We start from the raw sequence: 57,671 nt of genomic DNA on the forward strand, positions 1-57,671 counted from the left end.
ATCATGAAACCGGCTCTGGCAAGGGGTGAACTCCAATGCATTGGGGCGACGACTCAAGACGAATTCCGTAAATACATCGAAAGAGACCCTGCCCTTGAGCGTCGCTTCCAGCCCGTAATGGTTCGTGAGCCCAGCGAAGAAGAGGCAGTAGAAATTTTGAAAGGGCTTCGCGATCGCTACGAAGCGCATCACAAAGTGCATATTCAAAACGACGCTTTGGTTTCCGCGGTTCAACTATCCATGCGGTATATCAGCGATAGAGCGCTTCCTGACAAAGCGATTGACTTGGTAGACGAAGCGGCAAGCCGCGCGCGGCTAATGCTCACTCTTCCTCCGTTAGATATCCGTCAAGACCGTCAGATGCTCGAGCGATTACGCCAAGAGCATGAAGCACTCTCTCGCCGCCAGGATTTAGACGGACGTTTAGAGCAACTTCAGCAACAAATTGAATTGCTCGATAAAAACCTCAAAGAACGAGAAGAGCAATGGAAAGCGCTTCCTAAAGAAGAACCAGTCGTTACAGAACACGAGATTGCACAAATCGTTCAATCTTGGACTGGCATTCCTGTAACTCGATTAGTGGAAGCGGAAAGCCAGAAACTCTTGCGCATGGAAGAGGAACTGCGCAAGCGTATCGTCGGTCAACACGACGCGGTGAGCGCCGTATCTCGAGCCGTGCGTCGTGCCCGAAGCGGTATGAAAGACCCGAAACGACCGATGGGTAGTTTCTTCTTCCTCGGACCGACGGGTGTTGGAAAAACCGAAATGGCACGAGCTCTTGCGGAATTCCTTTTCGAAAACGAATCTAACCTCGTGCGCGTGGATATGTCCGAATACATGGAACGCTTCTCGGTTAGCCGATTGATTGGAGCGCCTCCCGGATATGTCGGTCACGAAGAAGGCGGACAATTAACCGAAGCGGTGAGACGTAATCCGTATTGCGTCGTACTTCTCGATGAAATCGAAAAGGCGCATCCGGACGTGTTCAACATCCTATTGCAAATTTTAGAAGATGGACGTCTGACGGATTCACAAGGCAGAGTGGTTGATTTCCGCAATACGGTACTCATCATGACGTCGAACGTCGGTGTCCGCTCGATTGACGAAGAGCGCGCGATTGGATTCCGCGAAGCGCGGATAGACCCCAATGATCCGAAAGCATACGAATCTATGAGAAACAAAATGCTTTCGGAGATGCGCAAACTCTTCCGTCCGGAATTTCTCAACCGTGTAGACGAAGTTATCGTGTTCCATCACTTGAGCCGCGAAGACCTCTTGCAAATCGTGGACTTGCAAATTGCACGCGTGAACAAGCAAGGAGAAAGAATGCATATGAAGGTCGAAATCACGGATGCGGTTCGAGAGATGCTCGCTCGCGAAGGGTATCAGCCCGACATGGGTGCTCGCCCGCTTCGTCGTGCGGTTCAAAGATACATCGAAGACCCGTTGAGCGAAGAGATTCTTTTGGGTCGCTTCAGCGAAGGTGACCATGTCTTGGTAGACCTCGATGAAACCGGACACGTCATCTTTCGTAAGGCTAGCGGAACCGAAGCAGGTCCTCGAGAAGCAGAAACCGTAAGCCCGAATTAAAACAAGTAGGGTTTCAGAGAAAAATAAGCTCCGTTTAGGATGTAGATCGTCAACATCCTAAAAGGCGGATGTTTGTATCTGATTAATCACTTCGTTTCTTTCGTATATTCCGCGACGACGATCGAACGGATTCCGCCACGTGTGTTGAATTCCCCGATGACTTTTGCAGTTCGTGGTTGACAGACTGCAACGATGTCGTCCAATATTTGATTGACGACGGCTTCGTAATACACTCCACGATTTCGATAACTTTGATAATACAATTTCAGCGATTTCAATTCGATGCAAAGTTTATCGGGTGTGTAACGCAAAATCATCGTTGCGAAATCGGGTTGGCCAGTGCGAGGGCAGACACTCGTAAACTCCGAAGTGATATGCTCGATAAGATAATCTCTTTCCGGTTTCGGATTTTCGAAAGTTTCTAAAATTTCTCGACTCATAACTTATCGCGCTTTTTTCTCCGTTCTTAATTTTGATATTATTGCGCCTCACGGCGACTCTTATTTTTTTATATCATCGCGCCTTACGGCGCTCCTACTTTTTGATGTTGCCTATCGCGGCTCACGCCGCTCCTACATTTTTATATTGTCGCGACTTACGCCGCACCTACATTGCTTCTACATTATGTTCTAAAAAGCAATATCGAGTACACTTCATCGCCGATGCTTCGTCTTTGGGAATGGGACAAAGAGGTCTTCGACTTTATCAATCAGGGGTTGAGATCGCCTTGGGCAGATGCATTTTTTCGTTTTTTCACGTGGTTGGGGTTGGGGTGGGTTCAAATAGGTATCCTTTTACTCATTTGGTTAAAAGAGGAAAAACTGCGGGAGAGCATGATGACGTGTTTTATAGGATGGAGCATAGCATCCGTCATCACGCACACATTGAAATTCACGATAGATCGCGTTCGACCTAGTACTCTCCTCCACGCATTCGTCGCTCAGGACGAAAAGATCCTCATCTATAGTTTTCCGAGTGGACACACTGCAACATCGTTTGCTATTGCGTGTGCTTTGGCATTATCGCTACCGAAACATCGGCTACTCGTGTCTTCGATTGCCTTTGTTGTGGCATTTCTCGTGGGTGTTTCTCGCATTTACCGCGGAGTCCACTGGCCAACGGACATCATTGCGAGTGCTCTTCTCGGTTTTTCGAGCGGAATACTCGCGCATCTCCTGATGAACAACTGGAAAGAGCGAAGAGCGCGACTCGCAGGGGGGGCTGAAAAATGATTCCTGTTCTCTTGCTGTGCTTTCTCGAGATGAATGAACCAATACCCATCGAACCAGCGAGTATTTTCATCAAAGAGCAACAAGTTCCGACGAAAGTGAAACAAATTTCCCAAAGCACTTACCTCCTCAATACACAAGATGTAAAGGTAAAAGTGAAAAAGGGGGGTTCCAAGAACACTTGGACGTTTACCATCGAGCCGAAACAGGAAATCACGATTTCTTTTAGGATACGGAGTCGAGTGCGTCCTATAAGAGTGAATCGTAATGAAGACCATCGCGTATTACAATTCGGAATAGGAGACGCAACGAGCCGTCTCAACGACGCATTCCTAATCGAAAAAAAGAAAAAAATACTACACTTCAGCGAAGCCTCTGTCGTTTTACACGGTGGAACGAGTTATGGCGCTGCAATCGTTTCCTTTTCGAAATTCTCTCCGCAACTTCGCGTGCAAATTTCCGAACTAGAAACTTTCACGAAAAACGCAGACATCCAAGCCTTAGAAATACGAAATAAAGAAGAGTTTTCGCAATTTACAGAACTCGTGAAGTCTCTGAGGCAGACGAACGCACAAAAACCGACTCTTGTTTTTCGCAATGAGCAATACGAAGAAAGCGTGCGTATAAGGTGGTCGAGTTTAGCAACTGCAACGGGTATGAACGTGACCGCAGAAGAAGGTTTTTCTCATCGAGACTCTTTAGATTTGATTAAGCCAGTTTCCGATGTATGGACGATGGATTACGGCAGTGTTTCGTCACTCCCGGAAATTTTAGTGACTCATGTCGTAACACCGACTAAAACTCGTTATTCAGTGGTAACGATTTTCAATTACATGGACTATCCTCGGACGGTTTTTTTCGGATTCAACGAAATAGGACTCGACCCGAGAGTCGGTTACGCTTGCTTCGATTTTTGGAAGGTGCAATATCTGGGAGAGGTTGCAGGAAAATTGGGAGTGACCCTTCCTCCTTTATCTTCGCGTTTACTGCTCATCCGCCGAGGGAGCGAAGTTCCTCAAATTTTGGGGACCTCGGCACACGCTTTAGGGGAAATAGGGGCTGGGTTGGACACGTCTTGGAATTCCGAGACGAAAACATTATCCGGAAAAATCACCCTTCCCGAGAACCGAAGTATAAGCGTTTATCTTTCGCATGCACTTCGAGAAGAGATATTCGAAAGTGCAGAAGCGAGTTGCGACGGGGGGGAAGCCACGGTTTCTCAAAATCGAGGGTTCTTTCGCTTACAATTGCGCACCGAGAAAGGAGGGGAATCTCATTGGAAAGTACGTTTTACCGGAAAGAAAACGACACCCGAGCCAAGCGGACAAGAGATTGCGGTTTCCGTAATTTCGCCCTGGATGAGTAGCATTCGCAGAAAACATCCAGAAGACACAAACGCAGGGTATTTCGTTTTCCGTAACGATTCCTTAGTTGCGTATTTCGGGGATTCAGAGATTTACGATGCAGAATTAGAGCCGGACACTCTTTATCGTTATGCTGTGTTTCCTGTGGACTTTTACGGCGGGCTAGGAACTCCGGTCGAATTTATCGTGCGTACGCCGAATGCAAGGGACTCGATGATTTTCGATACTCCTATGGAAAGATGGACAGGCATTTCACCTCCACTTCCCGAAAAATCGAGAGGGGGGGGAGCAATAAGCGTAAACGAAAAGAGAGTTTATGGGTTGAGCATGAGCATTCCTAGCGAAGGCACTTTTCGAATTTCGAGGGCATTCGAGCAATTCGAAGGCACTGTCGCATTGGAAGACGGTTCAGACGAATCGGTCGAGGCCGAATTCGTGATTTTGGGTGACGGTAAAGAGATATGGCGGAGTAAGAGTTTGAAGAAAGGCTTACAAGAGAATTTTTCCATACCGCTTTCGCAGATCTATCACTTGACGCTTCGCGTGGAGAAAAAGAGTGGAAGCGGAAAAGCGTATGCGGCTTGGATTAACCCTGTTCTAAAGGCAAAGCGTCCGTAAGCATCGCTTGCATTAAATCCGTGCGAAGAACAACGCCCACGAGTTTTTCGTCGCGCACGACCGGAAGAATCGTTAAACCTTTCGTCAGCATGAGATGCAAGGCTTCCGAGATTTCTAAATTGTCGTTTGCGGTAATCGGCTCAGATGTAGCATATATCAAGGCTTTGGTAGGAGAAAGACCGGTTACATCTCCCTTCGCCATCACCGCACGTGAAAGGTCCCCTTCGGTGATTACTGCGCAAGGCTTTTTATCAGAATCCACGAAAACCAATGCGGGGAATTGGTAAATATCCATTTTGTCCACGGCGTCTCGAAAAGTAGAATCGAGCGTAAGCGTGGGAATATGAACATGCATGACTTCGCTGAGAGTCATGAAATCAATATACCGTTTGTAGAGAACTCTAAGAAAACGAAACGCCTTTCTGCCAAGCGTTTCTCACCGAGCGCAAGGCTTCGAGATAGTTTTCGAACCCTTCGCTCAAGCGTCTGAATAACCATGCTTCCCTGCTGAACTCACCATAATCGAAAGTGCTTACGATGTAATAGCTCGATTTACCGAGTGCGATCGTATCTAACAATCCTAAGAGCGCTCCACGTTTTTGGAACAGTCGTTTTTGTTCGGGAAAAAGTCCTTCCCAAAACATTACGAAATCTCCGATATGCTTATGAACTTCCCTTTCCCGTTCGAAACTATCCGCACCATAACGAATGTCTCCCGCATAAATCATCGCGAGCAAATCATCTAATGGGCCATAGGGAGTTTCGAGGTTGGATGCCTCTATGTGAGCGAAGTCCACTAAGAGATGGGCAAGATAGTCCTCGACGTCTTGCTCGTGAACTCCGAGCACTTTGTCGAAACTTCCGTAGATCGCTTCGCGAAGAAACTTCCGCAAAGGATGACGTTCGCTAATTTTTCGACGTTTCATAATCCGACCGGTAGTTAAAAGGTTTTTTCCCTATATGCCAATAATCTCACCGTAGTTTTTTTACTGGGTATTCGGCATAAGCAACTTTTCATTAGTAGGCTTACACCTTATTAGTTCTGCTTCGAGAAAACGGGGTTACTCTCGAAGAAATGCATTTCCAGTGTTAATATCTACGAGTTTCATGCCAAAACAGGTTCTTAAAAATTCGAGAAAATGCATCCTGCACACAAGCCAACAAGAGGGGATAGTTTCTTTAAATAAGCCCCAGGTCTTCTTCGAACCCAGCCATTACGTTCATCATATGAATCATTTGTGCGCAGCCCGCCTTGCCGTGAATACTCGAAACGACCTCGGAGCGGAGGGCGGCCGTTTCTTGTGATGAAAACTCCATATCGAGTGAAAGCGTATACACGGCAAAGGGTTTGCCCTTCGTAAGGGCAACCAGATCATCGCCCGGAGATGCTTCTCTCACGAAGAACGACCTACCGTAAACTTCTTCGTAGAGGTCGTCGATATCCTGCGGATTTTGCGGAGTTCGAATTGTCGCTGTAACGAGCGCTTTTATACATTCGTCGAGTTCTTCTTTTCTGCACGCGACTGTCACCCCCTTATCCCATCCTAATCTTTCGAGCGCTTGTTCGACCTCCGACAGTCCCTCTTCGAAAGAGAACAAGACAGACGGCTTTTCAACGAGGATTCCGGCACGAATCAAAGGGTTCAGCGCAATCAGCGCGAGCGTCGCAGCAGGACCCGGGCAAGAGGTCCGGTCAGCGCACACCAAGGGGTTGTTGTCCATGATTTCGATAAGTCCGTAAGGGCCATCCACTTCCGGATGCCCGAACAAAACCTCCCGCACCCATCCACGGCGTTCGAAACGGATATAAGGTTCTTTTTCGACCGTGAACTCCACTAAATGTACGCCAGGATGTCGTTCAAGATATCCTTTCAATTCAGCAGGTCCTTTTGCTGTAACTTCAATTACTTCCATCGTCTATTTTTGAATACGAACGAAATTTTGATTACTAACGAAAAAGGCCGTATACTCGCGGCGCGGCATCAATGCTGTTCATCCCCAAGAAAACTTTCCGAAGAAATCGGTTACTACGAACCATACTCTTTCTATAAATACCGCAAGTCGTGTCATTACTGTGTTCCCGAAATACGCCCCGAAGCCCACCATAAGCCAGAATCGCCCGATTCGCGTCGAGACTTTCATCACCGGATGTTTTTGGTCAAAACTAAAAAAGAAAAATAGCAACACCGTGAAAAGGACGAGGAGAAATAGAGTGTTATTGATAGAAGCTCCTATATCCGCACTGCTTTCCTGAATTACGATGGGGCTTTTAAATGAACTCGTAATCAAGGGCATTTGCTGAGTGAATTGATTACGAATCGTTTGGCCTGCGCTTGCGCCCATCACTGCACCCAACGCCAATCGCATAAGCCATTCCGTACGTTTGAAATAGAGTCCATACCAACAGAGCCCCAAAGCGAGCGCCGCAAAGCCGTAAATAATCCCTCCTATTGCTCCTGTCGCAAAACTTTCGAGCCACGGGTCCCACCATTTCGGTTTCAGGAATTCGAACCAACTCGCAGCGAATGCAAAGCCGATCGTCAATCCGAGAAGGATATGCTCTCCGAGGCGATAGAGAGGATTTTCTTTCCACAACAGCGACAAGATGGCTATGACACAAAAAGCCGCAATCCAAATGTCATAAGGAGGGGTTTGCAAAGCGGCAATCATACTACGTAGTGGTAATCCTTTTTTTCGCCCATTGTCCTAAATTTCCGAGAAGTATTCCTAAAAGTAAGAGCATATGCCCGGCGGATTGCCCTAATAAAAAACGTGTTCCGAACTCTGAGACTCCCATTTGTTGTTCGTATTCTCCCCCCCCTCTGCTTCCGACGAGCATCCCTTTTATCGTCCCTGCGTCCAAAAAAGGATATAGGGGGGTGGAGGATATCCCGGTGCATCCGACGAGATAAGGAGTGCGTGCAGCCTCGACGAAATAGGTTAGATATTCGCGATACTCCGTATAAGCGATGCTGATGACAGCGCCCCAATCTTCAGCGACTCGAACGTTTTTCAACCACGAGTATTTTTGGGGGGGCACTCCTCTATCGTCTGTTTGCACTTGTGCAACGAAATCACGACTCAAACCTTCGATGGAAATCCCTTTCGGGTCGGCAAGTTTAAAACCGACTGCAATCCAATCCTTGCCATATTCTTTTCCGTACTCTTTCGATATCCTTTCCAGTTCGGGTTCATAGAATTGTCTGCCTGTAGGGATACCACTTATGACCACGAAACGAAGATTCTTTCGGAAGAGATGGCGAACGACTGCACGGAATTGCGCGCGCAGTTCCCCTATCGTTCCATGGTCCCAATCGCTGTGCAATAAAACCGGTTTTCGTCCATCCAGAGATTCGATGGTCTGATAAAATCGTTCCGCTTCGGGGCTAAGACGCAAGCGTATAGGGACTCTGAGAAAAGCCGACAAAACGACGGATGACAAAAGGAGAAAATAGAACCACCGGACATCCAAGCGGTCGAGTTTCGCAAGCACATTCAGCATCCACGCGATTTTGTGTCATTCCATAAGGCTTTTGCACGAAAGAAGCAGGGGAGAACTCCTTCGAACGGCAAAACACGCCTATAATTCACCAGTAAGTGGAACAGGAACGTAAAAAACCCATCTCCGAGATCCGTAAAGAAATAGACGACGTAGACGAGGAGATATTGAAACTGCTCAACCGTAGGGCAGAACTCGCACTCGAAATAGGTCGCATCAAAAGAAGCGATGCGAAGCCCTATTACACTCCCGAACGAGAAAGACAAATTTACGAGAGACTTCTTCGCTTGAGCCGCGGTCCTTTGCAAAAGAGTCAGATCCAAGCGGTATTTCGTGAAATCATTAGCGCGGTACGAAGCCTCGAAAAGCATTTGGTAGTTTGTTATTTAGGACCCGAAGGAAGCCTCAGCCACAGCGCGGCTTTGAAGCAGTTCGGAGATTCTGTCGAGTGCGTGGCATGCACAACGATAGAGGAAGCATTTCGCGCAGTCGAAAACGGAAAGGCGGATTACGCAGTTGCACCTGTGGAAAACTCGGTTTCTGGAATGGTGCCAGAGACTTTAGACATGTTTCCTCAAACGAATGTAAAAATTTGCGGGGAGGTTTATCTCCCTGTTTCTCACCATCTGCTCTCGCGTTCTCCTCAAAAGAAAATCAAACGTGTTTATGCTCAGCCGCAAACCATCGAGGAATGTCGTACATGGCTACGAACACATCTACCTCATGTGGAAATCATAGAGACTGCTTCCGTCCATCGTGCATCGGAACATGCAACCAGAGAGCGCAACGCTGGTGCCATAGGTAATAAATTCGACGCAGAAAGGACAGGGCTTAGAGTGGTCGCTGAACATATCGAAGATAACCCTCATGGAAGAACGCGTTTCCTCGTAGTCGGTTATAACGAACCAGCCCCCACCGGAAACGACAAAACCTCGTTAATGTTCAATTTGAGAAATCGCCCAGGAGAGTTGTATCGCGCCTTGGGAGCGTTCAACCGCCACAAAGTCAACATCATGGTGATCGAAAGCCGACCTGCTAAACGCGCATCATTCGAATATATATTTTACGTAGACTGCGCAGGACACCACACCGACGAGCATTTATCCAAAGCCATCCAAAGCCTAAAAAAATATGCCTTAGAGTGTGTGGTTTTAGGGAGTTATCCTATCGCACTCGACGCCGAATCGCCTTAACCCGTCCTTCTTAAATGCATCGAATTCATGAGGTGTTACGTATACACTTTTAAGGAGGCAAACTATGAATTTCGCGCTACTCATTTTGCGTATCGCTCTCGGCGTTATCATGGTAGCTCACGGGGCACAAAAACTCGGATGGATCGCGGGGGGTGCCGGGTCCCTCGCCGGTACGGTCGAATTTTTCCAGAACACATGGAACATCCCCCCGTTTTTGACGTACTGCAATGTCGCGGCAGAGTTTTTAGGTGGTCTCGGTGTCCTTGTAGGGTTATTAGGAAGGATTGCAGCAGCGGCAGTTGCAATCAATATGATTGTCGCAATATTCGTTGAACACTGGCCGAAGTTTTTCAATTCCGAAGGGGGATTCGAATTTCCCATGAGCCTCTTTGCGATTGCCCTTGCATTACTGATTACTGGTATGGGTCAGTATTCGCTCGATGCAGTTATCGCAAAAGGAAAGAAACAAGCGACGTAACAAAAACAGGTTTCAAGTCAATTTTCGTAGAAGAATACATTTCTAAAGTTTGGGAGTGTGAAAACTCCTTATTTAAAAAACTTTCTTTCTAATCTTCGCACATTGCGAAACTAACTTATTTATGATCAAATTATATATAACGCGAGTCTTCGCCTTATGGGGAGTCGTGATGATTACTATCGGTTGTGCTTCAATAACCCATCACGAGCAAAATCCTATAGGAAATGATAAAAACATAGAAATAACGATTGCAGCGAATACCGACTTATCGAACGTTCTTAAACGATTGTCCAAGGAATACGAAGCAGAAAATAAAAAGGTAAAAGTGCATCTCGTATTTGCGGCGAGCGGTGATTTACGGAACCGAGCGAAAAGCGATGCTCCCTTCGATGCACTCATTGTGGCTTCTCCTGAATATTTGCGCGATTTAAAGATCGTTGGAAAACCAGTCGCTCTGGCATATGGAAGATTGGCAATCTACGGAGATAACCCCCCCGCTTCTCTCGACGAATTGGAAGATTTTCGAGGAACTTTGCTCATCGCGAATCCCGAAACTTCTCCCTACGGAGAATTGGCTGAAAAGTTGCTAAAAGCGAAACTTTGGTACGAAAAAATAAAAAAGCGAATCATTCTTGCAAACAATGTGCGGGATGCGAAACTCGAAGTAGACCAAGGAAAAGCGAGCCTCGGTTTGATAAGCCTCACGCAAGCGTTGGAAGGACAGAAAAACTATTCCCTCATCGAAACTCCTTTGCGAATCACGATAACCGGTGTCGCATTGAAGACAGGCGAAGGAGAAGCGTTTTTGAAATGGCTGACGCAGCCAAAACAACAAGGTGTCTTCACGCAATACGGCTTAAGCCCTGCGCATATTGCCGAAGTGCATCGCCCGAAAGGAATCGTCAAGTAAGCCTTGCTCGGCTTTTTTATTGCCGAGAGCAAAGCATACGAAAAATGAAAAGTGATGGATTACTGTCTGCCGTATCACTTTCAGAGCATTTTTTTCGCAAATTATAGGGGAAATTCGACAACGACGCGAGAGCAAACGGGTAGAACATTCACATGTTCGGTTTACTATTATTGTCTTGGAGCACATTGCAGCAAAGCGACGCATTGGAGCACGTTTATCGAGCTCACGAGTCACTCAACGAATGTGCCATTCGAGTTGCCGTAGAGGCAAAATCCGATGTCGGTTCGACTTCTTTCGAATACGAAATATGGAGAGCAGCGGAGGGCAAATTTCGCATCGATCTGAACACACCCGCAGAGGAAGGAACAATAAAACTAACGATTTTAGGGGATGCGAATCGCGTTTTCGTTTATTCACCCAAAGACAATCAATATAACGAATCAGCGAGGAAAACGAACGACGACGTGATGAGTCATGTAAGTCTACTTTTAGGGGGGGCGGACCCATTTATGGAAGTGTATCTCGAACCGAAACGAGGTTTGAAAAAGTTCTTGGGAAATTTCATCGGAGTGAAACCGTTTCGAGTTTCCGAAGAGAAAGAGGATGAACAGGTTTTCGTCACGGAAAGCGAACGTTCCGAGAGAGAATTGAAACTACTCTTGCGAACGGATGCAAAGACTCATCTTCTGAAAAGTTTCGAACTCGAAGTCGGAAAAAACTTAGGGGCGAAATGGACAGTTTCCCCGAATTCCGTGCCTACGGGAGAGGCGTTGCAGTTCGAAATTCCGAAAGATGCAAAACGTATCGAGGCTAAAAACGAACCGACGAAAATAGAAGTCGGACCACAACCCATCAAGATAGAATCCGAAGAAGCACGCGCGGTAATCGACCGCTCTCGAAAAGCCTACGAAGGAATGAAAAGTGTATATTTTCATTCTCTTGCGAAATTGACGAGTGAAGGAAACACACAAACACGTCTTACGAATTGCTGGTGGGAAAAAGGGGGGCGACTTCGCTATGCTGTCTCCATTCAAAACTCTAACCGTTCTTTCGAAGCGTTTTACGATAATAAAACGCTCACCGCTTACTATCGCACGCGAAAACAAGCATACAAAGGTAACGTTTCCAGGAAAGGATTGATGAGCAAATTAGATTCCGTAGATGCGGAATTCGAGCCTCTCGTGATTTCCCTGATCAAAGGCGAAAACTATTGGGAACGCTTCGAATCTCCCGGTGCAGTGCTTCGATTGCTACCCGAATCCGTAAGCATCGGCAACGAGGTTTGCAATGTCATCGAAGCAAAAACCACGGAATCTTTCAAGGCTTTGATTTATATTCGGGAGAAAGATGGACTCATTTTGCGTATTGACAGAAATTTGGAAGTCGGAAAAGTCGTTCCTTATCAGGAGACGGTCACTTACGAATATAAATATATCAATAAGCCGATTCCTTCGAGTGCATGGAAAATGGACATTCCGAAGGGAATCAAGGTATCGGAGTTTCCCAAGAAGCGGTAGAGTATTTTTTATGACCTCTTCCTTAAAGGTTCCCCCTGCTTCGCAAGGGGAACTAGAGTTGTTATATTGCTAACAATAGAATTTATTATTAGCGATAGAATTTTTGTAAAGGCGTCTTTATCGCGCGATTCACATCTTTTCAGGTGCACTGATTCCTAAAAGATGAAAAGTAGCTCGCAATGCGTGGCGAGTCGCCACACAAAGTGCTAAGCGCGCTTTCGTGGTATCGAGGTCGCTCGGATTGATCACTCTGCATTTGTCATAAAAATTGTGATAATCGCGCGCTAATTCCAGAGCATAAGTCGTCAAGCGGTGAACGCCTCTATCTTGCACGCAACGTTCGATTTCATAGGGCAAATCCCAAATTCTTTTAACCAATTTGCGTTCTGCTTCGTGAGTTAATTCCTTCAGAGCCTTCGGGTCGGGAGCAAAGCCCGCTTCACGTGCCTTCGCCAACACAGAACAAATACGCGCATGCGCATACTGCACGTAATAAACAGGATTTCTTTCGCTATGCTCTGCCGCGAGGTCCAAATCGAAATCCATATGCGCATCGTGAGAACGCATGAGATAGAAGAACCGTGCCACGTCAACACCTACATTTTCAATCAATTCTCTTAAAGGCACTAAATCTCCCGAGCGTTTCGACATGGGAACGATAAGGCCATCTTTCAAGAAGCGCACCATTTGGGTGATGATAATTTCTAAACGATCTGCGCAATAACCGAGCGCTTGCACTGCCGCTTTCGTTCTGGCGATATACCCATGATGGTCAGCCCCCCAAACATTGATCAAATGATCGAACCCGCGGTCGAATTTATTTTTATGATAAGCAACGTCGCTCGCGATGTATGTTTTTTGACCATCCGCTCGAACCAACACTCGGTCTTTATCGTCTCCGAAAGCAGTGCTTTTCAGCCATAGCGCTCCTTCCTTCTCGTAGGCATATCCGCGTTGCTTGAGAAGTTCGATTGCTCTATCCACTTCACCACTATCATAAAGTTGCTGTTCGCTGAACCATGTGTCGAATTTCACTCCGAAATCTTCTAAGTCCTTTTTTTGTTGTTCCAACATCAGGTTCTGGCTAACGGGCTGCCAAAATTCTAAACCTTCCTTGGCTTTATCGTCACCATATAGTTGACGAATTTTTTTAGCCAAGTCATCTACATATTCGCCTCGATATCCTTCTTTCGGAAACTCTGCGGGCAACCCGAGTAATTCACAATATCTCGCTTTCACGCTCAATGCAAAGAGTTGCATTTGTAAAGAATTCGTGCTGTCGTTTACGTAGAACTCTCGGGAGACCTTCTCCCCATAAGCCTCTAAGACTCTACAAAGCGTCTCTCCGTATGCCGCCCCCCTACCATGCCCGCAATGAATTGGTCCATTCGGGTTGACGCTTACATATTCCACCAAAATCTTTTTCGGGTGTTCTTTCTGTATGCGTCCGATACCCTCCTCGGTTTCATATGCTTTAGCCCCCCATTTTGCGAAATAAGCATCCGTTAGGCGTAAATTGATGAACCCAGGTCCTGCAACTGTCGCTGAGGCGATTTCAGGGTCTTTTTGTACTTCTGAGACTAAAGTTTCGGCAATCTCTTGCGGAGGTTTCTTTGCAATTCGCGATGCAGACAAGGCGAAATTCGTCGCAAAATCGCCGAACTCCGGCTGCGCAGGTTCGCTAATCTCGACGGAATAATCCCCATCAGGAAGTCGTTTCTCGGAAATAAGCCGAGTAACTGCCTGCTTTAATCGCGTTTCGAGGTCTTTGCGAATCATTATCGTGTCGAAAATAAAAAGTCTTTTTTATCGAGATTAGTGGCTTTTTCATCCTACCTCTTCGCAATAAAAAAGTTCACCGAAGTAGAATTGACCAGTCATGTCGAACGGAAAACGAGTTTCGATTATCGGAGTGCCATTCGGTCTTGGAGGTAAACGACTCGGAGCGAGTTTGGGTCCCGCTGCCTTACGCTTCGCGGGCATGCAAAGACAATTAGAGCGGCTCGTTCCTGTTGTTCACGACCGTGGGGATGTCGAAGTCCCGCGTTCGGTCGAGCCTCAGCAACGCGGAGAAGGCATCGGTTATTTCGAAGCCGTTTTTACGAACTTAGTAGAAACGAGAAAAACGGTAATGCAGTGTCTGCAAGATGGGGACATTCCTCTTATGTTAGGAGGTGACCACAGTTTAGCGATTGCATCTATTTCCAGCGCGTTGGAATATTTCGATAGGCGATTAGGAGTTCTTTGGATCGATGCGCATGCCGATTTGAACACACCCGATACCTCGCCGAGCATGGACTTACACGGAATGCCATTGGCTGCTCTTTGCGGATTGCCATGCGGAACATGCAAGCCACCCTCTCAAGAACAATGGGAAAAACTACTCGAGGCAATGGTGCCGGAAAAACGCTTACAGCACAGCAATATCGTGTGGATAGGTTTGCGCGACGTTGACCCTGGAGAAAGAGAAAGAATACTTTCTTGGGAGCCGGAGCAAGCGGTGACGATGCATGAAATAGACCGCTATGGGATTGCTTCGATGGTGCGTCACGCCGTTCGAGTTTTGAGTTACGTAAATGTTTCGAAACTTTGGGTGAGTTTAGATGTGGATGTTCTCGACCCTCTCGTAGCTCCTGGAACAGGCACGGGAGTTAGGGGGGGGCTAAATTATCGCGAAGCGCATTTGCTCGCGGAATTATTGTACGATTCGCTTTCTGCTTACGATGCGCCTTTCGAATTGGCAGGGATAGATGTTACAGAGGTGAACCCTGTTATGGACAGAGAAAACGAAACCGCCTCGATGGCTGTGGAATGGGTTACGTCTCTTTTCGGAAAGCGAATCATGCCGAATTGGCCAAGAAGATAAAGGCTTCAGACAACGACTTTTTCTTTATACTTTTTCCAACTCCAAACGAGATACCCTAATTCTAAAGCGACAGACAAAGTATAAATCCAAGTCGCCGTATAAACGTTCATTATTCCGGCGAAAACTGCAATCACCGTTAGAACGAATATACTGCCGACATAAATCCCCATAGAAATCATGAGTGTAATCGTCCGCCTCACTGCTGAAAGTTGCCCCTTATAAAACGATTGCATTGCGCTAATAAGCGGTATCGCAACTGCAAGAGGCAAAGCTCTTGACACGATTTCTCCGACATGGGGAGTAACACCCAATCCCTCACGAATAACCCAATCCGACAGGAACGGAACGAGCAACACTAAAAGCAACGCAGAACTCACGATTCCGACAGAAAAGCAAAAAGTTTTTAAGGCGCGTTCCGTTAGAGAATTTTTCTGCAGTGCAATGATAGCCTCGGGCAGTGCCATCCCCGGAGCACGGAAAAAGAACATCAACTGCATTAAAATCTCCCAAGCCGCAAGCGAAACCACAGGGTTTGCCCCCACCGCGAGCCCACGAAAGAAAATCGGTCTTGCAAGAAGCCAAAACACTACCGAAAAGGAAAGAGGAATATGGAATTTCAATAAACTTCTCATATCGAGGGGGGGTGGCTTATCTTCTTCGTTATCGGCATCCTCTCGAACGAGTATGGAATGAATCACAGGTCTCGCGACCCAATGCACATAGCAGGCTTCCGCGATGACTCCAGAAACGAGTGCGAAAGCCGCAACGACTGCTCCCGAAAACTGCTTTGTAGAATAAAGCATCCCTGCAACCACAACGATGGATAACAGCCGAACGACAGTTCCCTTCCCAATGGGTGATGTGTAACCGTAACGGATAAGAACTCCCTGCTTAAATCGTCTCCAAGCAATCGCTGCACTCCAGGGAATCATGATGATTAAGCCGAGCCTTCCCGCATCAGCGACTTCGAATGGCGATTTCAGCAATCGAATCGTAATGAAATCGTAAAGAGGAGTAAACGCGACAACAATTCCCACGAGGGTGACCAAAATCATGATCTTCGTCACGAAACTTCGAAGCACGAGCAAATGTTGTTTATTGAGGGCTAACGCGGTAGCAGTAGGAAGTAAACCGATAACAGGCGCTTCGATCCAGAAAGAGATCGTCATGAAAAGGTTGATAGCAGCCAACGAGACGTCGCTTTCTGGCAGACGCGCTACGAACACCGTAGTGGCTGGACTCTCCAAAGCCATCAAAAGCCATGAGGCTGCTAAGGGCAGGAAGAACCAAAGAATTGCGGTTTGACTGAGGATGGCGGTGGAGTTTTTCGACGCGGTTACTGCCACGTGTTTGATTGTAGCAACATGAAGGTAGCAAAGGTTTTTCGCGCTCTGTCGTTACTGCTATAATCAAATGCCAGTGAGGTTGCGCGGGCGTAGCTCAGTTCGGTTAGAGCGCCGGCCTGTCACGCCGGAGGTCGCGGGTTCAAGTCCCGTCGTCCGCGCCATTTTTGCCGCACGGTTCTGCCGCGGTAGCTCAGTTGGTAGAGCAACGGACTGAAAATCCGTGGGTCGCCGGTTCGATTCCGGCCTGCGGCACCACTTGCCCCATATTCGAAACCCGGCTTTTTTTGAATTCAAAAAGTCGTCTTTTTATATCAATTTTCTTAGTAGTTTATTTCCTGATAGTTCGTCGCGGGATAACCACGCAACATGCTTTTGGGCAGGCAAACTATAATCCATCATCGTGGATTTGGGAATCGAAGGAAAAACTGCGCTCGTTGCGGCTGCGTCGAGGGGTATAGGTTTTGCAGTCGCACAGTCGCTCTTACGCGAAGGTTGCAAAGTCTCGATATGTGGGAGAACCGAAGAATCCGTCGCTAAAGCACACGGAGATTTGGTAGCGGAGTTCGATGCAAATCGCGTCCGAGCATTTCGTTGTGATATTCGAAATCGCCAAGAACTACAGGAATGGGTTGCCTTAACACGAGAAGCATTAGGACCCATCGAAATCTTGGTGACGAATACCGGTGGTCCTGCCGCAGGGCATTTGGACGAAATTTCAGAAGAACAGTGGCTCGCAGGGTTTCAATCTACGGTATTGAATGTAATTCGTTTATCGGAAATGACAATTCCCGACATGATTTCGCGAAGGTGGGGGCGAGTCGTTCATCTCACTTCCCTCGTTGCTTTCCAACCCAATGATTTGCTCCCCATCTCCACCATTTTGCGTGCTGGTTTGCGCGGTTTGACCCGATTGCAATCGAATTTGTACGCAAAACACGGCATTACGGTAAATGCAGTGCTTCCCGGACACACTTTAACAGAACGACAGAAACACATCGCGCAAGTTTGGTCAGGAAAAACAGGGTTGCCGGTCGAGAAATATTTCGAACAAATAGCAAGTGAAATCCCGATAGGACGTCTTGCAGTGCCCTCGGAAATTGGCGATGTGGTTGCGTTTATTTGTTCGACACAGGCGTCGTACGTAACTGGGGTGAGCCTTCTCGTTGATGGAGGGGCTGCCCAAGTCATATAATTTTTTTTAAAACATCGGAATTACAAAAAAGCACGTTATACTGAGGTATGGCATTGTTTCCATTTGAACCAAGCGAAAAAAGGAGGACGATGACAATGAAAATGAAATTCAGCAGTATCGTGATATTCACCTCTTTGGTAATTTTGGCTGCCTTGACCGTAATAACCATCGTCGCTGAAGCACGGTCCCAAAAGAAAAAATTCGAGATATCGAAAATATATTTCGAATTCAATTCTTCAGGAAACGATTTGGGTGTACATGTTTTTCTCGACGGCGAAGATTGGAAAGAACTCACGATTACGAACCCGAAAGGACTTGAGATTTTCGAGGTCGAAGGTGGCGGTGCTTATAAGAAACTCGGCATGACGGAGTTATTTTTCGAAGGCGCAGAACCTACATTGGATGACGTTCCATTAGAAAAACTTCTTGCGATGTTTCCGAAAGGAAAATACAAATTTTCCGGGAAAACGGTCGAAGACCAAACGATTGCAGGCACGGGGACACTTTCTTATGCAATTCCTGCTGGACCGGAGGTGTCTTCTGAAATTGCTAACAATTCTTTGGTGATCCGTTGGGAGCCTGTTACGGAACCGCCGGAAGGTTTTCCGGATGAGAAAATCGAGGTCGTCGCATATCAGGTTATCGTGGGTTCTTTTCAAGTTACAGTTCCTGCAACGACGCTGAGTGTGACAGTTTCTCCGGAATACGTCGCATCCCTCCCCCCCGGCGAACACGAATTCGAAGTGTTAGCAATTGAAAAAAGTGGAAACCAATCGATTACCGAAGGCTCTTTCGTAAAAGAGTAGACAGCTAGTTTTACGCTGATTGACGCAAAACACCGTGCGTAGGCGGACACTCTTACGCGAAGCGAACAGAGGTAGAGGCTTTGTAGGAGCGCCGTAAGGCGCGATCATCGAAGATGCATGTAGGAGCGCCGTATGGCGCGATCATCGAAAATGCATGTAGGAGCGCCGTAAGGCGCGATTTTTTCAACCCCCTCCTTTTCTCAAAGAGGAGCCAGTCAAGAGCTAAGCGAACAAAGAGGATTCTGGCAGGAATATTCCTGGTGAAAAATAGCCGCTTTTCATTCACGAAAATGACGTGGTGAAGTAACATATCCCGTGTGGCAGCGAACCGAATCCGCAACTGCTGCTATTCACGACTCGGAGGAGGCTAAGCATGATTGTCAATTACCTCGCAGGAATCGTTTTCGTCGTATTGATGGGTATCGGCTGGCTCATATGGGGAGAAAGTCTTATAAAACCAACGCCCGAATGGGAGTTGCCCCTTGGGTGGACTCTCGCGAGCATTTACGTTTCTTCGTCTGTCAAGTTGGCGGCGCAATGGGAACGCGCTTTGATATTTCAACTCGGCAAATTCCACCGAACGCGCGGTCCAGGTGTGTACCTTATCATTCCTCTCATCGAGCAAGTCCGCCATGTTGACATTCGCATCGTAGCGATGGAATTGCCTCGCCAGGAAGCCATCACGAAAGACAACGTGCCAATTGCTATTGATGCAGTGATATTTATGCGAGTCGTGCGTCCCGACCAAGCGGTTATCAATGTTCAGAACTACGCGGTTGCAATTACGGAATTCGCGCGCGCGTCATTGCGCGACGTGATTGGTGGACGCACACTCGATGAAGTGCTTTCGGAGCGCGAGGGGATCGGTCAGCAAATAGCGCACATCGTGGACAAAGAAACCGAACATTGGGGTCTTGCTGTAGACGGGATTAGGATTCAGGACATCATCCTTCCCGAGGATTTGAAACGCGTAATGAGTCGGCAAGCGGCGGCGGAACGCGAGAAACGCGCCGTGATTACGAAATCCGAAGGCGATAGAATGGCGGCGGAAAATTTAGCGGCGGCGGCAGAAATCATGATGAGAAGCCCCGGAGCGATGCAATTACGAACTCTGCAAACGCTGGATGGCTTGGGTCCCACGGCATCAAATACGGTTGTGATGGCTCTGCCCGTGCAAGTAATGGAAGCCATCGAGGCTTTAGCGGGATTGAAGAGGGGGTAGGGGAATTGGTTTCGTTGCTATTTATTATGCAAATTTTAAACAATAGTGTCTGGAATAGTTAGTAAAAAAATTTAGTGCAATGAAATACTAACAGTGCCTAAAACCATCGCAGTTGAGGCTGGAAAGGTGTCAAATACGTTTTGAGCAAATGTCGCTTACGGGGCATCCGCCACAATTAGGTTGCGATGAAAAACACCATTTTGTCCCAATCCACCAGAGGGGAGAATCGAGTTCACCCGGATATCCCGGACTCAATCGCCGAGCGGTCTCTATAGCCGCTTTTTCACTCATTTGTTCGCTCAAGCCCAAGCGGTAAAGGACGCGCTGAACATGGACATCGGGCTTTACATTTATATTGTAGGTATCGTGGAAATGAGCAAGGTCAAGTCGTTCTAATAAGATGACAATCATCGCTGCTATGCCTGGTCCAACGCCATGGATTTGTTGCAGCCGCTCTTGCACGAATTTTGCGGAACGATTTTCCCATAGCGATTGAACACGCCCCCCCAAATCATTACAAACCATCGCGGAGAGCTCTTTAATGGTGCGCGGCGCATCATTTGTGTATCTCGGCTTTTTTTCGAGTCGTTTTATAACTTCTTTTAGCTCGGCTTCACTCATTTCCGCAATACGGCAGGGGTCGAGGTGGCCAAGTTGTCGTTGTAACTGATAAGGAATCCCCCAGATAAGCTCTGCCTTCGTCCCCCTATCCAAACATCCCGCTAAGAGGAACGCATAGGGATTGGTTTCCACTAACTCTTGCGCCTCCGGTGGCCCGTCGGCAGGAATCAACCCGCGTTTACGGATGTCGGCGCTAACTTCCAAAAGCCGATGTATTAGTCTTTGCTCTGTCTCCCCTTTCATGAATTTAGTTATTCCTTTTGTTCTGAAGCTTAGTCATCTTCCTTACAGCATCTTTTCCAAAACACGCCTTAATCCCACGCTCGCTTGAGCTTTTGATTCATTACATTACTTGGATTATCAAAAAAAGGACTCGTAATAGGTTTCAGCCATGCAGACCCCCTGAAACTAATACTACCATCATCGTTCTTAAGAGGTTTAATACCAAACGCAGTGACAAAAAGACCTTGGGCATTACGCAGCGTTGAGCGAGGAGTACAAACTCCCTTAGGAACCAATACGCGCCGCAGGTTTAGTACCTTCAGCCAAAAGAGATCGGCTTCTTCTTTTGGCAAATTATATAACAACTCAAACCCCCCCCATGGTAGATCCAAAAAAACTATGTGCTCCATTTTTGGGTCATATGAATCCAATTGCTGCTGTGCCTCTTTAAGTATTTTATATAGTTTTCTTTTTAGTCGCAACAAATCTTCAGTTCCTTTTACTTCTGAAAGAGTGTCTTTGCACTCAATCAATAGATTATCATTCTTAACAAGAATATCGGGACTTTTACTTTTCCCTGGTGGTATAAACTCGCAAGTGTATCCTGCTTTGCTTAACCAGCAGAAGATGATACTACTGTAAATAGCTCCGAACGCTTGTTGCAAGTTATATCGTGTTGGTTCGCTACTTCTACTACTTATATCAATTTCATTTGGAGTCGGGTTAGCAACTCTAGGCAACGATAGGGCGATTTGGCGAGCAGCAGCGTCACGAATATCATCATGCACTTTTTGCCAAAAAGTTACAAGGGGTAAGAATGCTCCTAAAAAAACAACGTTCTCTTCATGAGTTCGAATGCCAACAATAGCATCGTCGGGAACTGAATCGGCTGGAGTCGATGTGTCTCTAAGCCAACTCAATTCCTGAGGACGCTGAGCAATAATGTCACATATAATTGTATTTACCCTTCGAAGCTCTGATGCCTTTAGTCGAACGTTAACCATTGACAATTATTTCTAACGTTTTCGGAATAATCTTTAAAAAACATTTCATTTAGGATTAGCAATATCAGTTAAGATAAAATCCGCTTTATGTTCGTGCGTGATTCTATAAGCGCCAAAGGAAATTGACTTCGCGTCAGCACTTATCAAGACCTGCCCCTTCTCATTTTTTAAAGGAAAGACAACCAAGTATTTTGCATTATATGCAGTATAAGTCTCGGTTCGAATTGTATTGTAAAAAACGGTAGTGTATTCACCTTTTGAATAAATGCGAGCACTACGTAAGTCACTTTGCTCTGAAGTACCTGTTATTTCAACTGGCTTAGAATCTCCTTCTCTAAAAACAGTACGAATAGGGTCTTTTTCGTTATCCGCAAAGAGAACAAAAGAAATGTCCTGCACATCTTCAGGGCGTGCAGCACGCTTTATATATTGATTTGAAATCCCACTGGTTCCAGGCCAAGCATATAGGTCTACTAGAAAGACAGCAATAGGCATCGGACCTTTCAATTTATCTAGTACTATTTGTTCCCCAGCCTCGTTGTTTACGTATTCCATTTCATCTAAAAACCCACAGATTACTGAAAGGCAATTTGGGGTTAGGATTGTAACATTAGGTGCCTGCCAACTTTCACCACGGAGAGATCTCACCTTTCCAATATCTTTATTACACCCTTTCTTTTGAAGTAATTCAGACAAATTTTTCTTCTTCTTCCTCCATTCTCTGCCTTCGTTATAGTATTTTCGGAGCAAGTCAGGTTGTCCAACGAAAGCAGGGTGAATTTCAGATGAAGTCAAAAACGTTACAGTGAACGCTAAAATCGCTGTCATAAATCTCTATATTCCTCATATCAACCCCAATTTCCTGCCACATTTTTCGAATGCGGCGAGGGCGAATTCTAAGTCCTCTCGGGTGTGTGCGGCGGAGGGCATGGTGCGGATACGGGCGAGGCCGCGCGGAACAGTCGGATAAACAATCGAGAGCGCATAGACGCCTTCCTCCCACAGCATCTGTTCCATTTTACCGGCGATCTCTTCGGAAGTAAGCGACTCCAGTGACCCTGTCGAACCAGAAGCCTCGACTGCAGAGGCGGTCGAGGCATCAGAAGTTTTCGGCGTCGAAGCCCGCGACTTCGGGGGGGCGCATAGAATCGGCGTAATCGGGGTTTCACTCCCCATCGTGTCGAATCCTAATTTTTGCAATGAAGATTTCCACCAGCGCGCGTTGTCCCAAAGTTTTCGCATCGGCTCAGGGTCGGTTTGCATAATCTCGATTGCCGCAATGAGCGCGGCGGCAACCATCGGCGGATGTGCTGTGCTGAAAAGATAGGGTCTTCCGCGATTGATCAACCACTCTTTCAACGATTTCGAACCGGCGATGTACCCCCCCATCACGCCGAGCGCTTTGCTCAATGTCCCCAACTGGATATCCACTCGACCGTATAAATTGAAATGCGATGTCGTTCCCGCTCCGTTTTTCCCCAAAACGCCGCTTGCATGCGCATCGTCCACCATCACGAACGCATCGTATTGCTCTGCAAGTCGAACGATATCAGGGAGGGGGGCGATATCACCATCCATACTGAAAACACCGTCGGTAACAATCATTTTTTTCTTGAAGCCCTTCGCATTCGCTCTTTTGAGAATATCTTCCAAATGATTCATATCTTTATGTCTGTAAACCCAACCTTCCGATTTACGATACTCCGCATTCGATAATCTCACTCCGTCAATGATTGAGGCATGATTCAATTCATCGCTGATAATTACATCGCCTTCGACCATAATCGCAGGAATCGTGCCGCTGTTCGCAGTCCAGCCGGATTGGAAGACCAATACCGCTTCGACTTGTTTGAATTCGGCGAGTTTTTGTTCCAATTCGTCGTGCACGGACATCGTGCCGCCAATCCATCGCACCGCACCAGCGCCTACACCCCATTTTTCTATCGCTTTAATCGCGGCTTCTCGCAACTTCGGATGATTCGCCAAGCCGAGATAATTGTTGCTAGAGAGGTTGACCACTTCCTTCCCGTTCATCCGCACCCTTCCACCGGCTGGCGTTTGCAGGATGCGGGGGACTTTGTAAAGATGCTGGTCTTTGAGGAGTTGCAGTTGTTCGTCGAGCCAGGTTTGCAGTGTCCGATTCATCGCAAAAAAGATTGTACACCTATGGGTCGATGGGATGGGATTAGAAAATGCCCGGATTTTCAGAACGTAAATTGTTTCTGCGTCAGTTGTTTCTGCGTCGAGAGTGTGATATTATTATTAGGACAACCCTTCATGGGCAACAATCAAGAGGAGAGTCGAGACTATGAATATTACGAGCATCGTGATTTTCTTGGCGTTGCCACCGACTACGTTTTCTGGGAGCGCCAACAGTCTGAGCGAGCCAATCTCATTCTTCGCATTTTCGGAACGCTTCGGTTACACCGGCACAGTCTCGGTTTACAACACGTTCGAAGATGCAAAATCCGGTAAAAATCCGCGCTTCAAAGACTTGCCGTTTCCCCAGCGCGACGGAAGTATCTTCCTGGTGCTCAACGCTCGTTCTTTTTGGACAGACGCAAATATTTTTCTAACGAATTGGTATTCGAATAACGGCAACAATTCCAACAATCAAAACGCCGGATTCGTTCAAATGTACGATATCAACGCCTCGAATTGGAAGAATCATTCGGGGTATTGGCATAGCGACATGCAAACGTTTACGGCGTTTGCAAAAGGTGCAAATGCCACATACCCTTCGAAGGAGCATCCCGAGGATTTCGCTCGCTTATGGAATGCAGGCGCCCCCCCGGGAAGCGGTGAAAGCACTAAGGGCACGTATCTAACCTATGAGTATTCACTAACCGCGACGGGTTTGAATGCAGTCGATCCCGATAAGGACGGCTTTTTCGAGAACAAGACTAACGCGACGTCTTACAGTGGGTATTTCAAAGGCATCTTTCGAAACGAAAGCAAAACTTCGCCTGCTTCGAACGGTTATTACGTAGTCGACCTCAAGTTCAACAGCATAAGTTGGGCGGCGGCGAATAACTACGCGAAAGATGACCGTTTCGGTTCGAACAAAGTGCGGGAAAAATAGCATAAGCACTACGCTTGCTAAGAACTGTAATGCCTTTATCCATCGGATGGTCCTTTTCCGACGATTAATCGAGCGCCGCGATTTTTCGTGAAATAACTCCATGCCCACTGGAACATCACGAGTATTTTGCTGTCGAATTGAATCAAATACCGAATGTGCACGAAAATCCAAATGAGCCACGCGACGAATCCCGATAGTTTCATGCGTGGAAGGTCTGCGACGGCAGAGTTTCTTCCGATTACCGCCAAATTTCCGTAATTTTTGTACCGAAAAGGTTTTGAGGATTTCTTTTTGGACCTGTTTTGGAGTCTTTCTCGAATCGTGCGTGCGACATAACCTCCCTGTTGCATCGCTACTTGTGCGACTCCCGGTAAAGCCTTTCCATCTTCATCCAAGCAATGAGCCAAATCACCGATCACGAAAATTTCCGGGAACTTCGGGAGCGAAAGGTCGGGCTGCACTTTGACTCGACCGACTCCATCGAGTTCCGAACCCGTTTTCTGAGCCAATATTTTTCCTAAATCCGATGCTTTGACTCCAGCAGCCCAGAGCACCGTTTTCGCACGGATCGTTCGTCCTCCCGCCTCGACTTCGTCTTCACGGACATCCGTTACGAATGTTTTCGTAAGCACGGTTACACCCAATTTCTCCAAAGCCTTTTGCGCTTTTTTAGAAAGCTCCGGAGGATAGGATGGGAGAATTCTATCTGTCCCTTCGAGGAGAAAGATTTTCGCAAGTCGTGGATTGATACGGCGGAAATCTTTTTTCAGGGTTTCGTGCGCAAGTTCCCCTAATGCTCCTGCCAATTCGACGCCTGTAGCCCCCCCACCTACAATCACGAATGTCATCCATGCTTCTCTTTTCTTTTCGTCATTTTCTCTTTCTGCGGCCTCGAATGCCAAAAAAATTCTCCTTCGCATCTCTAATGCATCTTCTACCGTTTTCAAACCGACCGCGCGCTCCATCCATTCGTCGTGTCCAAAATAATGATGAGTTACGCCTGTCGAGACCACCAACGTATCATAACGCAAACTCTCCATGAATTCGTTATCCCCCCCGCTCCCAGCAAACGGCAGCGAATTCAATCTCAATTTCTTTTCCTCGGGAAGAATATCCACGACATCCGCCATAAGAACGATAGTGTTGCGTTGGTTTTTCAAAACCGCCCTCAAAGGTGCGGCGATGTTTCCCGGGGATATGCCCCCGGTGGCGACTTGATACAAGAGAGGTTGAAAAAGGTGGAAATTGCGCCTGTCTACGAGAACGACTTCGACGGGAGCCTTTCCCAATGCCTTCGCTGTGTAAAGACCTCCGAAGCCTCCTCCTATGATCACGACCCTATGCGTTTTCGAGATTGGCTGCACGGTGCCCATCGTAGCACGCATGCGAACTAAGAATCATGGTTTCGAAAGTGCACTTTATCGAGTCAAATTACAGTACACTTATTCCATGACCCGAATCTACACTCGAAGCGGAGATTCAGGAGAAACTGGGCTAATCGGAGGGCAACGAAGAAAAAAATGCGATTTGCGCATACATGCAATCGGGGAAATTGACGAACTCAATGCTTCCCTCGGATTGGCGCGTTCCGCCAACAAGGACGGAGAGATCGATGGAATGCTCGCAACTTTGCAGAACCAATTGTTTAATTTGGGGTGTATTTTAGCGACGAATGATCAATCGCACATCTCGTGCCGCACGGTGGACGAAGACGATGTTTTGAAATTAGAAAAGTGGATTGATAAACTTAACGAAACCCTTCCCCCGTTGAAAGAATTCATTCTTCCTGCCGGCGCTCTTCCTGCGGCATATCTACACTTTGCGCGAGCAGTGTGCCGCAGAGCCGAACGCTGTATCGTAGAACTCGCTATGAAAGAAGACATTCTTCCCATAATAACCGTCTATTTGAACAGACTTTCCGATCTTCTCTTCGTTATGGCTCGCTCAGCAAATCAAAGACACGGCATTCAAGAAATTACATGGAATCCGGAGGCTGAAGAATGATCATCATCCTATCTTGCTTTCTACTTTCATTGGGAAATCCCGTTTCTACCGAAACTGCACAAGAAATTTTCAACAAAATGTTATCCCGTTATCACCAAGCGAATTCGATTAAAGGTTCGATAACGTTCAATCAAACGGGCAAATTTTCCGGTGGAAGCGCGACGACCACGACCATCACGAACATACATGCAAAGAAACCGAATTTCGTTTACTTCGAACAGATTCGCAAATCCAGAGAGCCGCTCGTATTCAAGGCGATTTGCGACGGTAAGCAGTTGGCGTATTCAGCCCCCCCGGAATGGGCACAGGGCGATCCGAGAAAAAGATATCTTTATGAACCGGCTCCTCCTACTTTGGACGGGATACTCAATGTCTTCCCTACTTTGCTCTTGGACCGCTCCCTTCCCGTTGCGCTAGCGCTTTATAATCCTTATGAAATCAAATTGATTACATCTCGTTTGACCGATTTGTCTATTCACGATGAACCGGAACTCGATGGAAAGAAGGTTTGGCGATTGAGCGCAAAGATGTCTCTTTTGGAACGAGCATCTCCGGAGGTGTCTATTCCCGTGTTTTTCTATATCAGCAAGAACTACGAATTATTAGGCGTCGCATGGGAAGAAACCGTAATGTTTCAAGAAAAGGTGCAAGTTACGAATCAGTGGATCGTGAAGTTGGAATTGAACGCGAAAGTGGACGAAGGATTGTTCAAAGTTCCTTAATCTCCAACCTTCTCTTGCATGTCTGACATGTCGGATTTTTTAAATCTAAAGATAAACCGCGCATTTCCAAAAGCGATTTCTTGACCGTCATTCAGAATCGTAGGCTCCGAAATTTTTCTGAAATCCCCCCCTTCTTCCAAAACGAATGTTCCGTTACTCGAACCTAAATCTGAAAGAATCCATTTCCCGTTTTCTAATTCGATTCGCGCATGACGTCGGGAAACGTAAACTCCTTCTGGCAGTGAACTCAAATCTATATCCACCGGTCCTACCGATGGGTCGAAACGACCTATCACAGCCGGAGAGGATAACGTAAATACTTCGCCTGTCTCTTTTCCCTCTCTCACCACGTATAATTCCGCCCGAGGGGTTTCTTCTTGCTCTTCTGAAATTTCTTCCCCTCCAGATTCTTTTACTTCATCAGAAACTTCGTCTGAAAAATTCTCATTCAACGAATCGTTGTGCATATCGTTTCCTCCGAGATTCAACGAGAACGCCGATTGAAAATGCGAATAAGGCGCAACAAAGTCCTATCCAAATCGGTTTGTCTCGAAAAAGACTCAGCCATGCAAGGCTTTCGAGCCATGACGAAAAATCGACATTCGGATTTCTCGTAACCAGAAGATACCACGTCAACGCCCCCAGTGAACCGAATAGCATGGAAGCGAAAGCAGTTACCGGATAAGGTCTCCAGCGAGTTGCATAAGCAAAAAACACGGGAAGCAAAAGCCCGGGAATTGCTATGCTTCCCAGGTCGTACCACAAATACACGACACTGGGAATGAGAAGAGCGAACACGAGTCCCAAAACGGTTGCCAAAAACACCCCGAAGCGTGTAATCCAAACAGTCTTCGTTTCCGAAATTTTAGGATATGCGCGAGAAATCAAATCTCTACCTATCGTCGAACCTGACACGAATGTGTAACCGACTAACGAGGAAATAATGATGCCGAACATCCCTGCAAAAAACAATCCTTTCAAACCGGAAGGCAAAACGGCGTCACCGAACAAAGGAAATAGTTTCAGCCCCTTCCCGCTTCCCAAAGCGGAATAGGCATAAAGAGCAACCCCTGTCGTCAGCAAATCGAAAAACATCCAACAGAGAACACTAATTAAAACGCCTTTGCGCGCTAAATCGGGATTGCGAATCGAAGTAACCCTCTGATGAAATCCGGGGTCAACGAACGTCCATGCTCCGATGAGAAACCAACTCAAAACGAAAAATACCCCTTGACCGGCATCCCAACTCCGAGAAGTTTCAGGAAGTTTTTGAATGAGTTGCATCGGCGCACCGAATTTCGCAACGGCGATGATCAACATAATCATAAAAGAGAGGTACATCAAAACGAAACTCAAAGTATTAGCACGCGCATCTGCTAATAATCCGCCGCGATAAAGAAACAAAGTTCCGAAGAGAGTGCCAATCACCGCAGACCAAACATAGGGCAAACCGGTTGTCACTTCTGCCAGTGTCGCCATCATCGCAATGTGCGCAGCCGGTAAGCCAAGGATTAAAACTAAGAAAGCAGAAACGATGCTCGTTGGGCGACCATAACAACGTTCCATACGTTCGGGAAGACTGATTTGCTCATCCTCTCTCACACGATGCGCCATGAACAAAGCGTAGGCAACTCCGAAAACGTAATACGGAACACCGAGGATTACCCATGTAGACAAACCATAAAAATCGAATGCCTCTCCGACTCCCAAAATTCCGCCGTACCAAGTCGTAACCAATGTAGCAACGAATAGCGGAAGAGAAAGCCTTCTCCCCGCGGCAATGTATTGGAGCACTGTGTATTCTCGAAGTCGGACGCTTAAACCGAGTGTTACGAAGGCGATAAGCGTCAGAGCAACGACACTGTAATCGAGCCACGAAAATGTAACCCGTTCATCCATTTCTATTGCGTGGTGTTAGAATTTTATGCACCGAAAACATCGCAAATTATTTACCCTCTTTAGCAATACTGAAGCGCACAGAGTTTATTATTTTTTGAATTCACTTCATCTCCCAAGATACGGGTTGATTACATCGTTCTACAAAAACTGCCAAACAGCCACTTTCGATTTCTAAAAAAACTTCGTTTTGCGTAGCGCGGTTCGAAATTCCGTCCTTCGTTCCTAACGCGAGAAACATTCCGTCTACTTCCCACTTTAGTCCTCTGCTCGAAATCATATTAGTCGGAAGCAAGGGCACGAGAGAAACCAATGCATCTAATCGAGGAACGGATAAAACATGCCTTCCAGAAGTGAGGATGTGAACGATGGAAGTTTGGAAGACGAAACGGATTCTCGCTTTGTCTGCATACGCTCCCGCAGCGCCTAACGCACAAATCGTGTGGTCGAGCCTGTCTCCTTCCGAACCGATGAAAACGATTTCTTTCGCATTCTTTCGATTTACCGTGTAATCCAGAACCTTTTGAACATCTGTGGTATCTTGGCTCGGGTCGAAAAGCATCTCGACGGACGAAAATTTTTCTTTCACCGAAGGAGAGATACCGTCGAAGTCGCCGATGATGACATTCGGAGCAACCCCGAGTTCCGCAAGGAAATCCGAGCCTCCGTTCGCTGCTACGATGTAGGTGGCTTCCCTTACCCATGCTTCGAGGTCTCCCGGAAGAAAGATTCCTCCATGTAAGACGATAAGCACACGTTCATTCGAAAGCACGAGAAAAATGATACTTTCTAAACCGAACAAGAAGCGATGCTTTTTCGGCGTTTGCCTTCTCTTAGGAACGGTAGATTCGAAGTGTTGTGAAAATATGATCTAACAAATAAGTCTTTGAAAGAGGAAAACAACTGGAGTCGGAGTCAGAGGAATGATTATGATTCGTAAGCGAGCGTGAATGTCTTCGAAATCGCTTTATTCAAGATGAATAGTTTTTTATCCGTAATGAATAGTTTTTATATGCGCGAAGAACATTTTGAGCACCGGGATGTAGACATCAGTAAAACAAATTTCTTTCTAATTTCGTTTGCGCGAAACGACAAAGTTCATGAAAAACAGAATTTCCGATACAATCGCCAAGAATCATGGGAAAACGTGCGGATTAAATTTAACAATTTTCTTGTCCAAAAGAGAGAGGAATCGGCGAGTAGGATGTACAATAAATTTCAGGCATTGCTATGGAGTTCCAGTTGTCTCTTGAAGAAGATCCCATTCTAGGCACACTGCGACGTATCTTCGATCGCGCCAAAAAGCGCGTCCTTCCCAGTCTTCCTAAACTGCAGTACGAGAAATTCATCAAACCCCTCGAATTAGAAGGCAGGGAAGAAAATTTGATATTTATCACCGCTCCTGGAAAATTCATACAGGAGTGGGTTCGTGATAAATATCGAAAGCAATTGGAAGAAGCATTTTCTCAGGAACTCGGCGAACGCATAGAATTAGTCATCGAAGCGCGCCTTCAAGAAAGAAAACCTCAAGAGCAAATTCCCACGACACCAATTGCCCCGATTGCCATCGATTCTTCACCTTGTTACAGTTTCGAAAATTTCGTGATAGGCCCTACCAACCATATTGCATATAACGGCGTATTACGAATTTGCGAAAAACCGGGTTCTTACTGTAATCCCCTTTTTATCTATGGACCTATCGGAGTGGGAAAAACACACCTTCTCTGCGCGGCTACCTCAGAACTTCGCAAAAAACACCCCGGGTTGGCAGTGCGTTATATGACCGCCCAAGAGTTTGCAAGTGGGTTTATCCAATCTCTCGAAAAAAATAGCCTTCCGAGCTACCGGAAGGCTATAGAAAACGTCGGAGCTTGGCTCGTGGATGATATCGGTTTTCTGGAAGGAAAAAATAAAACCCAGGAGGAGATGTTCTTCATCTTCAATTCTCTGCTCCAAAGCGGCAAACAAATCGTGCTCAGTGCTGAACGCCCTCCCCGAGACCTCACCAAAATCGAAGAACGCTTACGAACGAGGTTCGAAAGCGCTCTTGTGGCGGAGATTCAGCCTCCCGACACTGGCATGCGAATAGAAATTCTCAAAAAGAAGGCAGCAAACGAGGGAATCGAGATGCCCGATGAAGTAGCGGAGTACCTCGCTATGCATACGCCGGGACGAAACGTAAGGACAATGCTCGGAGCCTTCACTACGCTTGTAGCGCACCACAGCATAACGAAACGTCCATTGGATGTTCAATTTGCCGAAGAAGTCGTAAAACCGCTCTTCGGATGCATGCCTATGATGCCTTCTGCAGACGAGATCTTGAAAACCGTGGCGAGTTATTACAGCGTTAGCATTGACCAACTCACCGGACCTACGAGGAAAGCATGGATTGCGCATGCTCGTCATGTCGCGATTTACCTTTGCCGAGAAGTTCTCAATGAAAGTTGGCAACGTCTCGGAGCGCGTTTCGGCGGGAGAGACCACTCCTCCATCATGCACGCTTATCAAAAAATAAATTCCTTATTGGAAAAAGAAGAGCGCACTCGCAGTGAAATTTCGAACATACGGAAAGAATTGAACCTTCCAAGTTAGCATCAATAGCCATATAACAATCTCGGTTACCCTTGTGCGCTGTGGGCACCCTAAAAGGTGCGTATCCGAAAATTTTTTAGAACGATTTCCTTCTTGTGGCTCCCTTTGTGCATCTTAGGTTTTAGTTCATATCGCGCGAAAACTCGAAGAACCTTGCTTGTAGACACAGGCGACTGAAAATCGGATGACATAAGTAGGGGTAAAAGGAACGTATGGCAATCGCGGTTTACCCAGGTAGTTTCGACCCTCCCACATTCGGCCACCTCGACATCGTCCAGCGTGCTTCGGCTCTCTTCGAAAAACTCTACATCGCAATAGGAAGAAACCCATCGAAAGAGGACGTTTTCACTTTGGAAGAGAGAGTGAAACTTATGGAAGCTCTCACGAGAAACGAATCGAACATCCAAGTAGAAGCATTCGAAGGACTTTTAGTAAATTTCGTAAAAGAGAAGGGAGCGAAAGTCATCGTACGCGGACTGCGGGCTGTTAGCGATTTCGAAAACGAATTCCAAATGGCTTTGATGAACCGCCAACTCGCAGGCATCGAAACGGTTTTCCTCATGACGAGCGCAGAATATCTATTCGTTTCCTCGAGCATCGTAGAGGAGGTGGCAAGTTTCGGAGGGGACGTCAGCAAATTGGTGCCTGATATTGTTGCGGCTCGGCTCAAAGAGAAGTTTAAGAAGCAGTAGCCTTGTGGTTATCTCATTTCGACCTCGAAGTCGAAGGTAAGAAGCAGAGCATGAGAAGGTCTCGAAGAACGAAGAGGGTTCTCACCCTCCTCCGGCGAATAACGGTAAAAAAATACACCGAATTTGGAGTAGAGTTTCTCGTGCACTCGGACGAGAGAGCACAAGCGCCAGGAGAGTAAATCAATGGAAATAGAAATCATAAAAACTTTAGAAGAACTTCGAGAACTCATCGAGAAGCCTCGCCAGTTTTTGGGCGTTTCTGTTGGCTTGAACAAGGAAGAATGCATATTGCTTATCCGGAAGATTCACTCCCAACTCCCTGACGCAATAAAAGAAGCCGAGCAGACACTTAGAGAGAAGGAGAAAATCAAGGACTCCGCTCAACTCGATGCCCATTTGACGCTCGAGAGGGCGAAAGCAGACGGCGCAAGGATTCTAGAGATAGCACAAAGGGAAGCTGAGCGCATCCTCGAAGAATCACGAATGGAAAGGGAGAGGCTTATCCATGAAAGCGAAATCCTGAAGGCTGCCAAGCAGGAAGCGGAACAGATACGCGCGGAAAGCCAATCCGAAGCGATGCGTGTGAGAAGAAGCGCTGACGAATATGCTCTCGATGTCCTCCTTCGCCTTGAAAATGTCGTCAACAAGGTACTAAGTACCATAGAAAGGGGAAAAGTCGAACTGCAAAGGGCATCTAATGCCACCAGGCAAGTGCAAGGGAAATAAAAGTCTCTCTGGTAAACTTTAACCAACGACAGGCAATTCTGCGGATGGTCTTTCCAATGCACAAAGAGAAACTCCTCGACCTTAACGAAGGCGTACAATTTCCAGGGAAGGTTTTATCCTTCGAGATAAGTACGGAACTCGAAGAGGAAGAAGATATCGATCTTCTTTCACCCATTCAGGGCACACTCCAAGTGGTGAGTAACATCAGCGTACTCACTATAACGGGGCATTTCGAGGCTTCGGTGATGATGGAATGCGCTCGCTGCTTACAACCGGTTGTCGTTGACCTCGAGTTCGACGTACACGAAGAGTTTCCTATTTCAGGAATTCCTGCAAGCATCGCAAAAAATTCCTACGCTCAAATAAAAACAGAAAATGAACTCGCACCTCTTTTCGAAGATAACTCGCTAATTTACGAAGAATTGTTGCGCCAGAATCTTTGGTTGAATCTCCCAAGTAGACCTTTATGTAGGAGCGATTGTCCTGGATTGCCAGAAATGGAGTCCTTATCGGAGCCTATTCATCCAGAATTCGAAGAGATTTATGAAATTCTGAAAAAGCGGGAGCAAGAAGATTGAGGATCGCCGTGGATGCAATGGGCGGCGACTATGCCCCCGAGGAAATCATAAAAGGCGTATTGCAAGTCGCTTCCTCCATCCAAGGGCAAATTCTCCTCGTAGGGCGCAAAGAAGCCATTGAAAAATACCTCCCATCTCCAACACAGAACATCGCCATAATTCCAGCAACAGATGTTATCGAAATGCATGATTCGCCTGTGGAATCGGTTTTGAAAAAGAAAGATTCTTCCCTCCTAAAGGCGGTTTACATGGTCCGGGATGGGACAGCCGATGCGTTAGTTACTGCGGGAAACACCGGAGCTGCTGCCGCTGCATGTCACATCATTTTGCGTTGCCTTCCTCGAATCAATCGTCCAGCCATCGCGACCACTTTTCCTTCTAAAAAGGATCGTTTCGTCGTCTTAGACAGTGGGGCTACACCCGATGCAGATGTAAGGAACCTTTTGGAGTTTGCCGTAATGGGAAGCGCTTACGCAGAAACAGTATTAGGAAAGAAAGAACCCCGCATTGGACTCCTCAACATCGGGGAAGAAGCAACCAAAGGGAACATTCTGACGAAAGAGGCTTATAAATTGCTATCGAAGAACTTGCCGAATTTCGCGGGCAATGTAGAAGGGAAAGACATTTTCGAAGGAAATTTCGATGTGGTCGTTTGCGATGGATTCGTCGGGAACGTGTTGCTCAAAACGGCACAAGGATGCGCTGAATGGATAAAAGAACTCATTCAAAATTCCTTTCCTCGCAATCCCATTCTCAAACTCATCGCTTATCGAATCTTGAAACCTGGCTTATCGAGAATGATGAAGTCTATAGATTACGCGGAAATAGGGGGGGCACCTCTTCTGGGTGTAAACGGACTTTGCGTTATCGCTCATGGACGGAGTCGCGCGAAGGCAATCCGCAATGCAATCATGCTCGTGCAAAACGAATACAAAGGGCATTTGAACGAACTCATCAAAGAACGAATCCAACATTTGCAGACGGAGCAAGCCGGTGCAATCTAAGCGAGCAGTGATTCAATCCATCGGCATGAGTGTTGCCGAAAAGGTGATGACGAATCAGGAGTTCGAAAAGATCTTAGATACATCGGACGAGTGGATTCGCACGCGGACGGGAATCGTCGAAAGACGAATTGCGAAACCTGACGAAGCGGCATCCGATTTCGCCATCCGAGCATCGCGAGAGGCACTCGAACGGGCGAACGCCTCCCCGGAAAGCCTCGACCTGATATGCGTCGCGAGCGTAACAGGCGACAGACTCTTTCCGTCGACGTCGTGTCTCGTCCAAGCCGCTTTAGGAGCGAAGAACGCTGCTGCATTTGACGTCGGCGCCGCCTGTGCCGGATTTATTTATGCTTGCGAAATCGTTGGCTCGATGATTCAATCAGGTTCCATTCACCGCGCCTTGGTTATCGGAGTAGACGTCCTCACGAAGTTCGTAGATTGGTCCGACAGGTCAACTGCAATTCTTTTCGGAGACGGAGGGGGGGCTGCTTATATGGAATCAGGTGAAGGCGACAGAGGCGTGATTGCTACTGTGATGCACTCGGATGGTGAAGGGGCGGAACGAATCCGCATTCAAATCGGTGGCTCTCGCTTTCCCGTATGTGCACCTCACTCGAAAGGGCAATCTCCTTTTCTTTACATGGAGGGGCGTGAAGTTTATCGTTTTGCGGTAAAAGCGATGGGTGAAAGTTGTTGCGAAGTTTTAAAAAAAGCAGGCATGAACCCAGAAGACGTAACTCTTTTTGTCCCTCATCAAGCGAATTTGAGAATCATTCAAGCAGCGGCTGACCGTATAGGCTTGCCGTGGGAAAAAGTTTTCATCAATGTAGATAAATACGGAAACATGGGCGCTGGAAGCATCCCCGTCGCTCTTTACGAAGCGGAACAAAGCGGAATGCTCAAAAAAGGAGATGTCGTTTTGACGGTAGGTTTCGGGGCAGGGCTTATTTGGGGAGCTAATCTCATTCGCTGGTAAATCAGGTGGATTATGTATCCGCTACAAAAGTATAGAAAGTTCGGGTTCGGAATCGCTTTGGGGTTAATTGCTTTGGGGGGGCTTTATATTATCCTTCCGTTTTGGCAGGCAATCGCATGGGGGGGCACTCTCGCTATTCTCGTTTACCCCCTGTATCAAAAACTGCGTGCGAGATTCTCCCCCAACATTGCTGCCTTCACGGCGACGATGCTTACGCTGCTCTTCATCATGGGACCTTTGGTCACGGTCGCAATTGCGGCATATCTCGAACTCAACCTCGCATTTCGTGAATTGCAATCTTCACAACGCGCAAAAGGGAAAGAATTGACTTTCGAGTCCATCGTCAACTCGACGGAAAACACACTGCGTCCTATTTTAGCGAGTGTCGGAATCAAGGAATTCAACCTTCGTGAAAGTTTGCGACAAGTCATTCAGCCAGCGTTAGGGACCGCACCGCAAATCGTGCGCTGGATTCTCAAAGGAGTGATCATTTTCGTTTTCACGCATGTTCTTCTCTTTTTTCTTTTAAGAGATGGACAACGCCTTCATCAACCTGCGTTGGATATCATTCCCTTGCCCACTGAAAAAAGCCAGGAAGTTTTGGATTCCGTGCATCAAACGGTAAACGCCGTGTTCTATGGTGTCGTTTTGGTTGCCGTGATGCAAGGACTTACAACGGGTTTGTTGTTTTTCTTTTTGGGTGTTCCCGCTGCTTTTCTATGGGGGTTGGCTGCAATTATCTTATGCGCGATACCCTTTGTCGGTGCACCTGTTATTTATGTGCCGATGGCTTTGTTGCTCGCACTCAATGAGGAATGGACACGTGCGATTATTTTGCTATTGGGTGGGCTGCTTTTGGTAAGTTCCCTCGATAACATCTTTCGTCCCATCATCATCAGTCAGCGCGTTCCTTTACATCCCATCGCAGTATTCTTCAGCCTTATCGGGGGAATTCTTTCATTGGGACCTGTAGGCTTGGTCGTAGGACCCGTTTTGTTGTGTTTGGCAGTTGGGGCGCTCCAGATTATAAGAGAAATCGCTCAGGAGAACAAAGAAGAAAGCATATTGCCAGAATCCATTGCAACTAAATAACCCAGATAAAGTATCGTAGATTGCAAAGGAAATAGCATTGGCATTACCTGTAGAAGAGGAACGAACTCGAGAAGAACCCATCTACGCAGCGGAAAAATACCGCCGCGTAGCGTTTGCAATTCTTGCTGGGATTGTCGGTGTTTTGGCTCTCATCGTATTCTTGCCGTTTTGGCAGGCGTTAGCCTGGGGGGTTGCTTTATCGATTATCGTTTATCCGATCTACGCGCATCTAAAACGAAAGATGCCGCGGATGCTCGCTGCGATTCTCGTTACCCTCCTAACCGCCTCTTTTTTGGTGCTTCCTCTCGCAGTCTTCGGCTTAGCGCTTTATGGCGAGGCGCGCGCCTTTTATATCGAACTCCAAACGAATGGCGCGACGCAAGGGGAGCCTCAAATCGTGCAAGGCTTAAATCGTTTCAACGATTCGATTCAACCGTTTTTAGCGCAATTCGGGATTCAAGATTTCGATTTGAAGCTCGCTTTACAACGATGGATAGAACCGATGATAGGGGGGGCACCCAGATTCCTTGCAAACGTCGTACATGTCGTCTTGGTCTTTATTTTTTCTTTATTGCTTCTTTTTTTCATTCTTTTGGATAGCAATAGACTTTATGAGCCGGCACTCTCCCTCATTCCTTTACCGAGGGCGAAAAGCCAAGCACTGCTCACTTCGATTTACGATACAGTGCATGCGACGTTTTTCGGAGTCGTGTTGATTTCTATCATTAACGGGATTCTTGTCGGGCTTTGGTTTTTGCTTCTCGACATCCCTGGTGCGATGTGGTGGGGAGTGGTGACTGCATTGTTTTCCTTTATTCCCATTGCAGGAGCGCCTTTCGTGTATTTGCCTGTCGGGGCTTATCTTGCATACCAAGGAGATTGGCTTCGCGCATTGTTGGTGATCGGTTTCGGGCTATTGATCGTGAGTTTGACCGTAGACAAGATTTATCGCTCTTTCGTTGTAGGTTCGAGAAGTAGACTTCATCCTATGGTGGTTTTCTTCAGTTTATTAGGGGGGGCTTTCGCTCTGGGTGCAGTAGGAACGTTCATCGGTCCCGTCGTATGCATCGTGGCATTGAAACTGCTCGATGTTTTGCGGGAGATTAATTCTCCTACCGAAGAGTCGGTTCGATAAGTATAATTTAGAATATGGACGCACTTCGTAAGCATCTTCTCGACCTTTTGAAAGGAGGTCGAGCATACGACACATTCGATGACATCGTAGCGGAATTTACGCCAGAAGAGCGCGGGATGATTCCACCAGGAGCAGAACGAAGCGCTTGGCAAATCCTCGAACATATGCGCATAGCGCTCGTAGATATCCTCGAATTCATAGAAAACGAAGACAACTCCTATGTGGAACGCGTATACCCCGACGAGTATTGGAACGAATCACCTTTGCCGAATGCCGAAGCATGGGAAAAAACGATACGAGGATATCTCGAAGGGCGAAAAAAACTCGAGAAACTCATCAAAGACGAAAAACGAGATTTATTCGCTCCATTTCCTTGGGGGGAAGGTGAGACTCTGCTTCGCGAAATCCTTCTCGCTATGGAGCACGAGGCACATCATTTGGGGCAACTCGTAGAATTAAAACGTTGGGTAGCGTCTCGAAGTCGGAAATAACGATTTACACATCGATAACAGAAGCAATTACCAACGGTCGTTTGTTCGACGTGCGTTTGAAATATCTTCGTGCTAAATCGGAAACCTCTTGATGAACCGCGCCAGTATCGTGAAGTTCTGCATGAGATAACTTTTGCAATGACGAGAGAATTACGTCTTGCAAATCTAAAATCGCCCCATCCAACCCTACGACTCCTCTCGTAACAATTTCCGGTGTCCCTATGATTTTCCCTGCCTCCGAATCAATCGCAACATTGATGAATACAACTCCATCGTTGGCTAAGTTTTGACGGTCGCGCAAAACGTCATCCGTAACGCCCGCATAACCACTCGAATCCACCAATACTCTCCCGCAAACTACATCGTCCGCAAATTCGATGCGGTCACGAGTCAACACCAAACGATTGCCATTTTCCAAAACGATCAAGTTGCTTTCTGTATAACCCATTTCTCGAGCGAGTTGGCAATAGTGATATTGATGTCTTGGCTCTCCGTGAACCGGTGCAATCGCTTTCGGTCGCATTAGATTAATAAGCAATTTCAATTCTTCTTGATATGCATGGCCACTTACATGCTGACCTTCTTCGGGACCATAGAGAACCCACGCCCCTTGCCGGAAAAGACGATTCACAGTCTGCCAAACGGCGGTTTCATTTCCAGGAATCGGACGGGCTGAATAAATAACCGTATCGCCCGAGCGAATTTGCATGCGAGGATATTCGTCTTTCGACATCAAATTCAACGCAGAAAGCGGTTCTCCTTGCGCACCGGTCGTGAGAATGACGATTTGATGGTCTTCATACATATCGCAGTCTTCCAATCGAATCATAAGATCTTTCGGAACGCGCAGGCGTTTCGTATCACGAGCAATCGCGAAATTTTGCTCCATGCTTCTTCCTGCAAGGGCAACTTTTCTACCGAAAGCGTTAGCAATATCGAGCGCTTGTTGGATGCGATGAAGATTCGTCGCAAAAGTCGTAATGAGAATTCTTCCCGGTGCCTGTGAAAAAACACGTTCGAAACCAGGAACTACGGATTTTTCACTAGGTGACCAACCTGGCGTATCTGCATTCGTACTATCGCTCAACAAAAGCAAAACACCTTCGTCTCCCAATTCACCAAAACGCGAAATTTCTGTAAGCCTCCCATCCACTGGCGTGAAATCCAACTTTAAATCTCCTGTAAAGACAACGGCACCCAGGGGGGTGTGGATCGCTATTGCGTAACTATCGGGAAGGCTATGAGTAACGTGAATGGGTTCGAAATTGAAATTGCCAATCGTGATTCTATTTCCTTGTGAAAACGTTCTAAGGTCTAAATCGGATAACGGCATCCGTTCGGAAAGTTTTCTTTTTACGAGTTCGATAGTGAGCAAACTTCCATAAACTGGAACGCGAAATTCGGGAAGTATATAAGGCAGAGCGCCTACATGGTCTTCATGTCCATGGGTCAACACAATTGCCCGAAGATGCTCTTTATTCTGGCGGAGAAAAGTCGTATCGGGAATAACAATATCCACACCGTGCATTTCCTCGGTAGGGAATGATAAACCGGCATCGATCAATAAAAATTCCCCGTCGAGACCGACGACGGTCATATTTTTTCCGATTTCTCCGCATCCTCCGAGAGGGATGATTTCGACGCGTTCCACTGTCATTATTGAGACTTAAACGCAATCAGAAATGCAAGGGTTAGAGATTCGGAACTTTCAATAACCCGATTTCTTCGATGTCTTCTTTCTTTTCCGAAAGATAAAGACTTGCTATGTCCAAGGACGCTAATAGATAAGAGAGAGTGGACTCCGCACCCATGTTTTCATTGATGCCGAGAGGTGTTATTCCATCTCTGCACCCTCCGCTTATTTCGTCTACGAGAGGAAGTCCGACATCGTTTTTTCCTAAGAACCAATCGAAACTTATTTCTGCTCGTTCTCGCCATTTTTTGTCGTTCGTTACCAAATAGGCTCGTTTCGCTAACGCAACCATCGCTGCCGCGTCTACCGGCTGTTGGTCGAACTGTGCTTTTTGTTTTCCTCGCGTCCACCATCCTCGATTTCCGATTAACGATAAATGTCCATTTTCAGGGTTCGTGCAATTTTCGAAAAGCCATTCTGCGCACGCTAAGCCCGCTTCTAATACACCATCGAGCTCCGACCAGGCAGACGCAGCGATAAATGCTTCGGGTATCCGCGCGTTGTCGTAAGCCAAGATGTCTTCCACCCAAACCCAATTCTGCTGATGATAATGACGATTCGCTTCGTACAAATTTAGAAGTTTTTTCGTCAACGTCATCCCCATGCGTCGCACAGGCAAATCGCCGCTAAATCGCGTTAGATAGGCGTCTATGCCGAGTATGGCTAATGCCCAAGCACGCGGACTGGTGAAAGTATTCAACACAGGCAAGATTTCGTGAAATAAATCGAACGCCGCTCTTTGGCCATAACCTTTAGGTGCGTGTGCTGTCGCATAGCCGGTTGCCCAAACGGTTCTTCCATGCGAGTCTTCCGAGCCCATGTCTTCCAACCAGAATCTCTCGAAAGACATGAAATTTCGAACTCTTCCGTTGTCAGGGTTATATGCATAACGAAGAAACGACAATGTGCGTGGAATCAGTTCTTTGATTTCCGAATCTCCATTGAGAAGATAATCGTGGCAGCCTGCAATCAACGTCCTGGCGTTATCATCGGTGGTGTATCCGTGCGACCTGTCGGGAATGGTATAGCGTGCATGTTGAAAAACTCCCGTTTCGTCGCAGAGAGATTTCAAATAATCCCAACGAATCTTTGCCGGCTTCCCACCAACGAAGGAGAAAACTCTTGCGGGGGCGCGTCCACTTTGAAAAATTTGATTCACTAACGCCGCGTATGCTTTCCCGATATTCGCCCATGTTAGAGTTCTTCCGTACTTATAAGCTGCTTTACGCATTCGCACTCTGCGCAGTTGGTCTTGAATAAGAGTCTTTAAATTCTCCGCCAATGCATCCGGGTCGTTGAAAGGAGTGAGTATTCCGCGATTATCCGAAAGCATTTCTTTTGCTGCAACGTAGGGAGTAGAAATGATTGCTTTTCCAGCAGCGACTGCGTAAGTTAATGGACCTGACGAAATTTGTTCTTCACCTGGATAAGGTGAAATATAGATATCCGCTCCTTGTATGTATTGCTTCAACTCTTCATCGTCGAGATAACGATTGACGAACTGAACATGGTCTTGTAAATTCAATTCTTCGACGAGTTTTATCAAACTTTCTCGATACTTCTCACCTTCGCGTTTCAATAATTCGGGATGAGTCGCACCTACGATGAGATAAGTAACATCAGGGATATCCTTCACCAATTTCGCTAATGCATGAAGCGCCATTTCTATACCTTTGCTGGGACCGAGATGGCCAAACGTCATCAATACCCAACGCCCCGTGAGACCTAAAGTTTCTTGATAATAAGCAGGGTCGGTAAAAGGTAAATCCGGAGCGCCGTGAGGGATATGAACGATTTTCTCTACTTCAATGTTATAAATGTCTTTCAAAAGAGGAATTGCCCCTTTCGAAATCGTTACGACGATTGTCGCGGCATCACATAATTCCTGAAGGACTCGGCGTTGATTAGGAGTGGGTTTCGAAAGAACGGTATGCAAAGTTACTGTGTAAGGTTTACGCAAAGCATGCGCTAACTCTAAAATCAGTTCTCCGTCAGCCCCCCCGTAAATTCCGTATTCGTGTTGAATGCTGATGACGTCCGCGTGAGAACGACTCAAAAATTCCGCAGCCACACGATAATCATCCGCAACCTCTTTCCGAATTTCGTATGCAACTTCTTTCGGATAATGAAATTCACCGAAATGGTCGGAAATCGCCGCAACAATAGGACCGTGTTTCGCTCGAATTTTCGGGACGGAATAATAAGCATGTACTAAGTCACGTGCGAATGTAGCAATCCCACAATGACGTGGAACATATGTGCTTACGACAGCTAGAACTGCCTCGGCTACGAATTCTTTCGTTCTGCGCAAACACTAACCTCCCTTTTTTTCCTCTGTTTAACGCAAAATCCAGGCGGAGAATTGCAGATTTTTCCGTGTAAGAAGTTTTTTTATTATACCTGTTCTTGGAGCCAGTCCAAAATTTCGCGAATGCTCCCCACAGCGACTCCTATACAGGTATCTGCCGCTCCATAATAAAGCCGAATCGTGTCGCCATCGGGTGCAATCGTATAGCCACAAGGAAAAACAACGTCTCCGACATCGCCGACCCTCTCGTACTGCTCTTCGGGCCCAAAAATCCATTCATTTCCCCGCTTGATGACTTTGCAAGGGTTCTCTAGGTCCAGCAGTGCAGCACCGAGTCGGTAGAGACTGCTCGAAGGGGTCCTCCGAACCCCATGATAAAGGATAAGCCAGCCTTCTTTCGTTTCGATAGGTGGCGGGGAGAGACCAATTCTCAAGGCATCCCACCAAGCCCCACGACGAGATTCTAAAAGCATCTGGTGGTCTCCCCAGTGTTTGAGGTCAGGGGAAAAACTTATCCACATATCCGCAGAGCGTGTGAAAGCGGAAACTGGGCGGTGGATCATCGCCCACCGTCCTTTGAACTGCTTCGGGAAAAGCGAAGCATCTTTGTTTTCCGGAGGATGGACGCTTCCGTAAAGTTCCCACTCCTGAAAGTCTTTAGTCAACGCCAACTTTACGTGGGGTCCCATAGGGCAGTACGCTGTGTAACAAATCCCATACTTGCCTATGCTTGGTAAATATACGATTCGAGGGTCTTCGAGCCCCCAATTTTCATCAGAACCAGGACCCTCGTAAGGTAACAAAGACGGTTTGGGGTTTATCTCCCAGTTTTTGAATCCGTCCCGGCTTTTGGCAATCGTAAAATGCGATATCCCTCTTCTGTCCTCTACCCGAACGAGGAGGAGGGTTTCTTTCGTGTCCTCGAGAAGGACAGCGCCTGCATTGAAAACGGCATTAGCCGAGTAAGGCCAATGTGCTGCCGATAATATCGGATTCCCCGGATATCTCTTGAATAGATTCGCCACGTGCCCATTTTTCATCTTCGGCTCCGGGTTCTGCCAAAGGGATGGCGGTACGTCTTCGAATGCCATTTCCATATATTGTCGGTAGTCATACAGACGAATAAAATTCTAATTTAGACTCATGAAATAAATACTCGTCATTTTGCGAGTCATATATAATTCGACTCATGCCAGATATCTCCTTTCATCGTTATTACCGTTACGAAGAACTCACTTCATTACTCCGTGCCTACTCGCAGGAGTTCCCTACCCTCGTAGGACTCGAATCCATCGGCAAAAGTTTCGAAGGCAGAGACATTTGGCTCGTCACTGTTACTGACAATTCTACGGGTAGTCATGAGAATAAGCCTGCATTTTGGTGCGATGGGAACATTCATGCCAGCGAGGTCAGCCCCAGCACCGCAGTTCTCTATCTTCTGCACACTTTGGTTACACAATTCGAAAAAGACGAGCAGATCACCCATGCCTTGAAAACACGTACTTTTTATCTCGTTCCGAGAGTGAATCCAGATGGCGCAGAATGGGCGTTAGCCGATAAACCCAAAATCATTCGCAGTAGCACGCGCCCTTACCCTTACGACGAAGAAGACCCATACGGATTAGAACGGGAAGATATCGATGGTGATGGTCGCATTCTCAGTATGCGAATCGAAGACCCGAACGGAGCATGGAAAATCAGCGAGGAAGAACCGCGTTTGATGGTTCGACGCGAGCCATCGGAAACGGGGGGGAAATACTACCGGATGATGCCGGAGGGACGTTTTTACAATTTCGACCCCCTGCGTTTGAGAGGAAGAAAAATCAAAGAGGGTTTGGACCTGAATCGAAATTTCCCGAGTGGTTGGCGACTCGAATACGAACAGGTGGGGGCAGGACCTTATCCGACGAGCGAGCCGGAAGTCCGCGCAATAGTGCAAGCGATTACGAATCGTCCGAACATCTGCGGTGCGGTCACTTTTCATACCTATTCCGGTGTTCATCTGCGCCCCCCCAGCAGGATGCCGGATGAAGACATTCCCGCGGAAGATTTATGGAACTATCAAAAAATCGGCGATAAAGGAAAGGAATTGACCGGTTATCCCGCCATCAGCAATTATCACGAATTCCGTTATCATCCGAAAGAAGTTATTACAGGCGTTTTCGACGATTGGATGTACGAGCATCGCGGAGTTTTCGCTTGGACTACAGAAATATGGTCTCCGCAACGCGAAGCCGGAATCACGGACTATAAATATATCGAGTGGTTTCGCGAGCACCCCTTCGAGCACGATAAGATGCTTCTGAAATGGTCGGATGAAAAACTGGGTGGAAAAGGATATGTGGATTGGTACGAATTCGAACATCCACAACTCGGGAAAGTCGAGTTGGGCGGCTGGGATGGACTTTATGCATGGCGAAATCCCCCCCCAGAATATTTAGAGCGAGAAGTCGCTCGTTTTCCGAAATGGATTGTTTGGCAAGCACTGCTTTCTCCACAATTGAAAACGCACCGAGTGGAATTGCTTAGAAATGGCGAATCGACGGTGATACGCTTCGCTGTGGATAACATCGGCTGGCTTCCGACTTATATCACGAAAATAGGTTTGAACAGAAAACTTTGCAGAGGGGTGGTTGGTGAAATCGAACTTCCTGAAAATATGAAGTTGCTGTCGGGGCTTTTGCGTGAGGAAGGACCTCAATTAGAAGGGCGTTCTCACATACCCGCTTCGACTTTCGGATGGATTTTCCAAGAGACAGACCATCGGCACGTTTTCGAATGGTCGGTCAAAGGGAAAGGGCGCGTCAAATTAACAGCGCGCCATGACCGAGCCGGGGTTGTAACAGAAACTGTGGAAGTTTAGACAACTCAAAAAGACCTTCTTTTTATTAAGTGATGATGCAAACAGAGAAGGCGCGGAGTTGCCGAAGATGAACAAGCATTTTCAAACAAGAAAACCCCCTCCTCAAAGGTTCCCCCTGCTTCGCAAGGAGAACCAGGATGTCAGACGAGCACTGCTTTTGCAGATAACCTCTAGCTTTGCAGATGGATAGCCTCAAGTTTTGTAGATGAATAACCTCAAGTTTTATATACGGATAACATAAGGGTTATTCTGGGAATTCATCGCAGTGTATTTTTCAGGGCTTATATAAATCAAAGGAACTCAGATAGAAGTCGCACAGGTACATTCAATTTCGAGTGGTATAGTATTAAAGAATCCGCCCTATGGAGGGAAAACCATGCGTACACTAAGCCGGCTTTTATCGCTTTTCTCGCTCGTCCAGTTTGCCATCCTCGCTTGGGCTTATGGTGACCCAGCCGTCATCACGAAAATCATCGAGGAAGGGAAAAACAACAATCAAGTCATGAACCATCTCCGCTATCTCACGCAAGAAATCGGTCCGCGCCTCACAGGTTCGCCGAATTTGCAGCGGGCATGCGAGTGGACATTGGCTAAGTTCAAAGAATTCGGGCTTTCGAATTGCCATTTAGAGCAATGGGGCGAAATTCCGGTCGGCTTCGAAAGAGGGAAAAGGCAGATTGCGCGAATGGTCGAACCGATCGTTCGCGAATTCGAATTCACGACACGCGCCTGGTCGGCAGGGACGAACGGTCTCGTGCGAGGGCAAGCCGTGCTCGAGCCGAGAACGATGGAAGAACTCGAGCGAGTGCGTCCTCTTCTGGAAGGCGCATGGATAGTCGGACGCCCTGCGTCACGCGTGCAATCCGAGGAAGAAAGAGAATTGCGACAAAAAATCAACGATGCATTGAATGCCGCGGGAATCGCCGGTCGTGTCGTTTCCTCGCGAAGCGAATTGGTCATCACCAGTGGAAGTTTTCGCAATCTGGATTACAATAACCTGCCTAAAGACGTTTCCATCACGATTCGAAAAAGCGATTACGACGCGATCGTCGAGCAAATCATCAAAGGGAAAAAGGTCGTTTTAGAATTCGACATCGAAAACCGATTCATCAAAGGACCTGTTCCCGTATACAACGTGATTGCTGAAATACCTGGCACGGAAAAACCGGACGAAATCGTAATCGTGGGGGGGCATTTGGATAGTTGGGATGGACCTGGTTCGCAGGGATGCTGCGATAACGGTACGGGGACTATGTGTGCATTGGAAGCGGCGCGGTTGCTGATGGTTTCAGGCGCAAAACCGAAACGCACGATTCGCTTCATTCTTTTCACCGGCGAGGAACAAGGTTTGCTGGGTTCTCTCGCCTACGTCAATCAGCACGCTAACGAACTCGACAAAATTTCGGCTGTGTTCATTGACGACGGAGGGACGAATTATTGCGGTGGGCTAACGTGCATCGAACCGATGGCGGAAATCCTGAAACACGCAACAGACCCCGTAAATCAAGCCTTTCCGGAAATGCAGGTTAAAATTCAAACCGTACCGCAAATGCCTCGGGGGGGCGGAAGCGACCATGTATCTTTCAATCAAAAAGGCGTTCCGGGGTTTTTCTGGCATGAAGTGGGTCGCGCGAATTACACTTACGTGCATCACACTCAATACGATAGATACGAGCAAGCGATTCCGGAATATTTGATGCAATCTTCTGTAGCCGCTGCTGTTACCGCATACAACATGGCTTGCGCAGAAACGCTTTTACCGAGAGAAAAACGGACAGGAATGCCGCAATCGAGATTAGCCTCTTTCATACCGATGTTTTAAAAAATCGCGGCTTACGCCGATCCTACAATTCGGCAATTCTCAAATCGCGGCTTACGCCGCTCCTACGGTTTCGGCAATTAAAATATCGCGGCTAACACCACTCCTACAGTTAAATTCTAAAATCGCGGCTTTCCGCTCCTACAAGTTCGGGGAATTCTAAAATCGCGGCTTACGCCGCTCCTACAGTTCCCGTCGGTACTCGAATGCGCTCAAAAGGGTCGCTTGGTCTGCGAAGTCCAAATCCCCCCCCACGGGGATTCCGTGCGCCAATCGCGTGACGGAAATATCGAGCGGTTTCAGCAGTTGTGCGAGATACAAAGCGGTGGCATCCCCTTCCACCGTAGGATTCGTCGCGATAATCACTTCCTTTATGTGCCCCCCCTCGATGCGAGCCAAAAGTTCTCGAATCTTTAACTGCTCTGGACCCACTCCGTCCATAGGGCTCAAAACCCCGTGTAACACGTGATAAAGCCCATTGAACTTGTTCATCCGTTCGATGGCAGATACGTCCTTCGCCTCCGCCACGATGCAAAGAATGGAAGAATCCCTATCGGGATCGGAACAAAGTTCGCAGACTTCGTGCTCGCTGAAACCTTGGCATTTCGAGCATAAACGAATCTTCGTTCGCGCCTCACGAAGCGCATCGGCAAGCTGGATTACCGCTTCTTCGGGCTGACGCAAAAAATAGTAAGCCAGACGCTGTGCTGATTTCGGTCCGATTCCAGGGAGTTTTTCGAGTTGTGCGATGAGATTCGCTAAAGGTTTCGAGTAAATCATAAAATCAAAACGGATTCACTCCAGGTGGAAGATTCAATCCTGTCGCTAATTCTTTCATGCGTTTTTCACGAAGTTCGTTAACTTTTGCCTGACCCTCACGCAACACTAATGTTATCGCGTCCTCCAAAGTTTCTACATCATTCGGATTCACCATTTCCGGAGGAATTTTGATAGACAACAGTTCTCCGGCTCCATTGAACTTCGCTTTGATATTCGCTTTTTCGACTTCGATTTCTTCTAATTTCAATTCTTCTTCGATGCGCTGAGCACGAGCCATCGTTTCTTTCGCTTGCTGCATCAAAGAACCTAAATTACCGAGACCTTTCGGAAGTTTCATCTTGTTTACTCCGGTTTAACTTGTAATACCTCTTCGACCGCACGGGCGAGCGGCTCGCCTGCGAGTGGAGATTCTACCTGAGAAACTACCGCACGAGGCTTATCGTCGAAAACATAACGAATATCGTAATCTGTATTCCCCACGATACTCATAAATTCATCCTTAACCGCCTTTTGCATGTTTTGACTCTTCATAAAGCGATCATATTGAAAACGATTCGTAAAAGCAACGATGAAACAACGTTCTTCCATTCCCACTACGCTCGTGTGTGCCATCATTGCCCCTGCGGATTTGAATTTCGATTTGAGGGTCTCCACTGTTCTTTCCCAAAGAGCATGGATATTCGCTGAATCCGCAACTACAGCAGAGGAAGTTTGCGATAGTTTTTCGTCGGGAGGTTCGTAAGTCGTTTCTTTATGAGGGTTTTCTCGCTGCGTTTTTTCTTCCTTTGCGATGTTGAGGGAAGGTTTTTCGATTTCACTCAAATTCTCTTTTCCCACCTCAGCTAAACGAACCAAAGTTACTTCCAATGCTAAGCGAGGCAAACTCGCCGTGCGAATCTCCCGATGCGCATCGGAGAGAATGGCTCGATACTCGAGAATCTTTTCTTTGCCGATTTGTTGCACGAGAGCGTGGTTGGAGGCGCGTTGTGTCGTATCAATACTTTCTTGTTTAGTAACTTGAAATGCCGTGTAGGTAAGGTCGCTCAAACGAAAGAGCAAACTTTCTAAAATCTCGCGTGGCTCTTTCCCACTGCTTATCGCTTCATTTGCGCTCGCAAGTAACTCTCGGATATTCCCTTCCGATGCTGCGACGAGCATTGCGTTCGCAACCTCTTCATCCAAAAGACCGAGTTGCTGTACGACATCCTTAGCGGTTATTTTCGAATCGGAAGTGACGACTGCTTGCTCCAACAGTGTCAACGCATCGCGGTAGGCTCCATCTGCCATCCTCGCAATGAGCGTAAGCGCAGCAGGCTCTGCCTCCAGACCTTCCTGTTTGCAAATATAATCCAGTCTTTGCACGAGTTCTTGAATGGAGCCTCTGCGAAACTCGAATCGTTGACATCGGCTGCGAATGGTCAAAGGAACGCGATTGAACTCCGTCGTCGCCAGAATAAACAGAACATGAGGGGGGGGCTCTTCGAGAGTTTTCAAAAGCGCATCGAACGCTTTCGAGGATAAATCGTGCGCTTCGTCAATAATATAAACCTTGTACCTTCCCTCCATAGGAGCATAGCGAGATCTATCTACGATGTGCTCTCGAACTTCATCCACACCCGCCTCGCTCGCGGCATCCAATTCAATCACGTCCCCACCTGCGCCTGAAGTAATCGCTTCACAAAGTTTGCATTCGTTGCAAGGTTCTTGTGCAGGACCTTTCTCGCAATTCAATGCTTTTGCGAAAACACGCGCCGTGCTGGTTTTTCCCGTACCTCTCGGTCCCGTAAACAAATAAGCGTGCGCTATGCGTCCAGACGCGATAGCCGATTGGAGCACTTTCGTAACGTGTTCTTGCCCGATGATGTCGGAAAATGTCTGACTGCGATATTTCCTATAAAGCGCGACGTACAAAACTAAACTCCCTTTTTACCGTCGGGAAGAGTGCGTCGCACGGTCGCTCTTCTTACCGTTGCTACCTTCCGGTCCTGGCGGGGTTCGAAGAGTTTCCGCCGCGCAGTTCCCGACGGGAAATAATGTTAGCATGTTCATGAGGTAAAAAGCGATTAATCTCTTAAACTTTCGCGTCGAATAACATCTTCCTCGCCACGAGTTACGACATCCACATATCCCGGAGATTTCAATACTGCAGAATATTTGTAATTCCCTCGTTTTTCGATAAAATCGCGTGGCACTTCGAAGCGAGCATACAAACAACGCACTCCGGGGCGAATATCCGTTCGTAGATATCGCTTATCCGTCATTCCTTCACCATCCCATCCGAGTTTATCTTGAATATGAGGCGGCGCCATGCGAGGAGAATAGAAAAATTCGACGATGTATTTGTCCGCCTTGAACGGATACATCGTGGGATTGCGACTCATATCGATTTTTCTATCGAAACGGTTGTTCAGCGTATAAAGAGAATCCTGCATATATGTTCGTCCCTTATCGAAATCGAAATCCAAACTCGGTGCAGGGTCCCATTTCAATTCGTAGTCCGCTTCGCGCAAAACAATCCGGATACGTGCACCTGTAGTGGGAATTCCCCAAGTTCCTGTTACGCGCATCACGCGAGGCTGAATCATTTCGATTTTCACCGTGAAATTCAAATCCACAGGATTGTGGGTGTCGTATGGCATCTTGTCGTAGACACCGTCTCTTCTCGCGAAAACGCCTCGCGCAGCCATACGTACGAGCAAATTGTTCAGATTCTGCGACATGTTGTCTTTGAGGATGCGCATGTATTCATCACCGGTTTTCTCGTACTCTTTCGTTGCGTATTTTTCGATTTCCCAATACCATTTCATGGCATCGTCTAATCGCCCAGCCTTCAAATATGCGCTCGATAAAATACTCCTCAAATAAGGAAGCACATCAGGATGTTTCACGGATTCCTGAAACCATCGTACGGCTTTATCGTAATCGTCGTCTACTTTGTGATAATAAAGCCAGCCCATTTCATGATAGAGGCGATACGTATCGGGGTTTTGGGTTATTCCTTCTTGTACTAATCGCAACGCTAAAGGGATATACCGTCTATCGGAGCGGCTTTGGTCATCCGTGAAGTTGTATGCGATGTGCCATGCCCCTGTGGAATACACCTCGATTTGACGAGGATCGAGCCATGTAACGATGCGAATCATAGGGAGCACAGCATCGAATTGTCCGCTATCGAAATATTCATCCGCTTGCACCCAAAGCAAACCTGCAACGAATTGCCGCAATCCGCTTAGGGATGCCAAAAGTTGGTCGGGTGTCAATCCGGGAGTAACTCCTACATTTCCTGCGCTGTAGTTTTTTTTCCAAATCGGAAACATCACTTTAGAAACAGCGCCTTGCAAAAGAAACAAGAAGACGATAAATAAAATTAAGCGCGCCTTCTTCGACATACTAAACCTCTCGACGATCGAACACTAATACGGATAATGCGAGCAAAATACCGATATAGGTGAACGAATACACGACACCATACATCATAAAGTTTAATTCGCTTCCTCGCAACTGTTGCGCCGCTTCGATTGCAGCACCGGGCGTAACGTCTAAATTCTGAAAATTCGGGATGATGTAATGCGCTACCCAAGCGAACCCTTTCACGAGCGTGGATTGACCTTTAGTCGTTAGATTCTCGAAAATGGGATTCATAAGGGTGCCAAATATGTACACGAACCCAGTAAGGAAGAAATTCACGACAGGAGTTACGAACGTGGAGAAAAACATCGCTACGGCTGCCAACAAACTCATTTGAAAGATAAACATGATTGCCGAGCGAACGATGGGCGCAATATCCGACCTCGCACCTTGATAAAACAGAAACGCCGCCAGAAGCACGATCGTCATCAGAGCAATCATAAGGGTCAAAGCGGCGACACTGCCTAAATATTTTCCGAGCAAAAACTGATAACGCTGCACGGGTTTCGAAAGAATCGTGTAAATCGTGCGTCTTTCGATTTCGTTCGGTATCAAATACACCGTGAGTGTTACCGCCAGGATTGCGGCGGTAATGCGAAGCACAGCCAACGTCATCGTAATCAAAACATGGCGCTCTCCTCGCGGGGTGAGTTCACTGAGGCTCGGCGCAATAATCATAAATGCCAAACCTACGAAAAGAATAATCAATAAGACTCTCCTTCGAATCGCTTCTCCGAGAGTCGTTCCTGCTATAGCGAATACTTGGTTCATAGTCTTATTTGTTGCATCAAGAAGCAGACGTTATTTTCCAATCCGAACCGGTAATGGTCTCGACGAACAAATCTTCCAAACGCTTTCTGCGCGGGATGATGCTCACGATATTTCCCCCACCGGAACGAATTGCATCGATAAAGCCATCCGTCACCAAATTGTCCGGAGCGTCTACGATGAGTCGCTTATTGGCATAAGAGGTAATGACGCCATTCTGACGTATTTTCTCTGCAATTCCTTCGGGAACATTGTCAGCGGTAATTTCCACACGTCCGCCAGCAAGTAACTGGTCCAATTTTCCTTGTCTCACGATACGACCGTAGTTGATAATTGCAACCCGATCGCAAATCCGTTCTACGTCGGACAATTCGTGGCTCGAAACGAAAACGGTCTTTCCTTCGTTGCGCATCTGCAAAATCAGATCGCGAATTTCAACATGGGCGATGGGGTCGAGACCAGCAGTCGGCTCGTCCAAAAACAAAAGTTCGGGGTTATTGAGCAAACATTGTGCGAGACCGATACGCTGCTGCATTCCTTTGGAGTATTGAGCAATCGGCTTCGATTCGGCGTCTTTTAGACCTACCTTTTCGAGCAAAACCTTGCATCGCCTCGTTCGTTCGGGTTCTCGGATATTGAACAGCCGCGCATAAAAGCGAAGCAATTCCAATCCCGTCATGTGCTCGTAGTAATAAGGCTTTTCGGGGAGATAACTTAGTCGCTTGTGAATCGAGGTATCTCCGATTTCTTTGCCGAGTACCCATGCCCGTCCTGACGTCGGATAAATGATATCGAGGAGAATCTTAATGGTGGTAGTTTTCCCTGCACCGTTAGGTCCTAAAAACCCAAAAATTTCTCCTTGATGTACCTCGAGGTCTACTTCGTCCACGACGTTGACCTTTCCGTAGCGTTTCGTGAGTTTTTCGGTCTGTATAACTTTATCCAATAGAGCAGAAGCCTCCAGAGAATGGGTTTTTAACTATGATAAATAAGTATACCAGGATGAGTTTAGGTTCCCAGAACCTGCCTTTTCCCGCTACGAAATCCGGAAAAAAATATGCACAAATGACGTCTTATGGATCCCAAAGAGGGCAAATCAGAGGGAAAAGTGCAGGAAAACCTGGGGAAAAGTGGTGATTTTTCAAAAATCCCCGTTGATTTTCTGGTTTAACATCGTCATAATAATAGGAGCCTTCTCAGGAGGCATAGCCTCCAAAAAGAAGTGCGACTTTTGCGGGAACGTGCTTTGCTCTCCTTTCGGCGTTCCCGCACTTTTTATTTAGGCTCCGGATACCCCCATGTCTACCATCCGGACGTTCTCTATGAACGTTGAAATCTTCACTGGATTCTTTACTCCAGGTAAGTCTTCTACGCCGCTACTCACATCCACCCCGAAAGGGCGCACCTTCTCTACCGCTGCCCGGACGTTCTCGGGTGTCAGCCCTCCTGCAAGCACGACAGGAAGCTTCGTCTTCCTCACGAACTCCTTCGCAACTTCCCAATCCATCTGTTTCCCGGTACCACCGAACTGGTCAGGAGCATAAGTGTCCAAAACGAGGGCATCTGGCGCAATAAGCGAATCTTGATTTAGCACTTGGTCTTTGTCAATTCGGACAACTCGAAATACCATTCGATTCCATCCCGTTAGTTCCCCTTCTACGAACTGAATCGCGTCGAACAGGGGTGAAAAAAGGAAATCAGGAAGAGGCTTCGGCAATTTACCGAAGACGGCAACTCTCGTTACGAAGGGAACTCTCGGAACGAGTTCTTCTATGTTCGTAACGTATCGAAAGACATAGCGTGGGCTCGTCTCTTCGAAAACGAAACCCAAAGCGTGTGCCCCCACTTCTAATGCACATTCCACGTCTTCTCTACGCGTAAGTCCGCAAATCTTCACTCTCGTCATTTCCCCAACAACTCCCTTACTCCTTGCGCGATATCCGATTTCGTCATCAAACTTTCTCCGACTAAAACCGCCTTGATACCCGCTTCGGACAGTTTCTCGACATCTTCCCTCGTCCAAATCGCGCTCTCGCTCACTAAAAAAGCCTTCGGGGGGGCTACTTTTGCGAGGCGCACAGACGTTTCCAAGTCAGTGGAAAAAGTCGTCAAATCTCGATTGTTGATTCCAATCAACCGCGCTTCTAAATTGGCTGCGATTTCCATTTCCTTTTCGGTGTGCACTTCGACTAAAACATCCATCCCGAGTTGTAATGCCAAATCATGCAACGCTTTCATTTTATTATAATCTTCGAACGCAGCGACGATTAAAAGGATTGCATCTGCACTTTCTGCTCGCGATTCGAGAATTTGAATCTCGTCGATCAAAAAATCCTTTCGAAGAATAGGCAAGTTAGTCACTTTCTTCGCTTGTTTCAAATTCTCGAGACTTCCTTGAAAATACCGCTCATCCGTGAGAACGCTCAAACAACTCGCCCCCCCTCTTTCGTAATTTGTCGCAATCTGCGCTACATCGAAATGTTCCACGAGCACACCACGACTCGGGCTCGCTTTCTTCACCTCTCCGATGAGCGCGATAGGCTTCGCGTCTTTTTGTAACCGTCTTAAAAAACCGCGAACCGGTTCTGCTTCTTCCGCGCGCTTACGGAGCGCTTGCAACGACACACTCGATTTCAACGCAAGGATTTCTTCTTGCTTCGTTTCAATAATTTTCTCGAGAATATTCACTTTGTTCAAAAATCCCGATTCGAATCAGTCAACTTCAAGATACCGAGTGCAAACAAGTAAATCGATACTTCTGATATGTAATTTCGAAGAGAAAGAACTTTATTGAGTTGCAAATTCATTCGAGTAACGAATCAGTCGTTCCAATTTTTCATGGGCTTTCCCGCTTTCGATTGCTTTCGAGGCGATCTTCACCCCCTCCGAAAACGACTCAGCTTTTTCCGCTAACCATAGCGCGACTCCGGCACCCGGCAACACTGCTCGAGCCTCCGGAGAATGCACATCTGTCAACGCGCGGCGCAGTTTCAATGCATTTCCTTCGACACTTTCTACGGCAGCAATTTCAGCGAGCGAAGGCGGTTCGATTCCGAAATCCGTTGCAGCCATTTCCCGGTCACTTATACGATTTCCATCGTAAATCACCATACATGTACTTCCAATCGGAGAAACCTCATCAATTCCTATCTTTCCATGCGCGACGACTGCTCGTTTTGCTCCTAACCGCTTCAAAACATTTCCCAATTTCGGCACCAAAGCAGGTGAAAAAACTCCAATGAGTTGCCTATCCGCACCCGCCGGATTCGTCAATGGTCCGAGCAAATTGAAGACTGTACGCAATTTCATCTCCTTGCGGGGGGTTGCCGCGTGCTTCATTGCAGGATGATAATTCGGAGCGAAAAGAAATGCCAATCCGATTTCGTCTAATAACTTCCCTGCTTCATAGGGGCCGAGGTTGAGATTCACTCCTAAAAACTCCAGCACATCCGCACTACCACAGCGACTTGTGACTGCCCGGTTGCCGTGTTTGGCGATAACAGCGCCTGCCGCGGATGCGACAATCGCGGCTGCGGTACTGAGATTGAAAGTTTTGACGCAGTCCCCGCCCGTGCCGCATGTGTCCACGATAATCGAATGCTTCGTTTTGACTGGCAGAACCCGTGCCCGCATCTCTCTTGCGAATCCCACCATCTCGGTTTCGGTTTCCCCTTTCATTCGAAGGGCGACGAGCAGGGCAGCAATCTGAGAAGGCGTCGCCTCTCCATCCATGACTTGCGCCATGACTTCCCTCGCTTCGCTTTCCTTAAGGCTTTTTCTATTTGCGACCCTCTCGATCGCTTCGACAATGGTCATTTTTAGAATTATATGCTTAGAGGCATTGTTCCTAACGACTTCTTTGCTCGAATACCGCATTTCGACCGGTGAACACAAAAGTCTGTCATCCAGTAGGTAGTCTAAAAATTCCAAATGATAAGTTTATTCTTCGCATTCTTTTTCTCTCAAAATGATGCGCCCTCTCTTCGTCACCCTCAGGAATTCCATCTCGAAAACATACGCCAACTGACCTTCGGTGGGCAAAATGCAGAGGCGTATTGGAATCTCGAGGGCACGAAACTGATTTACCAATCCACTCAACCCGAATGGCCCGATGAACAAATACTGATCATGAATGCAGACGGTTCGGGAAAAACCCTTGTCTCCACAGGAAAAGGGCGCTGTACATGCGGATTTTTCATTCCCGGGACAGACGAAATCGTTTACAGTTCTACGGATTGGTGGGATGAAGGGCCCGCCCCAAAGCCTGACCGTTCGAAAGGTTACGTGTGGGCTGTGAATCCTTATTTTCGAATCTTTCGGGCGAAATCCGACGGTAGCAATCGGCGCATGCTTATCGAAGAGCTTGGCTATTTCGCCGAAACCACGATTGCTCCAGACGGGTCTTTTATGGTGTTCACGAGCACAATGAACGGAGACCTCGAGATTTACCGCGGTGATTTGAATGGGAAAAATATCCAAAGACTTACCCACGAATTGGGTTATGACGGAGGACCTTTCATAAGTTGGGACAGTAAACTCATCGCGTTTCGCAGAGGGGATGTCCGCTCGAAGGAGCAAAAAGAGGACTACATCGAACTCCTAAAAAACAGTTTGGTGCGCCCGACCAAACTCGAAATTTGGGTTATGGATGCAGATGGAAGCCATAAAAGGCAAATCACTCGACTCGGCGCTGCCTCCTTCGCACCATCTTTCCACCCGGACGGTAAAAGAATCATTTTCTCGAGCAATTACGGCGACCCCAAGGGGCGCGAGTTCGACCTCTGGATCATCGGTATTGACGGGAAGAACTTAAAACGGATAACTTATACACCAGAATTCGATGGCTTCCCAATGTTCACTCGCGATGGAAAACGCCTGGTATGGGCGAGCAATCGAAACGGCAAAGTCCAGGGTGAAACGAATATATTCGTCGCCGACTGGAAGGAGTAATTATTCATGAACGTTTTCTTTTTATTAACGAGCCTTCATCTTTTTGCATTTTCGAATCTGCCCCCCCATATTATTCATTCGGATAATGACGTTTTAATTTCTGCCTCAGCACTTCGTTCCCACGTGGATTTTTTGGCTTCGGATAAATTGGAAGGTCGCATGAGTGGAACGGAAGGCGAACGCGCTGCGGGAGATTACATTGCGAAATGGTTCAAAGACCACGGTCTCAAACCAGCAGGACCCAACGGAAGTTATTTTCAAGAATTCCCGATAACTTACGGGGGGGAAGCAGGTCCGGAATGCGAACTGACTTTCACGACTTCCACCGCGAAAAAAGTCACCGCTGAACCGAACAAGGATTTCAATCCAGTTTATGGCTCAGTAGAAAAAACACCCGTCGAAGCAGAAGTCGTTT

The 57,671-nt window shown here is 47.2% G+C and carries 55 protein-coding genes, 2 tRNA genes and 1 other RNA gene (2 of these 58 running past the window's edge); 29 read left to right on the plus strand and 29 right to left on the minus strand.

The annotated features are described in order from the left end of the window. Positions 1-1,590 carry the 3' portion of an ATP-dependent Clp protease ATP-binding subunit gene (locus VNK96_01105; GenBank protein ID HWP30314.1) on the plus strand. Its footprint begins 891 nt before the window's first position, so the window shows 1,590 of its 2,481 coding nt (coding positions 892-2,481); its start codon lies off the left edge, out of view; its stop codon occupies positions 1,588-1,590. An 86-nt stretch (positions 1,591-1,676) separates the two neighbouring features. Here the strand turns inward: VNK96_01105 and queF are convergent, their stop codons facing one another. After that, positions 1,677-2,030 (minus strand): preQ(1) synthase, encoded by a 354-nt coding sequence (queF, locus tag VNK96_01110; GenBank protein ID HWP30315.1) that lies wholly within the window; start codon positions 2,028-2,030, stop codon positions 1,677-1,679. A 222-nt stretch (positions 2,031-2,252) separates the two neighbouring features. Between queF and VNK96_01115 the strand changes: the two genes are divergently transcribed. Continuing rightward, positions 2,253-2,822, plus strand: a complete 570-nt coding sequence (locus VNK96_01115) for a phosphatase PAP2 family protein (protein HWP30316.1) — start codon at positions 2,253-2,255, stop codon at positions 2,820-2,822. Next, positions 2,819-4,801, plus strand: coding sequence for an NPCBM/NEW2 domain-containing protein (locus VNK96_01120; protein HWP30317.1), 1,983 nt, complete (start codon positions 2,819-2,821; stop codon positions 4,799-4,801). The genes VNK96_01115 and VNK96_01120 overlap by 4 nt, the downstream gene beginning before the upstream one ends. Here VNK96_01120 and VNK96_01125 read toward each other — a convergent pair. The 5 genes from VNK96_01125 to VNK96_01145 all read right to left on the minus strand — a co-directional run bounded on the left by VNK96_01125 (position 4,770) and on the right by VNK96_01145 (position 8,303). Continuing rightward, complete coding sequence (locus tag VNK96_01125; protein ID HWP30318.1) at positions 4,770-5,174, minus strand: CBS domain-containing protein; 405 nt, start codon at positions 5,172-5,174, stop codon at positions 4,770-4,772. The two genes, VNK96_01120 and VNK96_01125, sit on opposite strands and share 32 nt — an antisense overlap. 28 nt (positions 5,175-5,202) lie before the next feature. Then, positions 5,203-5,727 (minus strand): hypothetical protein, encoded by a 525-nt coding sequence (locus VNK96_01130; protein ID HWP30319.1) that lies wholly within the window; start codon positions 5,725-5,727, stop codon positions 5,203-5,205. 253 nt (positions 5,728-5,980) lie between these two features. Beyond that, positions 5,981-6,715 carry a hypothetical protein gene (locus VNK96_01135; GenBank protein HWP30320.1) on the minus strand — a complete coding sequence of 245 codons (735 nt, stop codon included), beginning with the start codon at positions 6,713-6,715 and terminating at the stop codon, positions 5,981-5,983. A 78-nt stretch (positions 6,716-6,793) separates the two neighbouring features. Continuing rightward, on the minus strand, positions 6,794-7,471 hold the full coding sequence (locus VNK96_01140) for a hypothetical protein (GenBank protein HWP30321.1): 678 nt from the start codon (positions 7,469-7,471) through the stop codon (positions 6,794-6,796). Between the two features lies 1 nt (position 7,472). Beyond that, complete coding sequence (locus VNK96_01145; GenBank protein HWP30322.1) at positions 7,473-8,303, minus strand: hypothetical protein; 831 nt, start codon at positions 8,301-8,303, stop codon at positions 7,473-7,475. A gap of 95 nt (positions 8,304-8,398) precedes the next feature. On the opposite strand from VNK96_01145, the gene pheA reads away from it, so the two are divergent. The 4 genes from pheA (at position 8,399) to VNK96_01165 (ending at position 12,398) form a co-directional block, all read left to right on the plus strand. After that, entirely contained in the window at positions 8,399-9,493 is a 1,095-nt protein-coding gene (gene pheA, locus VNK96_01150; protein ID HWP30323.1) for a prephenate dehydratase, read from the plus strand. A gap of 64 nt (positions 9,494-9,557) precedes the next feature. After that, positions 9,558-9,971, plus strand: coding sequence for a DoxX family protein (locus VNK96_01155; protein HWP30324.1), 414 nt, complete (start codon positions 9,558-9,560; stop codon positions 9,969-9,971). Between the two features lie 121 nt (positions 9,972-10,092). Continuing rightward, positions 10,093-10,881, plus strand: a complete 789-nt coding sequence (modA, locus tag VNK96_01160; protein HWP30325.1) for a molybdate ABC transporter substrate-binding protein — start codon at positions 10,093-10,095, stop codon at positions 10,879-10,881. A gap of 152 nt (positions 10,882-11,033) precedes the next feature. Beyond that, the gene (locus VNK96_01165) at positions 11,034-12,398 is read left to right on the plus strand and encodes a hypothetical protein (protein HWP30326.1); all 1,365 of its coding nucleotides are present in this window, start codon (positions 11,034-11,036) and stop codon (positions 12,396-12,398) included. A 129-nt stretch (positions 12,399-12,527) separates the two neighbouring features. On the opposite strand, the gene argS is transcribed toward VNK96_01165, so the two are convergent. Continuing rightward, positions 12,528-14,177 (minus strand): arginine--tRNA ligase, encoded by a 1,650-nt coding sequence (gene argS, locus VNK96_01170; GenBank protein HWP30327.1) that lies wholly within the window; start codon positions 14,175-14,177, stop codon positions 12,528-12,530. A 100-nt stretch (positions 14,178-14,277) separates the two neighbouring features. Between argS and rocF the strand changes: the two genes are divergently transcribed. Further along, complete coding sequence (gene rocF, locus VNK96_01175; protein HWP30328.1) at positions 14,278-15,264, plus strand: arginase; 987 nt, start codon at positions 14,278-14,280, stop codon at positions 15,262-15,264. A 5-nt stretch (positions 15,265-15,269) separates the two neighbouring features. On the opposite strand, the gene VNK96_01180 is transcribed toward rocF, so the two are convergent. Next, positions 15,270-16,610: a hypothetical protein gene (locus tag VNK96_01180; GenBank protein HWP30329.1), complete on the minus strand. Its 1,341-nt coding sequence runs from the start codon at positions 16,608-16,610 to the stop codon at positions 15,270-15,272. 83 nt (positions 16,611-16,693) lie between these two features. Here VNK96_01180 and VNK96_01185 point away from each other — a divergent pair. The 5 genes from VNK96_01185 to VNK96_01205 all read left to right on the plus strand — a co-directional run bounded on the left by VNK96_01185 (position 16,694) and on the right by VNK96_01205 (position 19,830). Next, positions 16,694-16,771: transfer RNA gene (locus tag VNK96_01185), tRNA-Asp, on the plus strand. 18 nt (positions 16,772-16,789) lie between these two features. Beyond that, positions 16,790-16,865 (plus strand) — tRNA-Phe (locus tag VNK96_01190). A 145-nt stretch (positions 16,866-17,010) separates the two neighbouring features. Then, positions 17,011-17,802: an SDR family oxidoreductase gene (locus tag VNK96_01195; protein HWP30330.1), complete on the plus strand. Its 792-nt coding sequence runs from the start codon at positions 17,011-17,013 to the stop codon at positions 17,800-17,802. 89 nt (positions 17,803-17,891) lie between these two features. Continuing rightward, positions 17,892-18,608 carry a hypothetical protein gene (locus VNK96_01200; protein ID HWP30331.1) on the plus strand — a complete coding sequence of 239 codons (717 nt, stop codon included), beginning with the start codon at positions 17,892-17,894 and terminating at the stop codon, positions 18,606-18,608. 373 nt (positions 18,609-18,981) lie between these two features. Beyond that, positions 18,982-19,830 carry an SPFH domain-containing protein gene (locus VNK96_01205; GenBank protein HWP30332.1) on the plus strand — a complete coding sequence of 283 codons (849 nt, stop codon included), beginning with the start codon at positions 18,982-18,984 and terminating at the stop codon, positions 19,828-19,830. 129 nt (positions 19,831-19,959) lie between these two features. On the opposite strand, the gene VNK96_01210 is transcribed toward VNK96_01205, so the two are convergent. From VNK96_01210 to VNK96_01225, 4 genes are all read right to left on the minus strand, one after another. Further along, a complete protein-coding gene (locus VNK96_01210; GenBank protein HWP30333.1) occupies positions 19,960-20,694 on the minus strand; it encodes a hypothetical protein in 735 nt (244 codons plus the stop codon). A gap of 68 nt (positions 20,695-20,762) precedes the next feature. Then, positions 20,763-21,677, minus strand: coding sequence for a hypothetical protein (locus VNK96_01215; protein HWP30334.1), 915 nt, complete (start codon positions 21,675-21,677; stop codon positions 20,763-20,765). Positions 21,678-21,722: 45 nt separating this feature from the next. After that, the gene (locus VNK96_01220) at positions 21,723-22,505 is read right to left on the minus strand and encodes a hypothetical protein (protein ID HWP30335.1); all 783 of its coding nucleotides are present in this window, start codon (positions 22,503-22,505) and stop codon (positions 21,723-21,725) included. A 15-nt stretch (positions 22,506-22,520) separates the two neighbouring features. Next, positions 22,521-23,822 carry an aminotransferase class I/II-fold pyridoxal phosphate-dependent enzyme gene (locus tag VNK96_01225; protein HWP30336.1) on the minus strand — a complete coding sequence of 434 codons (1,302 nt, stop codon included), beginning with the start codon at positions 23,820-23,822 and terminating at the stop codon, positions 22,521-22,523. Positions 23,823-23,985: 163 nt separating this feature from the next. Here VNK96_01225 and VNK96_01230 point away from each other — a divergent pair, with 163 nt between their 5' ends. Then, entirely contained in the window at positions 23,986-24,759 is a 774-nt protein-coding gene (locus tag VNK96_01230) for a hypothetical protein (GenBank protein HWP30337.1), read from the plus strand. Between the two features lie 35 nt (positions 24,760-24,794). Here the strand turns inward: VNK96_01230 and VNK96_01235 are convergent, their stop codons facing one another. Next, positions 24,795-26,144, minus strand: a complete 1,350-nt coding sequence (locus VNK96_01235; GenBank protein ID HWP30338.1) for an NAD(P)/FAD-dependent oxidoreductase — start codon at positions 26,142-26,144, stop codon at positions 24,795-24,797. Between VNK96_01235 and VNK96_01240 the strand changes: the two genes are divergently transcribed. Together VNK96_01240 and VNK96_01245 are read left to right on the plus strand one after the other, a co-directional pair. Continuing rightward, positions 26,125-26,763 (plus strand): cob(I)yrinic acid a,c-diamide adenosyltransferase, encoded by a 639-nt coding sequence (locus VNK96_01240; protein ID HWP30339.1) that lies wholly within the window; start codon positions 26,125-26,127, stop codon positions 26,761-26,763. The two genes, VNK96_01235 and VNK96_01240, sit on opposite strands and share 20 nt — an antisense overlap. After that, positions 26,760-27,485, plus strand: coding sequence for a hypothetical protein (locus tag VNK96_01245; GenBank protein HWP30340.1), 726 nt, complete (start codon positions 26,760-26,762; stop codon positions 27,483-27,485). The genes VNK96_01240 and VNK96_01245 overlap by 4 nt, the downstream gene beginning before the upstream one ends. Here the strand turns inward: VNK96_01245 and VNK96_01250 are convergent. The 3 genes from VNK96_01250 to VNK96_01260 form a co-directional block, all read right to left on the minus strand. Then, positions 27,482-27,952: an FHA domain-containing protein gene (locus VNK96_01250; GenBank protein ID HWP30341.1), complete on the minus strand. Its 471-nt coding sequence runs from the start codon at positions 27,950-27,952 to the stop codon at positions 27,482-27,484. The genes VNK96_01245 and VNK96_01250 overlap by 4 nt on opposite strands. Continuing rightward, positions 27,930-29,384 (minus strand): sodium:solute symporter family protein, encoded by a 1,455-nt coding sequence (locus tag VNK96_01255; GenBank protein ID HWP30342.1) that lies wholly within the window; start codon positions 29,382-29,384, stop codon positions 27,930-27,932. Before VNK96_01255 ends, VNK96_01250 begins: the two co-directional genes overlap by 23 nt. A 100-nt stretch (positions 29,385-29,484) precedes the next feature. Further along, entirely contained in the window at positions 29,485-30,153 is a 669-nt protein-coding gene (locus VNK96_01260) for a thiamine diphosphokinase (protein ID HWP30343.1), read from the minus strand. A gap of 470 nt (positions 30,154-30,623) precedes the next feature. On the opposite strand from VNK96_01260, the gene dnaA reads away from it, so the two are divergent. The 9 genes from dnaA to VNK96_01305 all read left to right on the plus strand — a co-directional run bounded on the left by dnaA (position 30,624) and on the right by VNK96_01305 (position 38,667). Then, entirely contained in the window at positions 30,624-31,973 is a 1,350-nt protein-coding gene (gene dnaA / locus VNK96_01265) for a chromosomal replication initiator protein DnaA (GenBank protein ID HWP30344.1), read from the plus strand. 212 nt (positions 31,974-32,185) lie between these two features. Beyond that, positions 32,186-32,665, plus strand: a complete 480-nt coding sequence (gene coaD, locus VNK96_01270) for a pantetheine-phosphate adenylyltransferase (protein HWP30345.1) — start codon at positions 32,186-32,188, stop codon at positions 32,663-32,665. A gap of 183 nt (positions 32,666-32,848) precedes the next feature. Beyond that, complete coding sequence (locus tag VNK96_01275; protein ID HWP30346.1) at positions 32,849-33,391, plus strand: hypothetical protein; 543 nt, start codon at positions 32,849-32,851, stop codon at positions 33,389-33,391. A gap of 44 nt (positions 33,392-33,435) precedes the next feature. Next, a complete protein-coding gene (locus tag VNK96_01280) occupies positions 33,436-33,969 on the plus strand; it encodes a DUF177 domain-containing protein (GenBank protein HWP30347.1) in 534 nt (177 codons plus the stop codon). Next, a complete protein-coding gene (gene plsX, locus VNK96_01285) occupies positions 33,966-34,973 on the plus strand; it encodes a phosphate acyltransferase PlsX (GenBank protein HWP30348.1) in 1,008 nt (335 codons plus the stop codon). Before VNK96_01280 ends, plsX begins: the two co-directional genes overlap by 4 nt. Next, a complete protein-coding gene (locus VNK96_01290) occupies positions 34,963-35,949 on the plus strand; it encodes a beta-ketoacyl-ACP synthase III (protein ID HWP30349.1) in 987 nt (328 codons plus the stop codon). The genes plsX and VNK96_01290 overlap by 11 nt, the downstream gene beginning before the upstream one ends. A gap of 12 nt (positions 35,950-35,961) precedes the next feature. After that, positions 35,962-37,041, plus strand: coding sequence for an AI-2E family transporter (locus tag VNK96_01295; GenBank protein HWP30350.1), 1,080 nt, complete (start codon positions 35,962-35,964; stop codon positions 37,039-37,041). 37 nt (positions 37,042-37,078) lie between these two features. Then, positions 37,079-38,176 (plus strand): AI-2E family transporter, encoded by a 1,098-nt coding sequence (locus VNK96_01300; protein ID HWP30351.1) that lies wholly within the window; start codon positions 37,079-37,081, stop codon positions 38,174-38,176. A gap of 14 nt (positions 38,177-38,190) precedes the next feature. Then, the gene (locus VNK96_01305; protein HWP30352.1) at positions 38,191-38,667 is read left to right on the plus strand and encodes a DinB family protein; all 477 of its coding nucleotides are present in this window, start codon (positions 38,191-38,193) and stop codon (positions 38,665-38,667) included. A 4-nt stretch (positions 38,668-38,671) separates the two neighbouring features. Here VNK96_01305 and VNK96_01310 read toward each other — a convergent pair whose 3' ends face one another. The 3 genes from VNK96_01310 to VNK96_01320 form a co-directional block, all read right to left on the minus strand. Further along, positions 38,672-40,324 carry a ribonuclease J gene (locus tag VNK96_01310; GenBank protein HWP30353.1) on the minus strand — a complete coding sequence of 551 codons (1,653 nt, stop codon included), beginning with the start codon at positions 40,322-40,324 and terminating at the stop codon, positions 38,672-38,674. 34 nt (positions 40,325-40,358) lie between these two features. Further along, positions 40,359-42,671 (minus strand): glycosyltransferase family 4 protein, encoded by a 2,313-nt coding sequence (locus VNK96_01315; GenBank protein HWP30354.1) that lies wholly within the window; start codon positions 42,669-42,671, stop codon positions 40,359-40,361. Positions 42,672-42,754: 83 nt separating this feature from the next. Next, positions 42,755-43,759 (minus strand): hypothetical protein, encoded by a 1,005-nt coding sequence (locus VNK96_01320; protein HWP30355.1) that lies wholly within the window; start codon positions 43,757-43,759, stop codon positions 42,755-42,757. A 98-nt stretch (positions 43,760-43,857) separates the two neighbouring features. Between VNK96_01320 and VNK96_01325 the strand changes: the two genes are divergently transcribed. After that, positions 43,858-45,531 carry a M14 family metallopeptidase gene (locus tag VNK96_01325; protein ID HWP30356.1) on the plus strand — a complete coding sequence of 558 codons (1,674 nt, stop codon included), beginning with the start codon at positions 43,858-43,860 and terminating at the stop codon, positions 45,529-45,531. Between the two features lie 376 nt (positions 45,532-45,907). Further along, positions 45,908-47,353 (plus strand): M20/M25/M40 family metallo-hydrolase, encoded by a 1,446-nt coding sequence (locus tag VNK96_01330; GenBank protein ID HWP30357.1) that lies wholly within the window; start codon positions 45,908-45,910, stop codon positions 47,351-47,353. A gap of 180 nt (positions 47,354-47,533) precedes the next feature. Here the strand turns inward: VNK96_01330 and recR are convergent, their stop codons facing one another. From recR to trpD, 10 genes are all read right to left on the minus strand, one after another. Next, positions 47,534-48,130: a recombination mediator RecR gene (gene recR / locus VNK96_01335; GenBank protein HWP30358.1), complete on the minus strand. Its 597-nt coding sequence runs from the start codon at positions 48,128-48,130 to the stop codon at positions 47,534-47,536. Positions 48,131-48,134: 4 nt separating this feature from the next. Further along, positions 48,135-48,467: a YbaB/EbfC family nucleoid-associated protein gene (locus VNK96_01340; GenBank protein ID HWP30359.1), complete on the minus strand. Its 333-nt coding sequence runs from the start codon at positions 48,465-48,467 to the stop codon at positions 48,135-48,137. 5 nt (positions 48,468-48,472) lie between these two features. Continuing rightward, complete coding sequence (dnaX, locus tag VNK96_01345) at positions 48,473-50,041, minus strand: DNA polymerase III subunit gamma/tau (protein HWP30360.1); 1,569 nt, start codon at positions 50,039-50,041, stop codon at positions 48,473-48,475. A 16-nt stretch (positions 50,042-50,057) separates the two neighbouring features. Next, positions 50,058-50,156: signal recognition particle sRNA small type (gene ffs / locus VNK96_01350), an RNA gene on the minus strand. Between the two features lie 37 nt (positions 50,157-50,193). Continuing rightward, positions 50,194-51,519, minus strand: coding sequence for a tetratricopeptide repeat protein (locus VNK96_01355; protein HWP30361.1), 1,326 nt, complete (start codon positions 51,517-51,519; stop codon positions 50,194-50,196). 1 nt (position 51,520) lies between these two features. Continuing rightward, entirely contained in the window at positions 51,521-52,309 is a 789-nt protein-coding gene (locus tag VNK96_01360; protein ID HWP30362.1) for an ABC transporter permease, read from the minus strand. A 16-nt stretch (positions 52,310-52,325) separates the two neighbouring features. Beyond that, positions 52,326-53,252, minus strand: coding sequence for an ABC transporter ATP-binding protein (locus VNK96_01365; protein ID HWP30363.1), 927 nt, complete (start codon positions 53,250-53,252; stop codon positions 52,326-52,328). A gap of 333 nt (positions 53,253-53,585) precedes the next feature. Next, complete coding sequence (locus VNK96_01370; GenBank protein HWP30364.1) at positions 53,586-54,212, minus strand: phosphoribosylanthranilate isomerase; 627 nt, start codon at positions 54,210-54,212, stop codon at positions 53,586-53,588. Continuing rightward, a complete protein-coding gene (gene trpC, locus VNK96_01375) occupies positions 54,209-54,994 on the minus strand; it encodes an indole-3-glycerol phosphate synthase TrpC (protein HWP30365.1) in 786 nt (261 codons plus the stop codon). Before trpC ends, VNK96_01370 begins: the two co-directional genes overlap by 4 nt. Positions 54,995-55,093: 99 nt before the next feature. Beyond that, entirely contained in the window at positions 55,094-56,122 is a 1,029-nt protein-coding gene (gene trpD, locus VNK96_01380) for an anthranilate phosphoribosyltransferase (GenBank protein ID HWP30366.1), read from the minus strand. Between the two features lie 114 nt (positions 56,123-56,236). On the opposite strand from trpD, the gene VNK96_01385 reads away from it, so the two are divergent. Beyond that, a complete protein-coding gene (locus tag VNK96_01385) occupies positions 56,237-57,256 on the plus strand; it encodes a hypothetical protein (GenBank protein HWP30367.1) in 1,020 nt (339 codons plus the stop codon). Positions 57,257-57,262: 6 nt separating this feature from the next. Then, a protein-coding gene (locus VNK96_01390; GenBank protein ID HWP30368.1) for a M28 family peptidase crosses the window boundary here: on the plus strand, positions 57,263-57,671 show its 5' end (the start). The gene runs 1,403 nt beyond the window's last position; the window shows 409 of its 1,812 coding nt (coding positions 1-409); its start codon is at positions 57,263-57,265; its stop codon lies off the right edge, out of view.

This window comes from Fimbriimonadales bacterium (assembly GCA_035559795.1).
Lineage (GTDB): Bacteria > Armatimonadota > Fimbriimonadia > Fimbriimonadales > ATM1 > DATMAR01.

Bases quoted from the DNA above. Each gene is read 5' to 3' on its own strand.
- VNK96_01385 (HWP30367.1), top strand. From the start codon at position 56,237: ATGATAAGTTTATTCTTCGCATTCTTTTTCTCTCAAAATGATGCGCCC.
- VNK96_01340 (HWP30359.1), bottom strand. From the start codon at position 48,467: ATGAAACTTCCGAAAGGTCTCGGTAATTTAGGTTCTTTGATGCAGCAA.
- argS (HWP30327.1), bottom strand. From the start codon at position 14,177: ATGATTCGCAAAGACCTCGAAACGCGATTAAAGCAGGCAGTTACTCGG.
- queF (HWP30315.1), bottom strand. From the start codon at position 2,030: ATGAGTCGAGAAATTTTAGAAACTTTCGAAAATCCGAAACCGGAAAGA.
- coaD (HWP30345.1), top strand. From the start codon at position 32,186: ATGGCAATCGCGGTTTACCCAGGTAGTTTCGACCCTCCCACATTCGGC.
- VNK96_01230 (HWP30337.1), top strand. From the start codon at position 23,986: ATGAATATTACGAGCATCGTGATTTTCTTGGCGTTGCCACCGACTACG.
- trpD (HWP30366.1), bottom strand. From the start codon at position 56,122: ATGACCATTGTCGAAGCGATCGAGAGGGTCGCAAATAGAAAAAGCCTT.
- VNK96_01155 (HWP30324.1), top strand. From the start codon at position 9,558: ATGAATTTCGCGCTACTCATTTTGCGTATCGCTCTCGGCGTTATCATG.
- VNK96_01205 (HWP30332.1), top strand. From the start codon at position 18,982: ATGATTGTCAATTACCTCGCAGGAATCGTTTTCGTCGTATTGATGGGT.
- VNK96_01130 (HWP30319.1), bottom strand. From the start codon at position 5,727: ATGAAACGTCGAAAAATTAGCGAACGTCATCCTTTGCGGAAGTTTCTT.
- VNK96_01330 (HWP30357.1), top strand. From the start codon at position 45,908: ATGCGTACACTAAGCCGGCTTTTATCGCTTTTCTCGCTCGTCCAGTTT.
- VNK96_01200 (HWP30331.1), top strand. From the start codon at position 17,892: ATGACAATGAAAATGAAATTCAGCAGTATCGTGATATTCACCTCTTTG.
- VNK96_01305 (HWP30352.1), top strand. From the start codon at position 38,191: ATGGACGCACTTCGTAAGCATCTTCTCGACCTTTTGAAAGGAGGTCGA.
- rocF (HWP30328.1), top strand. From the start codon at position 14,278: ATGTCGAACGGAAAACGAGTTTCGATTATCGGAGTGCCATTCGGTCTT.
- VNK96_01215 (HWP30334.1), bottom strand. From the start codon at position 21,677: ATGGTTAACGTTCGACTAAAGGCATCAGAGCTTCGAAGGGTAAATACA.
- VNK96_01145 (HWP30322.1), bottom strand. From the start codon at position 8,303: ATGCTGAATGTGCTTGCGAAACTCGACCGCTTGGATGTCCGGTGGTTC.
- VNK96_01325 (HWP30356.1), top strand. From the start codon at position 43,858: ATGCCAGATATCTCCTTTCATCGTTATTACCGTTACGAAGAACTCACT.
- VNK96_01225 (HWP30336.1), bottom strand. From the start codon at position 23,822: ATGAATCGGACACTGCAAACCTGGCTCGACGAACAACTGCAACTCCTC.
- VNK96_01120 (HWP30317.1), top strand. From the start codon at position 2,819: ATGATTCCTGTTCTCTTGCTGTGCTTTCTCGAGATGAATGAACCAATA.
- recR (HWP30358.1), bottom strand. From the start codon at position 48,130: ATGATTTACTCGAAACCTTTAGCGAATCTCATCGCACAACTCGAAAAA.
- VNK96_01140 (HWP30321.1), bottom strand. From the start codon at position 7,471: ATGATTGCCGCTTTGCAAACCCCTCCTTATGACATTTGGATTGCGGCT.
- VNK96_01370 (HWP30364.1), bottom strand. From the start codon at position 54,212: ATGACGAGAGTGAAGATTTGCGGACTTACGCGTAGAGAAGACGTGGAA.
- VNK96_01210 (HWP30333.1), bottom strand. From the start codon at position 20,694: ATGAAAGGGGAGACAGAGCAAAGACTAATACATCGGCTTTTGGAAGTT.
- VNK96_01165 (HWP30326.1), top strand. From the start codon at position 11,034: ATGTTCGGTTTACTATTATTGTCTTGGAGCACATTGCAGCAAAGCGAC.
- modA (HWP30325.1), top strand. From the start codon at position 10,093: ATGATCAAATTATATATAACGCGAGTCTTCGCCTTATGGGGAGTCGTG.
- VNK96_01135 (HWP30320.1), bottom strand. From the start codon at position 6,715: ATGGAAGTAATTGAAGTTACAGCAAAAGGACCTGCTGAATTGAAAGGA.
- VNK96_01275 (HWP30346.1), top strand. From the start codon at position 32,849: ATGGAAATAGAAATCATAAAAACTTTAGAAGAACTTCGAGAACTCATC.
- VNK96_01235 (HWP30338.1), bottom strand. From the start codon at position 26,144: ATGCGTGCTACGATGGGCACCGTGCAGCCAATCTCGAAAACGCATAGG.
- VNK96_01355 (HWP30361.1), bottom strand. From the start codon at position 51,519: ATGTCGAAGAAGGCGCGCTTAATTTTATTTATCGTCTTCTTGTTTCTT.
- VNK96_01310 (HWP30353.1), bottom strand. From the start codon at position 40,324: ATGACAGTGGAACGCGTCGAAATCATCCCTCTCGGAGGATGCGGAGAA.
- VNK96_01125 (HWP30318.1), bottom strand. From the start codon at position 5,174: ATGACTCTCAGCGAAGTCATGCATGTTCATATTCCCACGCTTACGCTC.
- VNK96_01320 (HWP30355.1), bottom strand. From the start codon at position 43,759: ATGGCATTCGAAGACGTACCGCCATCCCTTTGGCAGAACCCGGAGCCG.
- VNK96_01245 (HWP30340.1), top strand. From the start codon at position 26,760: ATGATCATCATCCTATCTTGCTTTCTACTTTCATTGGGAAATCCCGTT.
- VNK96_01295 (HWP30350.1), top strand. From the start codon at position 35,962: ATGTATCCGCTACAAAAGTATAGAAAGTTCGGGTTCGGAATCGCTTTG.
- VNK96_01280 (HWP30347.1), top strand. From the start codon at position 33,436: ATGGTCTTTCCAATGCACAAAGAGAAACTCCTCGACCTTAACGAAGGC.
- VNK96_01220 (HWP30335.1), bottom strand. From the start codon at position 22,505: ATGACAGCGATTTTAGCGTTCACTGTAACGTTTTTGACTTCATCTGAA.
- VNK96_01255 (HWP30342.1), bottom strand. From the start codon at position 29,384: ATGGATGAACGGGTTACATTTTCGTGGCTCGATTACAGTGTCGTTGCT.
- VNK96_01360 (HWP30362.1), bottom strand. From the start codon at position 52,309: ATGAACCAAGTATTCGCTATAGCAGGAACGACTCTCGGAGAAGCGATT.
- VNK96_01115 (HWP30316.1), top strand. From the start codon at position 2,253: ATGCTTCGTCTTTGGGAATGGGACAAAGAGGTCTTCGACTTTATCAAT.
- VNK96_01250 (HWP30341.1), bottom strand. From the start codon at position 27,952: ATGCACAACGATTCGTTGAATGAGAATTTTTCAGACGAAGTTTCTGAT.